Source organism: Tardiphaga sp., assembly GCF_028290495.1.
In the GTDB taxonomy this organism is placed as follows: Bacteria; Pseudomonadota; Alphaproteobacteria; order Rhizobiales; family Xanthobacteraceae; genus Tardiphaga.
In genome coordinates this window covers 57,672-114,120 of the sequence record NZ_JAQGJT010000138.1, presented here as the reverse complement: position 1 = coordinate 114,120, position 56,449 = coordinate 57,672, and the positions used below count along the sequence as shown (strand labels likewise).

Below are 56,449 nucleotides of genomic sequence, written 5' to 3'. Positions count from 1 at the left end.
GCTCCGATCTGTTCCAGATCGGCGGCTTCGTCCGCCACAGCGTCGGCACGGCCTATGTGACGGCAGCGGCGGCCTATGGCTGGCAGGACGTCACGACCGACCGCACGGTGGCGGTGGGCGGCCTCGACCAGTTGCGCGCCAACTTTAACACCAATACCTGGTCGGCGCGGCTAGAGGCCGGCAATCGCTTCGCGATGCCGTGGCTTGGCGGCGTCGGCATCACCCCCTATGCAGCGGCGCAGGTAAGCTATCTCGACCTGCCGGCCTATGCGGAGACCACGCTGTCGGGGCCGACGACGTTTGCGCTGGCCTATGCCGGCAAGGGCATCACCGCGCCGCGCAGTGAACTCGGCCTGCGCAGCGACAAGTCGTTCGCGGTGATGGATGGGGCACTTACATTGCGCGGCCGCGCGGCATGGGCGCATGACTACAACACCGAACGTTCGGCATCGGCCACGTTCCAGTCGCTGCCCGGCGCTTCGTTCCTGGTGAACGGCGCGTCACCGGCAAAGGATGCCGCGCTGACGACGGCGTCGGCGGAGATCGGTTTCCGCAACGGTATCACGCTGGCAGCAACGTTCGAGGGCGAATTCTCCGACGTGACGCGCAGTTATGCCGGCAAGGCTGTCGTGCGCTACGGCTGGTGAGGTCCAGGCGGGTGCGGAATTGACAGGGGATACGCTCACGGCCTAACAGCCGCGCAGCAACTGCACGGCAGAGGAATGGGCCATGAGCAAAGCGACCGTCGAACAGACCAAGATGGGCAGCGAGGCGATCGCGTTCTGCATCGCGCGCACACTGATCGAGCGCGACGCCTCGCTGAAGGCGCCGATGCGGGCCAATCTGCGCAAGATGTGGGAATTGCTGGAAGAGCGCGGCGACGACGCCGCCGCCGACATGGTCGACACGCTGATCAAGGCGCTGAACGACCCGGCCTTCTTCAAGCCGTAGCGCGCGGCGCGGTTAACGTCTCGTTAACCTGCATTTTTCCGTGAATGGGTGAACGTTGTGGAAACCAATCGGCGGTAACATGTGGGTGGTACGGGAGAACCCGTGCCCGATACAGGAGGCTGCGGTGCCGCGTTTGATAGCACGATTTCTCGACGATGAATCCGGCGCGACCGCCATCGAATACGCGCTGATCGCCGCCGGTATCAGCCTGGTCATCATCGTCATGGTGCAGGGCATCGGCACGACGCTGAATGGCCGCTTCGCGGCCATCAATACTTCGCTGAAGTAAGCCGGGCGGGCGTCCGCAGTCGCATTCGCGTGATCGCGTCTGGTGGCGAGCAGCTCCGGACATATCTGTAAATCGCGCCGCATATCGGCGCTTTTGCAGGTAGATCCAATGATTTTTCCCCGACATGTATTTTCCGTCAGTGCGGCTTTCGCGCTGGGCGCACTGTTTTTCGCAGGGGCGATGACGACACCATCTCCCGCCGCGGCGGCCGGCGCGGTGGCGCCGTACTGCATCGCGTTCGGTGGCGGCGGCGAGGGCGGCGGCTACCGCACCAGTCGCTGCGAGTTCTTCGATTACCAGCAGTGTCAGCAGGCAGCGTCCTCCGGCGGCAATTGCGTGGCCAACATCGATTACCACGGTGAAGTCTCCACGGCGCCGGCTTCGCCGCGATCGCGCAAGCGGCGTTAGCCTATGCTAACTGTTGTGCGGTTGCCGGACCGGCAGCGAATCAACGGCATTCATTCAGGAAGAGAATCATGAGCCTTGTTCGACGATTGGCAGTGGCCGCAGCTCTGATGTTCTCCGCCGCGATCCCATCCGGCGTGGCCGAAGCACGCAGTGTCGCGCGACCTGTATCCGGTGCTCCGCCGTTTTGCGTGCTGATCGGCGGCCCGCGCGGCACGTCCCTGCCGCAAATCTGCCGCTTCTCCGACTATCAGGACTGCCTGCAGGCTGCCGCAAATCTGCGCGGAAATTGCGTCGCCAATATCGATTATCGCGGCGAGCTGCCGCCGACGTCCGGCTCGCGATGGCCCGGCGCCGCGCGATAGGATCGACTTAAGCTTAAAATCCCATGCTGTTTCAGCGGGATAGCGGATTTTCCCGCGAGGAATAAAAAACTAGGATTTTTAGCCTTGACAGCGTGACGCTGCGAAGGTAGCTTTGCGACATGCTCCACAACTGGGTTTCGAGGTTGCTGCAGCACTGTCGGCGTCCTCGGATTCGCCGGAACATCGGCCACCATCATGCGTTGCTACGCTGAATGCCGGATCGGCACAGCGAGCGAGGACATCCCATGGCAACGAAGCAAAACGGTCGGATCGTCGAATCCGCGACCGAGGCGCGACAGGCAGAACCCGGCCCCTCCGTTCTTGCGTTGCTGACCATGAGCACCGGACTGGCCGTGTTGTTGTTGGCGGTGGTCTGGTTCGTGTTTTTCCGAACCTGACACCCGACATCGGATCGACCGTCGATCTGCAGTGACACGGTAGCGATCACATTCGCGAGCTTGAGCATTCAACAGCCCGCCCGGCAGCGCCCGGCGCGGGTTTTTCTGTTGGGGGGGGGACGATGGCTGTTTCCCGGACTGCTGCAGTGAAAAAGACGGCGGCACGAAAAGCATCCGGCAAAAAGATGGTTGCTAAAAAATCTGCCAAGAAATCTTCGAAGAAACCTCCGTCGCGGAATACCGCTTCCCGCAAGCCGAAGCCCTCGATCGATCCGCCGCTTGCGGAAGGCAGCGTTGCGCTGGTCGAACGCGTAGCGCGGGCGGTCGAGCGCGAGTTGGCGGAGATCGAGGGCATCGTTGCAGGTTTGCAGGGCAAGACGCGGCCGACCGAAGCCGAGCGCCGCGCCCGCACGCTGGCGTCGCTGGCGCGCACGCTGAGCGAGGTGCGACGGCTGCGCGCCGCAGATGAAACGCAGAAGGCCGATGATGAGCCCAGCGCTGCCCGAGATCTTGATGAATTCCGCAAGGTCCTTTTTAAACGATTGGCGGGCCTACCTGGAAGAACAACAGATCTTCCTGCTGCAGCGGATGAGCCTGGGGGAGATGAATGACCTCACTGCGCATTGGGAGCTTTATGCCCACGCTCATCAGCTGCCGCCCGCCGCGGCGCCGAACGGCGCGCCGTGGCTGACCTGGCTGATGATCGGCGGTCGCGGCGCGGGCAAGACGCGCGCCGGCGCTGAATGGGTGCGGGCGCAGGCGATGGGCCGCGGGCCGGGTGGCCTTGAGCGCCAGATGCGGATCGCGCTGGTTGGCGAGCTGACGATCGAATGCGCGGTGCTGTGGGCGGTCATGATGCACGAGTTCTGGACCGGCGATATCCAGACCATCAACGCGCTGGTCAACGCCACCGCGCTGCTGGTGACCTATTGGGGCTTCCGGTTCGGCGTGCTAGGCGTCTATATCAGCGGCCGCACCCGCGAAAAGGTCAGCGCCGTCACCGGGCAGGACGCGCCCGGCATGATCGAGCGACTGGTCAAGGCGGTGGTGAAGAAAAAGTAATATTGCCCGGCATAGCCGTTCATTCGCCGTTCACGGCATAAGGGCGCATGCTGGCGGCAGCGTTGTCGCTCATGAGGATTCCGCCTTGCGCCTGCTTGTCGTCGAAGATGATCCCGACCTGAACCGCCAGCTTACCACCGCGCTGGTCGATGCCGGCTATGTGGTCGACCGAGCCTTCGACGGCGAGGAGGGGCTGTTCCTCGGCGACAACGAGCCTTACGACGCCGTGGTGCTGGATATCGGCCTGCCCAAGATGGACGGCATCGCCGTGCTGGAATCCTGGCGCCGCAACAAGCGGGCGATGCCGGTCCTGATCCTCACCGCACGCGACCGCTGGAGCGACAAGGTGCAGGGCTTCGACGCCGGCGCCGACGACTATGTGGCCAAGCCGTTTCACCTCGAAGAGGTGCTGGCGCGGATCCGCGCGCTGCTGCGCCGTACCGCAGGCCACGCGCAGTCCGAGCTGACCTGCGGGCCGGTGTCGCTGGATACCCGCACCGGGCGGGTCAGCGTCAACGGCAATCCGGTCAAGATGACATCACACGAATACCGCCTGCTGGCCTATCTGATGCACCACACCGGGCGGGTGATCTCGCGCACCGAACTGGTCGAGCATCTCTACGACCAGGATTTCGACCGCGACAGCAACACCATCGAGGTGTTCGTCGGCCGCATCCGCAAGAAGCTCGACGTCGACATCATCCAGACCGTACGCGGCCTCGGCTACCTGCTGACGCCGCCGACACCCTCCGCGTAAATTCATGCGCATGGTCTTATCCGAAAGCCGGTATCCATCCCCGATCGCATCGGGGACAGGCTTTTTCGGGATCATGCTGTAATGCGCGCCACCTCGCTCGCCACGCGGCTGTTCCTGTCGGCGACCGTCTGGGTGGTGGTGATCCTTCTCATCACCGGCATCATCCTGTCCTCGGTGTACCGCTCGGCCGCCGAGCGCGCGTTCGACCGCAGGCTGAATCTCTATCTGCGCACGCTGGTTGCCGAAGTCGCCGCCACCGACACGCCCGACCACGAGATGCAGTCGCTCGGCGAGCCTTTGTTCGAACTGCCGTTGTCCGGCTGGTACTGGGAAATCGCGCCGGTGGAGGCCGACAAGAACGAGGTGCGGGCGTCGCGCTCGCTGTGGGACAAGAAGCTGCCGAAACTGGAAGACAAGGGCATCGAACTGACGCCGTCCGGAATTCGACAGGGCTATGTCGACGGGCCGGAAGACCAGCGGCTGCGCATGGTGGAGCGGCCGGTCGATCTCGGCGTCGACGGCAAGTTCCGCGTCAGCGTCGCCGGCGACGCCACCGAGATATTCGAGGAGACGCGGACCTTCGACTGGTATCTCGGCGGCACCTTTGCAGCGCTGTCGATCGTCCTGGTGCTGACCACGATCTTTCAGGTCCGCTTTGGTCTGGCGCCGCTGAAGCGCATTTCCGACGCCATCGCCGACATCCGCTCCGGCCGCGCCGAACGGCTGGAGGGCGAATTCCCGGTCGAGATCGCACCATTGGCGCGCGAGACCAACGCGCTGATCGACGCCAACCGCGCCATCGTCGAGCGCGCCCGCACCCATGTCGGCAATCTCGCCCACGCCATCAAGACGCCGCTGTCGGTGATCGTCAACGAGGCCGCCGCCTTTCAACACAATGGCCGCAGCGGCGATCCGTTCGCGGCCAAGGTGCTGGAGCAGGCTGACGTCATGCGCGACCAGGTGGCGCATCACCTCGAGCGCGCCCGCATCGCCGCGCGCCTGACCATTGTCGGCACCATCACCGAAGTGGCTCCGGCGATCGAGGCGCTGCGACGGACCATGGAGAAAATCCACCGCGACCGCGGCATCGCGATCGATGTCGAGGCGGACGCTGCGGCCAAATTCCGCGGCGAGAAGCAGGACCTCGAGGAGATGGCCGGCAACCTCGTCGACAACGCCTGCAAATGGGCGGACTCCCGTGTCTTCATCGAAGTGCTGGTGGAGCGGCAGGGATTGAACGATCCCGCGCCAAAACTGCGCATCATCGTTGACGATGACGGTCGCGGCCTGTCCGCCGACGAGCGCGCACAAGTCTCCCGCCGCGGCCAGCGGCTCGACGAGACCAAGCCGGGTTCGGGGCTCGGCCTGTCGATCGTGGTCGATCTCGCCGCTCTGTACGGCGGCAGCCTGACGCTCGGCACCGCGCCGATCGGCGGCCTGCGCGCGGAACTGGTGCTGCCGGGGGTGTGACCCCCGATGTCACCGATCCGCTTCATCGACATTGCCGGTTCCTTCAAAAGTGCGAAGATGGCGGCATCGGGGATGCGTCGTACTCGCGCGCTCCGTCGTCGTCGCATCGTTGCACAAGGGCCGGATGGATGAAGGCATATGTCTACGGAGAACCGCGCGAGCTTCCCGCCGGTTTCGAAGCCTTCACGGATGCGGCTCACACCGCGATCGTTTCCGTCGACATGCATCGCGGTCATCTGGAAGACAGCCCGGACTGTCCGTGCCCCGCGCCGCGCGCACGCGATATCGTGGCGCCGATCGATGCCTTTCACCGGCGCGCGCGGCAGGCCAGCGTGCCTGTCATTCACGTCAAATCGGTGCTGCGCAAAAACGGCGTCGACGATGTGAACGGCGTGCCGTCGGCCTGGCGGCTGACCTTTCCGCTGCACGTCGGCGCCATTCCCAATTCCGACCAGCACGCCATCGAGGGATCGCGCTGGACCGAATTCGTCACCGAGGTCGATGCTTCCGATCTCGTGGTCGTCGGCAAGAAGCGGCTGTCGCCGTTCTTCGCCACCGATCTGGACTTCCTGTTGCGGCAGATGGGCGTGCGAACCGTCGTGCTCGACGGCGGCATGACCGACTGCTGCATTCTCAATGCGGCGTTCGACGCCAGCAATCTCAGTTATCGCGTCGTGGTGCTGCGCGATCTGGTCCGCGGCACCGATCCGGAGATGGAAGAAGCGGCGCTCAAGATGGTATCGCTACATATCGGCGTGGTCGCGGATTCCGCCGATCTCGTGGCGGCGTGGCAGGACGCGAAGGCCGGCGTGCCGGCCTAGGGTCTCCGATTGGATCCGGTTCGTGTTTTCATTCGGACACTGCCGACAGGGCGGCACGTATGACGTTGGCGAGGCTTTCGGGCTGGGCCAGCATGAGGAAATGCCCGGCGCCGTCGATGACTTCGAAATGAGCCTTCGGCATCCGCGATTGCATCTCTTCCGCGTTCTCGCGAGAAAGAACCCTGCTGGTTTCTCCGCGGACGAGGAATAGCGGGATATCCAGGGATTCGAGATCGGCCCACACGTCGGCCGGGCTCCACGCACCGAAGGTTTGCGGATCGAGCTTCTGGCGAATGCCTCCCTCCACTGCTTCGGCGAAGTCGGCAAGATAGGTCATGAACAGTGCGCCAGGCACGGTCGGGTCGGCGGCGTTCATCGTGCTCGTGAGCTTGTCTAACGACGTCCAGACGCGGCTCACGCCGCTTGCTCGCGCGTGGAAGTAGTCGATCTGGGCCTGCGGTACCTTGGGCGCTATGTCGATGTACACAAGCGCCTTCGGGCTTGGCTGGTGTCGGGCGGCGAAATAGGCTGAGGACAGCGCTCCATTGGAGTGACCGACGAGGATGAAATCGTCGATGCCGACCCGGTCAAGCAGCTCGCCGATATCATCCGCGTAGTCCTTGGTTGAATAGGCGGGAGGTTCGGCCCATCCGCTCTCACCGTGGCCGCGCAGGTCAAACGAAAGAACGGCCTGGTCCGGAAGACAGCGGATCAGCGGTTGCCAAACCGCGCTGCTGCTCGAATTTCCGTGGACGAGGACAACGGTAGGCTGCCGGCCTTCGCGGTGGTGAAACTTCATCTCTGTGAATGCCGCAGCGTGGAATGCTGTCCTCTTGCGTCTATGATCATTCTGCTCTCCTGCGTGCCTTGCCGACGTTCTGCGCGACGACCCCGCGGATTGCGGCGTTGCAAAGCTCATCTTTGAAAGATCGTGGATCGACTTTTTCCCTACCCGACAGCCATGCCCGGCAGAACATCTGCGCGGGACCGATGACGAGGCTGAGGAACAGCGGTCGGGACAACGGCAAAAACGCGCCTTTCGCAACAAGTGGAATGCGCCAGGCATCGATAGCGGAGCCGAATCGGGTGTTCTCTTCCAGTTGCTCGCTCCGGAACGACGCCAGCCATTCCGATCTGGATTGTTCGAAGAGAAATTTCGATCGGCGTTGCTCGGTGACGACCCAATTCAGATGGGCTTCGACCAAGTTGGTCGTGCCTTCGACGGCTGGGGGATTGCCCTCGACGGCCGCCAGCATCGCATCATGGTAGCTCGTGAGGCACTCCAAAAACAGGGTGGCCGCGAGTCCCTCCTTGGTCCGGAAAAAATGGAAGAAGCTTCCGTTGGATGCCTTCGCCCTGGCGCAGATCGCAGAAACCGTCGAACGGTCGAAACCAGAAGTCTCGAAGACTGATCGTCCGGCTTCCATCAGAGCCATTTTCGCGGACATTGCGCTTCCCGTATCCAATCCAACACAGCATACTAGAGTAATAATCTAGAGTAATGCTCCAGCGAATGCAAATGGCGGGGCTATGCGCTGTCGAGCGCACAGCACGCCCCATCGAGCGGATCGATGATCAACGAGGCCAAGCGTCACCACCGCGGCTTTCAGAGCTTGGGCACGGTCTGGACCAGAAGCTTCCGCCGGGCGTCCTGCCAAAGTGGCCGCGCCCGCAGCTAGCCCTGCGGGATCCGGGCGACGACGTCGCCATAGGCCGGATCGCCCTTGAGGATGCCGACGTCGCGCGCGAAGGCGTTCATGCCGGTTACGAATTCCGGCGAGATGGCGCTGGAATAATACGGCAGGTCGCGTTCGATCAGGCCGGCGATCAGCGAGGCTTCGTATTCCGGGAAGACCTTGCGGCCGACCTGCGCGGCAAGCGACGGATCCTGCTTCAGCGCCGTATGGGTGGCGTCCATCGCCCGCACCATCGCAGCAGCCTTGTCGGGCTGCTCCGCCAGGAAGTGATCGGTCACGGCCAGCGACGCCATTGTGTAGTTGAAGCATTCCGCCGGGCCGTCGCCGCGGCGGACGTCGAGCACGACACGGCCGGCGCCGCTGCGCACCGCCACTTCGGTGCCCATGCCATTGGCCCAGAAGCCGTCGATGCTGCGCTCGGCCAGCGCCTTGGCAGCCATCAGGCCGAAATTGACGCTGCTGCCGTCGGTGTTCGGCACCGGCGCGATGGTGACGTTGTCACGCTCGGCATCGATGCCCGCCGCGACCAGCAGCCGGCGCAGGCCCATCTCGACCCACGGCGCCGCGCCGATCTTTCGGCCCTTGACGATGCTGACATCGCCGCGCTCGCAGGCGAGGTCCGAGCGCATCACCAGAAACCAGTACATGCCCTGGGCCTGCGCGCAGAGCAGCTTGGCACCGCTCCACTCCGGAAACGCCGCCAGCGCCGAATGCGCCGAACCGGCGACGCAATCGACTTCGCCGTCGCGCAACGCCGCATAGGCCTTGTTGACGGGAAACACGAGTTCGATCGAGGCATTGATGCCCTGTTCGGCGAACTTGCCGAGTTCGACCGCCGCGACAGCCGGAAAATACGAATTCGAGATCAAGTCGGGTACGGCGATTTTCATGAGATGGCCTTGTCAGATGCGTTCAGGCGCGCGGCGTTCTTGCGCACGCTTTCCAGAAGCGAGGTGCGCATCAGGAAGCCGCGGTGCGCGGCGGGATCGGCGGCGGTGCGCCGCAAATGGTCGAAATTGGCTTCGCGCGCGGCCGGGTCTTTTTCTTCCAGCCGCTTCTTGTTGGCGATGGTCTGCTGCTGCACGTATTCGATGTTCATCGGCCGGCGGATGCTGTCGTATTCCGACAGTTCGCTTTCCGGGCGTCCTTCCAGCAACACCGCGGCGAGCTGCCCGGCCAGTTGCATCGCATCGTGCACGCCGCAGTTCAGGCCGAGGCCGCCGATCGGATTGTTGACGTGGGCGGAGTCGCCGGCAAGGAACACGCGGCCCTCGCGGAAACTCGCCGCGACGCGCTGGTGCACCTTGTAGATATTGCGGTGGAAAATTTCGTACTTGCCCGATTTTGGAAAGAACTTCTGCAGCCGCGCCTCGGTGGCGGCTTCGTCGAGCACCTCCTCATCGGTCTGCCCGGGCAGCGCCGGAAACACCGCGCGCCAGCGGCCGCGTCCGTCATCGCCGGCCACCTTGAACAGATTGGCCCATTCGTCGGGATCGGAGAAGTAGGCGCGGAATGCGACGCCGTGCTGTCCGGCAAAATCGAACGGCGTCGTGAGGACCAGAAAACGCTCTGGAAACGTGTAACCCTCAAACGCAATGCCGAGCGACTTGCGCACGGTCGAGCGGCCGCCATCGGCGCCGACCAGATAGCAGCCGGTCACCTTCTCCCGGCCGGTGCTGGTCTGCACCTCGATCTCGACGCGGTCCTCGAAGGCGGCGATGGCTTCCACCGAGGCCGCGAAGGTTACTTCCACCTGCGGGAATGCCTTCAGGCGCTCCAGACAGAGCCGGGCCAGCTTGTGCTGCTCGCACTGCACGACGAAGGGGACGTCGGTCACTTCAGCGAGGATTGCGTGGTCGAATTCGGCAATGACGCGGCGCGTCGGCCGGTCCCAGAACTGGAAGGTGCGCGCGACGAGGCCCTGCGCGATCACGTCTTCCAGCAGGCCGAGCGTGGCGAGCATTTCCAGCGTGGCCGGATGCAAGGTCGAGGCGCGCGGCGCGTCGTTGATGGTTTCCGCCGCCTCGAACAGCCGCACCGCGACGCCGCGTCGGGCCAGCGCCAGCGCCAGCAGAAGGCCGACAGGACCGCCGCCGGCGATCAGGACAGGTTGATCGTTCATCGTCATCTTCTTCTTTTTGATTGTTACTGCTGTTTCACGCCGGCGATTTCGACGGCTTCGGCCCATAGCGGGATGTCCTTCGCCAGCATCGCGGCGTATTCCGCCGGCGTATCGCCGAGCGGATCGACGCCGTAATCGACCAGTTGCGCGGCGAATTTCGGATCCTTCACGGCGGCGGCCAGCTCCTTCGCCATGCGCTCGATGATGTCAGGCGGCGTGCCGGCCGGCGCCATCAATCCGTTCCAGGTCAGCACGTTGAAATCGGCAAAGCCGGATTCGGCCACGGTCGGTACATCGGCCGCCAGCGCCGAACGCTTCGCGGAGCTGATCGCGATCATCCGCACATTGCCGCCGGCGGCCTGCGACAGCGCATCGGAGAGATTGGAGAACATCGCCGGAATGTGGCCGGCCACCACGTCGGACAGTGCCGGCGCGTTGCCCTTGTAGGGCACATGCGTCATCTCGATGCCGGCGCGCTTGAGGAACAGCGCCATCGAGAGGTGGTTCAGGCTGCCGACGCCGGCCGAGCCATAAGCCAGCGACGCCTTGCTGGCGCGGACGTATTCGACGAATTCCTTGAGCGTCTTGACCGGGAGATCCTTGTTCACCACCAGCGCGAACGGGTTGGTGCCGATATTGCTGATCGGCGCGAAATCCTTCAGCGGGTCGTAGCGCACCTTCGACATGGCCGGCACGATCGCCATCACCGGGAGAGCCGCGACGAACAGCGTGTAGCCATCCGGGGCGGAGCGCTTCACTAGTTCCGCCGCGATAGCCCCGCCGGCGCCCGGACGGTTCTCGACCACGAAGGTCTTGCCCAAGGCATCGCCCAGCCGCTGCGCCGCCATCCGCGCGATGCCGTCGGTGTTGCCGCCGGCCGCGAAGGGGACGATGACCGTGACCTGCTTCTGGGGCCAGGCCTGGGCCCACGCCGAAGAACCGAGGCCGGTGGCGGCGGCGGCTGCGAGACCAAGGAAGATTCGTCGAGAGTGCATGTTTTCCCCTGCTGTTCGGTGATTGCCGGACTTGAGCACCGTCGGGAATATTTAGCCATCACCGGCCGGTTGTGATTGAGGACATGGCATTATGCGGAGCGAGTTCGCTTGTGGCTGCTGCAGCTGGCATGCGCGCCACCGCGAAGCGCCGCGGCGGAAGAGGGGACGCAGGAGGTCACCGGCGCTGCGGCCTGTTCGCGCATGGATTGCGCGGGTGTTACGCCGCAGCCCTTGGCCGCGCTGCCGCCGCTTTCCCGCCCGAATTATCCCGTTCGTAACGTCTTTGATCTTTTCTGCCGTCATCGCGTTCGAGGTTCGTCGTCCATGCTGAAAACCCATGCCCTTTTGCTGCTCGCCGCCACTTCGGTGCTGGCGGGGTGCGACATCACGGGGGCCGACGGCGGTGCCGGCCTCGGTGCGGGCACGCTGACCCGCGCCTATAGCAGCACCAAATCGGCCGTCGGCCTGGCCAGCGAGGCCGAGGCGGCCTCCGCCGTCACCAATGCCGCGTTCGGCGGGCTGATCGGCGCCAAGCTCGGCGCATCGCTCAACGACGAAGACCGCCGGCTGGCCTATGAGGCGCAGATTCTGGCGCTCGACCGCGGCGCACCGGGCGCGCCAGTGCCGTGGCGCAATCCGGCGTCGGGGCGCTATGGCAACATCGTCGCCGGTCCTGCCTACGAGCAGAAGGGCGCGCAATGCCGCGGCTTCTCCCACACCATCACCGTCAAGGGTGACATCCAGTCCGCCCGCGGCACGGCCTGCCGCAGCGTCGACGGCGCCTGGGGAGCGGTGGGCTAGATCTGGCGATGTTCGCCCCCGGAACGACCGACTCTGCTGCCATTCTCCGCCGGTGACGTGCTGGCGCGAACGCTCCCCTCAGGTCTCCGGTGAGTTTAAATGCGGAGAGCGAAAAACGGCGGTTGACACCCCACCCCGGATCACACCACATGTAGGGGTCACGGTCCGCCATGTCGCAAGGCATGGTGGCTAAGAGGGAAGCCGGTGTGCTGCAACGTGTGCAGCGATTCCGGCGCTGCCCCCGCAACTGTAAGCAGTGAGTCGCATCCGATTGAAGTCACTGGCGCTTGGGCGCTGGGAAGACCGGGCGCGACGACGACCTGTGAGCCAGGAGACCTGCCGCGACACCAGAACGTCCATGGGCGGGGTGTCCCAGCGGTCGCTTGCAGGTTTGCCGGCGTTTTGCACCGACATTCCGACCGGCGTCCTTCGATCCCCGTCAAACGCACACGCGCATCACACGGGGTCTATGTCGATGTCACCATTTCCCAGCCATGCGGAATCCGATTCCGCACCGATCATCCGTCTGCTTGCCGATCAGCCGCCGGCACACGAGCCTTCGTTGCAGGTCATCCGCCGCAACGGCAAGGTCTCGCCGTTCGACGCCGGCAAGATCACCGTCGCCATGACCAAGGCCTTTCTCGCGGTCGAGGGCCACACCGCCGCCGCATCCCGCCGGGTCCACGAGGCGGTCGAAGGTCTGACGAACGAGGTCGTCTCCGCACTCACCCGCCGACTCGGTGAGGGCCGCACCTTCCACATCGAGGATGTGCAGGACCAAGTCGAACTGGCCTTGATGCGCAGCGAGCACCACAAGGTCGCCCGCGCCTATGTGCTGTACCGTGAGGAGCGCGCCCGCAGTCGCGCCGAGGCGCTGGCGGCGAAGCCCGTCGCCTTGTCCGCAATACCTGTGCTGCATGTCACCCGTGCCGACGGCAGCCGCGTCCCGCTCGATGCCGGGCGGCTCTCGGTCATCGTGCACGAGGCCTGCGCCGGCCTCGACGGCGTCACCGCCGAACCCGTGCTGGAGGAGACCCGCCGCAATCTCTATGACGGCATCACCCTCGACGAACTGGCGCTGGCCGGCATCATGGCGGCGCGCACGCTGGTCGAGCAGGAGCCGAACTACACTTTCGTCAGCGCGCGGTTGCTGCTCGACAAATTGCGCAGCGAGGTGCTGTCCTTCGTTCACGGCGCGGCCACCACCGCGACCCAGGCGGACATGACCGCCCGCTATGCCGAATATTTCCCGGCCTATATCCGCAAGGGTATCGACGCAGACCTGCTTGATCCCGAACTGGCCCGTTTCGATCTCGCCCGCATCTCCGCCGCCTTGCTGCCGGAGCGCGATCTGCAGTTTCAGTTCCTGGGTTTGCAGACGCTGTACGATCGCTACTTCCTGCACGAGAATAACAACCGCATCGAGCTGCCGCAGGCGTTCTTCATGCGCGTTGCGATGGGGCTGGCGCTCCGCGAAATCGACCGCGAAGCCAAGGCGATCGAATTCTACCGCCTGCTGTCGTCGTTCGACTTCATGGCCTCGACCCCGACGTTGTTCAACGCCGGCACGCAGCGGCCGCAGCTGTCGTCGTGCTTCCTGACGACGGTGGCCGACGACCTCGACGGCATCTTCAAGTCGGTGAAGGACAATGCGCTGCTCGCCAAATATTCCGGCGGTCTCGGCAATGACTGGACCCGCGTCCGCGGCATGGGCGCGCGCATCAAGGGCACCAATGGCGAGAGCCAGGGCGTGGTGCCGTTCCTCAAGGTCGCCAACGACACGGCGATTGCGGTCAACCAGGGCGGCAAGCGCAAGGGCGCGGTGTGCGCCTATCTGGAAACCTGGCATCTCGACATCGAGGAATTCCTCGACCTCAGAAAGAACACCGGCGACGACCGCCGCCGCACGCATGACATGAACACCGCCAACTGGGTGCCCGACCTGTTCATGCAGCGCGTCGAGGCCGACGGCGACTGGACGCTGTTTTCCCCGAACGAAACGCCGGACCTGCACGACCTCTATGGCATACCGTTCGCCGAGCGCTACGCGTTTTACGAGGCCAAGGCCGCGCGCGGCGAAATACGTTCGTTCAAGCATGTCCGGGCCGCCGACCTGTGGCGCCGCATGCTGACCATGGTGTTCGAGACCGGCCATCCCTGGATCACCTTCAAGGACGCCTGCAATTTGCGTTCGCCGCAGCAGCATGCCGGCGTGATTCACTCGTCGAACCTGTGCACCGAGATCACGCTGAACACCTCCGATGACGAGGTCGCGGTCTGCAATCTCGGCTCGGTCAATCTGCTCAACCACATCGTCGACGGCAGGCTCGACGACGCCCGGCTGCAGCGCACGATCAACACCGCGATGCGGATGCTCGACAATGTCATCGACATCAATTTCTACACCATCCCGGAGGCGCGCCGCTCGAACCTCAAGCATCGTCCCGTCGGCCTCGGCCTGATGGGCTTTCAGGACGCGCTGCATGCGTTGCGCATCCCGATCGCATCGGAAGAGGCGGTGACGTTTGCCGATGTCAGCATGGAAGCAATCTCGTTCCATGCCATCGCGGCCTCCGCCGATCTGGCGGCGGAGCGCGGCCGTTACCCGTCGTTCGACGGATCGTTGTGGAGCCGCGGCATCCTGCCGATCGATTCCATCGATCTGCTGGAAGCCGCCCGCGGCGGACCGAACATGGATCGCTCGGCCACCCGCGACTGGGCCGCATTGCGCGACCGCGTCAAATCGAGCGGCATGCGCAACTCCAACGTGATGGCGATCGCGCCGACCGCGACGATTTCCAACATCTGCGGCGTCGCCCAGTCGATCGAGCCCGCCTACCAGAACCTCTATGTCAAATCCAACATGTCCGGCGATTTCACGGTGGTGAACGACTTCCTCGTTCGCGACCTGAAGAGCCGCGGGTTGTGGGATGAGGTGATGGTCTCCGACCTGAAATATTTCGATGGCAGCCTCGGCGCCATTGATCGCGTGCCGGACGACCTCAAGGCGCTGTATGCGACCGCCTTCGAGATCGACAGCGCCTGGCTGATCAAATCCGCCGCGCGGCGACAGAAGTGGATCGACCAGTCGCAGTCGCTCAACCTCTACATCGCCAATCCCTCCGGCAAGAAGCTCGACCAGCTCTACCGGCTGGCGTGGTCGAGCGGTCTGAAGACGACATATTACCTGCGCTCGCGCTCGGCGACGCATGTCGAGAAGTCCACGATCAAGGGCACCGACGGCAAGCTCAACGCTGTTGCTTCGACGCCGGTCATTACGCATGCGCCGATCGTGGTCCCCGCCGCCGTCGTGGCGCCGGATTTCACCGGCGTGCAGGCCTGTTCTATCGACAACCCCGAATGCGAAGCCTGCCAGTAGCCTTCCGTCATTGCGAGGAGCGAAGCGACGCGGCAATCCAGTCTTGCTGATCCCAAGCACTGGATTGCTTCGCTTCGCTCGCAATGACGTGGATGGGCCGTGGCCCGTCCGCTAGTCCCACTGCTTATATCAGGAACACCCCATGCTCGACTGGTCCGACACCGCAACCGCTGTAAAGGCGCCCCTTCCTATCCCGACATCGCAAGACTCGGCCCATCCGACCGGGCTCGACGCCATCGACCGCTCCGGCGGACGCGTCTCGATCGACGAAAAGCGCATGATCAACTGCCGCGCTGACGTCAATCAGTTGCTGCCGATGAAATACAAATGGGCATGGGAGAAATACCTCGCCGGCTGCAACAACCACTGGATGCCGACCGAGGTCTCGATGCAGGCCGATATCGCGCTGTGGAAATCCAAGGACGGACTCACCGAGGACGAGCGTCGTGCCATCAAGCGCAACCTCGGTTTCTTCGCCGCGTCCGAGAGTCTGGTCGCCAACAACATCGTGCTGGCGATTTATCGCCACCTGACCAACCCGGAATGCCGGCAGTATCTGCTGCGGCAATCGTTCGAGGAGGCCGTGCACACCCATACCTTCCAGTACATCGTGGAAAGCCTCGGCCTCGACGAGGGCGAACTGTTCAACATGTACCGCGAGGTGCCTTCGATCACCGAAAAGGCGGCATGGGCGCTGAAGCATACCCAGCACCTCGACGATCCCGACTTCAAGACCGGGACCCTTGAGGCCGACCAGGCCTTTTTGCGCGACCTTGTCGCGTTCTACGTGATCTTCGAGGGCATGTGGTTCTACACCGGATTTGCGCAGATCCTGTCGCTCGGTCGCCGCAACAAGATGGTGGGGATCGCCGAGCAGTACCAATATATCTTGCGCGATGAATCCATCCACCTGAACTTCGGCATCGACGTCATCAACCAGATCAAGATCGAGAATCCTCACCTCTGGACCAGCGCGTTTCAGGAGGAGGTCCGCGACATGATCCGCACGGCGGCGGAGCTGGAGGCATCTTACGGGCGGGACACCATGCCGCGCGGCTTCCTCGGGCTGAACGCGGCGCTGTGTGAGACCTACATGCACTTCATCGCCAACCGCCGCTGCGCCCAGATCGGCTTGGCCTCCGTGTTCGACGAAACCGATAACCCGTTCCCGTGGATGTCGGAGGCGATGGACCTGAAGAAGGAGAAAAACTTTTTCGAGACCCGCGTGATCGAATACCAGAACGGCGGGGCGCTGACATGGGAATGACGGAAAGCGTTCAAAAAACCCGCTTGAGGCTGGCAATTGAGGAGCGCGCAGGCCTGTGCGGTCCGCCCGGCGTCGACCGTTAACGCAAAATTCATGTAACCGCTTCTTAACGCTGCCGCTGCTATGAAGCCCGGTGGATGCTTTCGGCCCGTCACCTGCTGAAAGCGCGGACCATGGTTGTATGAGCAAGACGTCGATCGATCGCCTGCGGGACTATCTTGCGCAACTGCCGCCGCAGTCGCAGGCGCTGCTGATGCGCGAGTATGAGCGGGCGATTGCGCGCGGCGAGGATGTGGCGGTCGCCAACTTTGTGCTCGATCAGCTGCGCGGTGTGGTGCGTGGTTCGCCGGACGCGGTGCGGCCGAGGGCCGAGGATGCCACGCGGCTGGTTTTCCGCTCGGTCGAACCGTTCCTGGTCGAGGGCGTCGGTTCCGTCCGGCCCGGGCAGATCCGGCGGGCTTCGCTGCTGCCGATCTGGCAATGGCTGGAGCGCGATGCCCCGGATGCCGTTGCCGCGTTTGAGAACGCGATCACGGTCAGCCCGGAGCCCGGCGCTGCTGAAATCGAACGCGCGGTGCGCAAATTCCAGCAGGCGGCGGCCGATCTGATCATCAAGACAACCGCGCCTGGCCCGAACGGCCGCAACATCGCGCGGATCGGACCGCCGCATGCGGTCGAGGACCTGCCGGCGCTCGGCGCCGTGCTGAAAGTGCGCGAACCGCTCGACGCCCTCGCCGCCAAGCTGCCGAGCGTGCTGCGGGCATTCGGGGATTCCCAGATCGCCTCGGTCAACAGCTCGCTGAATATTCCGGCGCTGGTGACGCCGCAGGTATTGCCGTTCGCGCTGTCGCTGGTGATGCAGCGGCTCGCTGCACCCTGGCAGATCATCCGCCTTGCGGTGAAGATTGCGGCCTCCGACGACGAGATCCGCGTTGCCGCGACCCCCTACGGCGTCGCGGTGACGATGGCGCTGGCCGACCTCACGCAGGTCGCGCACCACCTGCGCAGCGACATCAAGCGCGGCAAGTTCGACAGCGCGCCGGAGCATCTCAAGGCCGCCCATGACGGCGTGCGCGGGCTGCGCACCGAACTCGATATGCGCAACGATTCGGTCTGGGGCCGGCATATGGCGGCGATCCGGGTCGAGATTTCCAGCACGCTGCAGTCCGAGATCGAGAGCGTGCCTGGACGGGTGCGCCGGCTGCTGCGCCAGCGCGCCGACAAGGACATTTCGCCGACCTCGCATATCGATCCCGTCGATGTCGACGAGACCGCGGCGCTGATCGATTTCGCCGCGGTGTGCCGCACCTATGCCAGCGAGCTGGCGATCAACGAGGTGACGCTGCGCACCTATTCCGACCTGCAGCAATATGTCGAGAAATCCACGGAGTCGCTGGTGCAGTCGCTGCGCACCGGCGACGCCCGCGTCCGCGCCTACCGCCAGATGCAGGTCGGCGCCGCGATCCGCTTCTGCGAGGTGCTGTTCGGCACCGAATACGCCGCCCTCATGAGCCGGGCCGCGGAAAACGCCAGCGTCGTCGTGGAACGCAAGCCGTCCCGGGCGGGCTGACTTCGGCCTTGATTCATATCAAGTTTTCGGCCGGCCAGTGTCGTAATTGTCAATTGCGCGGCCGGTTTAGAAATGGTGTAACCCGGCCAGCGATGACCGCCTGTTGGCGGTGACACCGGGACCGGAACCTGTCGATGACGTTGTGGTTTGTGTTCGCGCTGATGACCGCCGCGGCGGTCTTCGCCGTGCTGTGGCCGCTGGGCCGTCCACGCCCCGGCGCTGGCGGGACAGAGGCGGCGGTCTACAAGGATCAGCTCGCCGAAATCGGCCGGGATGCCGAGGCCGGGCTGATCGGTCCGACCGAGGCCGATGCGGCCCGGGTCGAGATCAGCCGCCGGCTGCTCGCCGCCGATGACGCCGAACGCGGTATCCTTGCCCCCAGCCGCCCGATCTATCGCCGTGCCGTGGCGCTGGTCGCGCTGATCGGTCTGCCGGTGCTGGCGGTGGCGTTCTATCTGCCGCTCGGCTCGCCGCGACTGCCGGACTTTCCGCTTGCCGAGCGCAGCCGGGCGCCAAGCGCCGCCGAGCCGCTCGATAATCTCGTTGCGCAGGTGCAGGCGCATCTGGAGAAAAACCCGACCGACGGCCGCGGCTGGAACGTGCTGGCGCCGGTGCTGGCCAAGCTCGGCCGCTTCGATGAAGCCGTGACAGCGTTCCGCAACGCCATCGCCTATGGCGGCGACAGCGCCGCGCGCCGCGCCGATCTCGGCGAGGCGATCGCGGCGGGCGCCAATGGCGTGATCACTGCGGATGCCAAGACCGAATTCGAACGCGCGGTGGCGCTGGACGGCAACGAGGCCAAGGCGCGCTATTTCCTCGGCCTGGCTGCCGAGCAGGATGGCCGCGCAGCGGAAGCCGCCGCGATCTGGGGCGCGATGTTGGCCAAGGCGCCGCCCGACGCGCCGTGGCGTCCGGTGGTGCAGGCGGCACTCGCGCGGGTCGGCGGGCCCGTGTCGCCCGGGCTGTCGCCCGCATTGCCGGCATTGTCCGGCGATACGCTGGCCTCCGCGCAGGGCATGAGCGCGCAGGACCGCAATGCGATGGTGCAGGGCATGGTCGATCGTCTCGCCACCCGGCTCAGGCAGGACGGCAATGACGTCGAGGGATGGTTGCGGCTGGTGCGCGCCTATATGGTGCTGGGGGATCGCGACAAGGCCAAGGCTGCGCTGGTCGAGGCGCGGCAGGCGGTCAGCGCCGACGCCGGCCGGCTGCAGCAGTTGAACGATGGCCTGAAGAATTTCGGGCTCGATGGATAAGCATGATGCCGAAAAGTGCGTCGCGGTTTTCGGATCACATCATGCTCCAGAATAAAGGTTCATCATGACGCGTAGACAGCGGCGATTGACGATGATCGGAGGCGCGCTGGCGGTGCTGGCGATCGCGGCCGGGCTGGTGCTGAACGCGCTGCGCGATTCCATTGTGTTCTTCTCGACGCCGACGATGGCGATGGAGAAGCAGCCGCCGGTCGGCAAGCGGTTTCGCCTCGGCGGCATGGTCGAAACGGGCTCGCTGGTGCGCGGCGACAATCTCGCGGTCTCCTTCAAGGTGTCCGACGGCGGCGCGACGCTGCCGGTGACCTACAAGGGCATCCTGCCGGACCTGTTCCGCGAGGGGCAGGGCGTGGTCGCCGAGGGCGCGCTGGACGCGAGCGGCACGTTCAAGGCCGACACGGTGCTGGCCAAGCACGACGAGAACTACATGCCGAAGGAAGTCGCCGACGCGCTGAAGAAGCAGGGCAGGTGGCAGGAAGGCTCCGACGGCAAGCCGGTCGCGACCAATGCGCCGGCGATGGCGCCCGCCCAACCGAGGTTGACGCAATGATCGCCGAGGCCGGACATTACGCTTTGGTGCTGGCGCTGGCGCTGGCGCTGATCCAGTCGACGGTGCCGGTTTTAGGCACGCGGCTGCGCGATCCCGCGCTGATGAACGTCGCGCGCTCGACCGCGCTGGCGCAGCTGTTGTTCGTCGGCCTGTCTTTCGTCGCGCTGGTGACGCTGCACGTGCAGTCCGATTTCTCGGTCGTCAACGTGTTCGAGAATTCGCATTCGATGAAGCCGCTGCTTTACAAGATCACCGGCGTGTGGGGAAATCACGAAGGCTCGATGCTGCTGTGGGTGGCGATCCTGGCGCTGTTCGGCGGCCTCGTCGCGGCATTCGGCAACAATTTGCCGCTGTGGCTGCGCGCCAATGTTCTGGCAGTGCAGGGCTGGATTGCCGCGGCGTTCTATCTGTTCATCCTGGTCACCTCGAATCCGTTTTTGCGGATCGCCAATCCGCCGATCGAGGGACGTGACCTCAATCCGGTGCTGCAGGACATCGGCCTCGCGGTGCATCCGCCGATGCTCTATCTCGGTTATGTCGGCTTCTCGATCTCGTTCTCCTTCGCCGTCGCCGCCTTGATGGAAGGCCGCATCGATGCCGCCTGGGCGCGCTGGGTGCGGCCGTGGACGCTGGTGGCGTGGATCTTCCTCACGCTAGGCATCGCGATGGGCTCGTACTGGGCCTATTACGAACTCGGCTGGGGCGGCTGGTGGTTCTGGGACCCGGTCGAGAACGCTTCCCTGATGCCGTGGCTCGCCGGCACCGCGCTGCTGCACTCCGCCGTGGTGATGGAGAAGCGCAACGCGCTGAAGGTCTGGACCATTCTTCTGGCGATCCTGACCTTCTCGCTGTCGCTGCTCGGCACCTTCCTGGTGCGCTCCGGCGTGCTCACCTCGGTGCATGCCTTCGCCACCGATCCGACGCGCGGCGTGTTCATCCTGATGATCCTGTGCTTTTTCATCGGCGGCAGCCTGACGCTGTACATGTGGCGGGCCTCCGCGCTGAAGCAGGGCGGGCTGTTCGCGCCGATCTCGCGCGAGGGCGCGCTGGTGCTGAACAACCTGTTCCTCACCACCGCCTGCGCCACGGTGTTCGTCGGCACGCTGTATCCGCTGGCGCTGGAAGTCATCACCGGCGACAAGATCTCGGTCGGCGCGCCGTTCTTCAATCTTACCTTCGGGCCTCTGTTCGTGCCGCTGCTGCTGGCGCTGCCGTTCGGGCCGCTGCTGGCGTGGAAGCGTGGCGACATCCGGGGCGTGGCGCAGCGGCTGATGGCGGCGGGCATCGCCGCCTTGCTGGCGATCGCCATGGTATGGGCGTGGACCTCGGGCGGTGCGTCGCTTGCGCCGCTGGCGATCGGCCTTGCGGTGTTCGTGATTGCGGGCGCCGTCGTCGATATCGCCGAGCGTACCAGCCTGTTTCGTTCGCCGTTGTCGACGTCGATGCGTCGCGCCCGTGGGTTGCCGCGCTCGACTTGGGGCACGGCGTTCGCGCATGCTGGCGTCGGCGTGGCGCTGATCGGCATCGTCTGCGAAAGCACCTGGAACAGCGAATATATCGGCACGCTGAAGCCGAACGATACAGCCAGGCTCGCCGGCTATGAACTGCGGCTCGAGGACATCTCGCAGCGGCAAGGGCCGAATTTCCACGAGATGCTGGCGCGCTTCACGATCAGCCAGGACGGTGACACGGTCGGTGTGCTGACGCCGTCGAAGCGCAACTTCACCACGCGCGGCTCCTCGACCACCGAGGCCGCATTGCTGTCGCGAGGCTTCAGCCAGCTCTATATTTCGCTCGGCGAGACCACAGCCGATGGTGGCATCGCGGTGCGGATGTATCACAAGCCGATGGTGCTGCTGATCTGGTTCGGCCCGGTGCTGATGGCGCTGGGCGGGCTGCTGTCGCTGTCGGACCGCCGGTTGCGCGTCGGCGCGCCGAAGCCGGCGAAGGCATCGCGCGCGCTGCAGCCGGCGGAGTGATGGCGTGAAGCGGATTTTCGCAAGCGTTCTCGCTGTCGCGCTGCTCACCGGCGCACCGATGGTTCATGCCGTGCAGCCCGACGAAGTGATGGCCAACCCGGCGCAGGAAGTCCGCGCGCGCGAACTGTCGCGCGAATTGCGCTGCATGGTGTGCCAGAACCAGTCGATCGACGATTCCGATGCGCCGCTGGCGCGCGATCTGCGCCTGCTGGTGCGTGAGCGCATCAGTGCTGGCGATAGTGACAATCAGGTGACGAATTTTCTGGTTGCGCGTTACGGCGAGTTCGTGTTGTTGAAGCCGCGCTTCGAAAGCCGCACCTGGCTGCTATGGTTGCTGACGCCGCTGCTGCTGATCGGCGGCGGCTTTGCGTTGTGGCGACATCAACGGCGACGCGGCAACGATATCGCCGCCGATGCTGCGATGCTGCGCCTTACGCCGGATGAAGAGGCGAGGATCGCGCGCCTGATCGACGGCGAGCCCGCTGTCGACAAGTAAGCCAGGACAACTATCAGTACGATTGATCGTGTTGCGGATGGCGCCCGTCTGATGATGCAGCGGTATTTCACTGAGCAGTATCAATTCTGATTAGGCCGTGTACCCATAAACCTGCAGACGCCTTTCCAGAGTCCGCTATGCCCCGATAGCCGACGTATTGTTGCTTAGCAGCGAAACGACGCTAAGTGTCAATTCCAGACCTGAGCGCCTCTTCCGTACAGCAGCCAAAAGATGTAGCCTGAGCGGAGAGCAGCCAGCGGGACGTGCCGAAGTCCTGCGAATTAGCGGTGGCGTCGGTGTCCACGGCGGGCTTCGCAGTCACTTCATTTCAACCTATCCATTTTCATCAGATCGGAACGGGCTTTTCCCAATTCACTGCCAACCAACGGGAGGACATCGACATGCACTTCTGTTTAACGGGACAATACTCGCCGCAAGCTCTCAACAATATCATGGATAGTCCCACAACCAGTCGCTACGAAGCGGCCAAACATTTGATTGAAACTGCCGGCGGCAAATTGATCTCGATGTATAGCACCGCTGCCGATGGCCCCGGCGTGATGGTGATCTTCGATGTGCCTGACCCCGGTGCAGCGCCGGCGATTTCTGGCGTTGTGGTAGCATCCGGTACCCTCCACAATGCTGAGCTCAAGCGTCTGTGGACACAGGACGAAATCATGCAAGTTCGTCAAACGGCAAGTAAGCTTCGTAGTGCGTATAAGCCGCCTGGTAAGTGAATGCGTTGGTGGCTGCCGATCGGGCACCCCACCAACCTTTTCCCAGCGGGCCCGCCTCACGCAACGCTTCGTCCGGTTGAGCCGGCACCCGATAACCGGGCATGTCCGAACTCGGTCGGCGTGTCTCAAAGATGCCATGAGCAGAAATCGCGACCCTTTCAAAGGCTCGAAAATTGGAATAGCTTTGGCGCTGCCGGCAGGTGCGCCATGAGACTTCCTCGCTATCGGCTTCTGCATCTGGCCGCCGGCGCTGCCGTGTATCACGCACCGCACACGCGCAAGCCTATCCCAACAGTCCGGTGCGCTGGCTGATCGGTTTCGCCGCCGGCGTCTCGGTAGACATCGTGGCGCGCATCATGAGCCGGTGGTTGTCGGACCATTTCGGCCGGCAGTTTTATCGTGGAGAACCGCATCGACTCCGGCGGCATTATCGCAGTGCATCCTCGCATGGAGGTAACTCTCATGAAGTTTCGCGCGACGCTCCTTATTGCAGCAGGGATTTCAAGCCTCATCTCGATAGCCGCCCCAGCCAGAGCCGCTGCGGCCGAGTCCAAAAGCCAGATCACTATCCTCTACGATGCGTTCGGAACCGATCCGTCGATGACGAAGGACTGGGGCTTCTCCGCCCTCGTGGAGATCGCCGGAAAACGAATCTTGTTTGACACCGGGAATGACGCCGACATCTTTGCAGCCAATGTGACGGCGAAAGGAGTTGACCTAAAAACGCTTGATTTCGTTGTCCTGTCACACCGGCATTCGGACCACATGGCAGGCTTGAATTATGTTTTGAGTGTCAATCCGACCGTAAAGATCTACGCGCCCAAAGAAGGATTCGGCATCTACGGTTCGTCGCTGCCGTCGAGCTTCTACCGAAAAGAAGAATCGTTGTCGCCCGAGATGCGATACTATGGCGGTGTGCCACCACAAATCATGAAGTTTGGCGCGGCGTGGCATGGGGCCAACTTCGAATTGATCGACAAGACCACCGAAATCGCCCCAGGCCTGACCCTGATAGCGTTGGTGTCCGATGCTCCCGGCACGAAGGAACTCAAGGAGCTATCTCTTGCTGTCAACACCTCCGAGGGGATGGTGCTGGTGGTAGGTTGCTCACATCCAGGAATTGAAAGAGTTGTCGAGGCCGCGGCGGCTATCAATCCCAAAATTCATCTGATCTCCGGCGGCTTCCATCTTGTCGTCGCGTCTGATGATGTTATCGCAAAGGCGGTGGCGGCTCTGAAAGATACGTTCAAGGTCGAAAGCGTTGCGCCGGGCCACTGCACGGGCGAGCCAATGTTCGCAGCTTTGATCAAAGCTTTCGGTGACCGATATCTTTATGCAGGTCTCGGCACTACTCTTCCGCTTGGACCGAAAATGGGCTCCGACATGCGACGTGGCGAGGGACCTGCGCTGCAGCAAGATGACCTTACTATCTATCGCAGGCTCGCGCGACGGGAAGATCCGTTTGGTATCCTGCAGGCGCGAAGCTTACGAACAAAAGCTTCGCAGTTGTGAAGAAGAAGTTCCAGCAGACGCTGGCGGACCTAATGTCCGCTTTGGGGCAATCGCGTCATATCGCGGTGGGCCAGCCACTTCCGGTCTGCTCCGGTGATCGGATATTGTTGGGGGCGGTCGGCATTTCTCAAACGTGCCACAGACGGACTTACCCAGGAAAGCTGCCTATACACATCAGTAACCCAATGCGGAGACCAACGTCCGGCAAGTCATGAAGATCAGGATTAAAGAACCTGCAGTCCAGAGGGTAGCGCGCGTGTCATGGGTTCGCGCGGTGAAATAGGCCGCAAAGTGCAAAAGCCACGATACTACACGCCCGACGAAGAGGCGAGGATAGCACGCCTGATCAACGGCGAGCTTGCTGTCTACAAGTAAGCCAGAACAACTATTAGTACGATTGATCGTGTTGCGGATAGCGCCGGTCCGATGATGCGGCGGAATTTCACGGAGCAGTATCAGTTCTGATTGGGCCGTGAACCTGTTGGCGTGGGTCGAAGGCTATTTCCGCTTTGTCCCGTTAGCGATCAACTGGAGTGGTGGAAAACTATGTCGCGAAGGTGAGCCGACCATTGTAGCGCAGCCGCCGGCGCTTCCAGCTCAGCCCGGAGGCAAATTCCCACGCAGGACGTCCCTGAAAACGCCGTACTGCACTTGAAACGCTCGGGGGCTGTAGTCCTGGTAGTAACCCGCGGTCACCACGACAACGAGATCGAGCTCGGGGACGATGCGAATCGACTGTCCGCCGCGGCCAAGCGCGCCAGCCCAGTGGATCTCACGCCCCTTCAGCGGAGAACTGCTGAGCCACCACAGGTATCCATACAACATATCGTCCGTGCCCTTAATCTTCGCAGCCGTCGAGGTCTCGATCCACGCCTTCGGGACGATCTGGCGTTCGTTCCAGCGACCGCCTGCGAGAACGAGCTGGCCGATTTTCGCCATGTCGCGCGGTCGCAGACGTAACCCACCCCCGGCGTCGGTATCGCCTCTGACCCTCGTCCACTCGGCGCTGGTTATGCCCATGGGATCGAACAACGTCGCGCGCGCAAATTCGTCGAGCGGACGTCCCGTCGCCTTACGGATGATGGCCGACACCAGCGTGAGCGCGCCAGTATTATAAAAGAATTCCTGTCCGGCCGCGGCCGTCACCGAACGACTGAGGACGTACCGGCACGGGTCCCAAGCCATGTGCATGCGCGCCTCGTCGTTTTTGTAGTCTCCCGTGGTCGGAGTCGCCTCCACCCACTCCAGACCCATCGACATACTGAGGGCGTGCGACAGCCGGATGCGGTCCTTTTCGGGGGAACGCAAGTCGGACAATTCGGGGAAGAAGCTCAGGATCGGTTCGTTGATACTGCGTATCAGCCCGCGATCGATCGCGATCCCGACTGCGAGTGACGCGACGCTCTTCGAAACCGACTTCATGTCATGCAGCGTATCGGCATCAAAGGTCACGTTTTCCGCCCGGCGGCCGTAAAGGCGGCCGGGTATCTCGTCGGCCCCCCTGAAGTACCGCTCGAACACCAGCTTGCCGCCACGGGCGACCAGCACGGCATGGATGTTGGCATCGCTCGCGGCGAGCCGGTCGGCCATCCCGCACAGCGCAGCGCGATCGACAAGCACATCCTCGTTCATGGCGGCGACGGCCCAGCCGTCGTCGCGCGCGGCCGGAACACCGCAGCCGTCAAGCGGGTCCGCGTACGCCAGCAAAGGGGCGAGCGGTGCCAGCGCAGCTTCACCGAGAAGTGAAAGAAACTGGCGCCGTCTCATTCGGTTCTCTCGTTCAGACCTTTGCGGACGCCCAGACATATCAGATGATCATGCCAAGGGCGATTGCTGAGGTGCAAACACTTGCTCGACCGAAGTCAGCAATGGAGTTACTTTCGATGGATTCAGTGAGGAGAGGCGGCCGGTTGATGTCCGCTTCTGCCCCGTGAGCGCCGAACGGGGCCGGTGCTTTGCGTTTGGCCCGGCGCTTGTGATTCAAACTCCCAAACGGGGGGGCTCGAATCGTGCGCTATGAACTCGCCGATTTGGAATAGCTACCATAAAGCCTATGCTGCCCAACAAGCCGCGGATGAGCATATGACGCGGGTGAAGCATCAGAAAACTCTGCTGCGCGTGTGTTTTTGTTGGCACGAACCGCATAGTTATCCTGGTGACGGCCTCGCAGATTGCCTCAGCGTCGGCAGCCTGGTTCAATAACACAAAGCGCTCGGCTGAGCCCTGCGCATCTCGAAAAGGCGCGCGGTGCCCGCCGCGCGCCTTTTCGAATTGACCGACAACGGAAACGTGCCGGTCCGGGCCGAAGATGGCTGAGTTACCCACAGACCTGGATCGGCCGGATACGCCAGCCGTATCTGGTATGCACGCGCCGCTGCACCCCGTAACAACCACCATTATCGTAGTAGGAATCGTCACCTGCGTAGTACGGATAATAGTAGTCGTCGTAGTAGCCGGGCCCAAAGAAACCTCCGGCGAAGAATATTCGTCCGTGATGGAAGCCGTGATGGAAGCCGCCGCGTTGGAAACCATTGGCTGCAAAGCGGCCGCCTTGGAATCCTGCGGCACCGACCGCAGCGGAGCGCGCGAAGCTGCCGTTAAAGCCGCCGGCATGGAATGCGCTTGCTTCAACCCCTCCAGCGCGGAATCCACCGCCGCCGAAACCTCCACCCCGGCCGCCGCCGAAGCCACCTCCAAATCCGCCGCCATGGCCGCCGCCGCCTCCGCCGCCGTGACCACCTCCACCTCCGCCTCCGCCACCACCGCGCGCCAAGGCTACATCTGGCGCCAGCATGCTGAGTGAAGCAACTGCGAACAAGACGATCATCGATTTGCGCACCATGTCCGTCCCTCCTGCGTAATAACAATACCCCGTAAGTTACGACTCTTTCGATGCGATCCCGTTCCAGGATCAACGGCGTTTCTTGAAGGATACCGAGGTATTATGCTCACTTCCACGCGACTGGGTCGTGATCGTTGCGCGCGTCACCGTAGTGGTCGCCAGTCCGCTCCGGGGGCAGTATGCGACCTGGTAAAATTTCCGCGTCACTTCCGGTCCACCCCGGTGAGCAGACCATGTTCGATCCGGTCTGCACTTCTCAAAGGTGCCGGGAGCCGACATCGGCAGCTTGTTCGATCACGCCCGGCGGCGTGCCCCAACGGGCGTTGTCGGCAGTGGGCCGAGCGTCTTTGCGGTCTTGAGTATGACCGCAGGCTTACCTCGCCGTCCTATCTGGGCTCAACGACAATGCGCCCCTTCATATTAGGATGGAATCTACAATAGTAATCGACGGCACCTGCATTTTTCAAAACCAGGGTCGCGGACTTGTTCGCTGCGATTGGCACATCCCAGCCGTCCCGTACCGTCGCGGTATGCGCGAGGACGTCCTTGTTGACCCATTCGATCGTATCGCCAACTTTCGCGTTGATTTCAGCAGGCGAAAAAACGAGTTTCTCGATGACCACCTGGATGGTTTCGGCTTGCGCCGGGACAAGACCCGCCATCCAAGTGATGACGATCAAAGTAAAGCGTTTCCGTCCCGGCCGCATAGCTATTTCCCTTACTTGAGCATCGAGGCAACATGCTCAGCGTGCTGCTGATGGCCCTGGAATATTTTGAGGCCTGTCTGTAGTAAGATCTTGAGATCTGGGTTTGTGGCCGACGGGATCAAAGTACTTTCAAGCGCGCCGTTTACCGTCTTGTGGTATGCGACCTCGTTGGCGACATAGGCCTTGTCGTAGGCCGCGCCGCTGAGTTTCGCGAGTTCAACCTGTTTTTCGGAGGCCGCCTTGGACAATGACTTGCTGGTGTCGTTGTCCTCAGGCGTGACGTTGAGCTTCTTCACGAGATCGAGCGCCTGCTTGTTCACAGCCTCATGGTCGCGAACCATGTCGTTGGCGAATGCAACGACATCCTTGCTCTTGGATTTTGAGATCGCCTGCTTCGCGGCCGTAATATCGAGCACGCCTGCGGTGTAGGCGATATGAGCGATCTGAGGGTCGGTAGGCTTGGACCCAGCTTGCGCGAAGGCCGCGCCGCTTAACAGACAGACTGCGGCAATCGTCGCGCTGAAACGGATGAGCATGACATACTCCTGTAGCCGGACGCCAAGCGGCGGCTGATGAGGTTGATGTGATAACGTCCGTTGGATGGGCCGCGAGCCGAAAGGTTCCCGGAATTCAGCGGGGCAAGCCGAGGCGGTCAAGCACCGCGACGGTCGTCCGCTCGCAGCGCTGACCGGCAAATGGGAAAGCATCCATCAGGACCGGACCGATCTGGTTGTCGAGTTGCTCGCGGAGAAGCCTTCTCGCACGGTGCAATCTGGTCTTGACGGTTTCAGGTCGAATACCGAGGATTTCTGCGGTATCTTCAACGCTCATTCCCTCGATCACGCGAGTGATGAAAACAATTCGATAGACTTCGGGCAAATTGTCAGTTGCCTGTTCGACAAGCTGCAAGATCTGGCGTTGGGCCATGGTACGTTCCGGGTCGTCGGATTTAGACGTCAGAGGAAATTGAATGATCTCGGCCGGTGTCATTCGGGCTTCGAATGTCGCGATATCCACCGTCGAACGCTGAGTCCGTAGCCGTCCCAAGGCTTCGTTAATGGTGATGCGGGCAAGCCAGGTGGGAAGGCTGGAGTCGCCGCGGAAACTGTCCAGGTGAGTAAAAGCGTGCATATAGGCTTCCTGGACAACATCCTCAGCTTCGCTGTCGTTGCGAAGAATGCTCCGCGCAATGCGATAAAGCCGCCGGTTGTACTTCTGCATGATGGTCCGAAAGGCGTTCCCGTCTCGGGCGAGCGCGCGCTGCACCAGCTCGATATCGTTCGACGCGCCAAAGGGGCCGCCCGTGTGCTGGTGTCCATGTACCTGTCTCATCCGCGACCTCCTGCTGCCCATCCAGATGGTTTTGAAGAGAAAAGGTTCCCGCCAAAACAGAACTCGGACGTCCGGATCAAAACCACACCACCGACTTGATCACGACCGCGGAATGTCTGGATAGGTCATTCGCTACAGGGGCGACCCAGCAAGTCCGGCCATGTCCGCGGTGCCGCTGAAAGCGGAAGTAAATTCATAGTATTAGCGGCTGTGCGGCCAGCTATTGCGGCTTGATGGTATCGCTGCATTCAGGCTATCACCGGCGAGACGCGCGCCGCGATCGACGGCATGTCCGCCAACATCGCGGAAATCGGGGCCAATCTGTCCAGCATCGAGATCGATACCTCGCAGCAGCGCACCGCCACCCAGGATATTTCCGTGAGCGTGCAGAACGCCGCACGCTGGATGTGTCCGACCACGTCGTCCAGATCACCTCGACGTCGTCCGAGACCGGGCGGATGGCCAGCTACGCGCGCGATTCCGCCGTCGACCTGTCGCGTCAGGCCGACATCCTGAAGTGCGAAGTCGACGACTTCATCGTCAGCGTCAAGGCGATGTGACGCCCGCGCGGTCAGGCGACCGGTTCCCGCGGCCCTGACGGTCGCGGGGTGCCGCCGAATACCTGCCAAACCGACGCGACGTTGCGCCTGCGATGTGCCATAAGGCGGCCGAACCTCTCCCCCGGCTCGACCCAAGGCACGTCCCCACATGATCCGTCTCGACAATATCTCCAAGCAGAATGGCCATCAGATCCTGTTCATCGAGGCCGCCGCGGCGCTGCTGAAGGGCGAGAAGATCGGTCTGGTCGGCCCCAACGGCGCCGGCAAGACGACCCTGTTCCGCATGATTACCGGCCGCGAACTGCCCGACGAGGGCCAGGTCGTGGTCGAGCGCGGTGTCTCGATCGGCTATTTCAGCCAGGACGTCGGCGAGATGGACGGCCGCAGCGCGGTTGCCGAGGTGATGGACGGCGTCGGCCCGGTCAGCGAGGTCGCCAGCGAGCTGAAGGCGCTGGAAACGGCGATGGGCGATCCCGACAAGCTCGACGAGATGGACGCCATCATCGAACGCTACGGCGAGGTGCAGGCGCGCTTCGAGGAGCTCGACGGTTACGCGCTGGAGGGTCGCGCCCGCGAGGTCTTGTCCGGCCTCAGCTTCAGCCAGGAGATGATGGACGGCGATGTCGGCAAGCTGTCCGGCGGCTGGAAGATGCGCGTCGCGCTGGCGCGGATTCTTCTGATGCGGCCCGACGTCATGCTGCTGGATGAGCCCTCCAACCATCTCGATCTCGAAAGCCTGATCTGGCTGGAGCAGTTCCTCAAGGGTTATGAGGGCGCGCTCCTGATGACCTCGCATGACCGTGAGTTCATCAACCGCATCATCAACAAGGTGGTCGAGATCGACGGCGGCGGGCTGACCACCTACAGCGGCGACTATGATTTCTACGAGCAGCAGCGCGCGCTCGCCGAGAAGCAGCAGATGGCGCAGTTCGAGCGCCAGCAGGCGATGCTCGCCAAGGAAATCAACTTTATCGAACGCTTCAAGGCGCGCGCCTCGCACGCCGCCCAGGTGCAGAGCCGCGTCAAGAAGCTCGACAAGATCGAGCGCGTGGTGCCGCCGAAGCGCCGCCAGGCCGTGTCGTTCGATTTCCTGCCCGCGCCGCGCTCCGGCGAGGACGTCGTCAGCCTGAAGAACGTCCACAAGGGCTACGGCAGCCGCAGCATCTATGAGGGGTTGGATTTCTCGGTCCGCCGCAAGGAGCGCTGGGCGGTGATGGGCATCAACGGCGCCGGCAAGTCGACGCTCTTGAAGCTGGTGACCGGCTCGACACAGCCCGACGACGGCAGCGTGGCGCTCGGCGGCAGCGTCAAGATGGGCTATTTCGCGCAGCACGCGATGGAATTGCTGGATGGCGAACGCACCGTGTTCCAGTCGCTGGAAGATGCGTTTCCGCAGGCCGGGCAGGGCTCTTTGCGCGCGCTGGCGGGCTGCTTCGGCTTCTCCGGCGACGATGTCGAGAAGCGCTGCCGCGTATTGTCCGGCGGCGAAAAGGCGCGGCTGGTGATGGCCCTGATGCTGTTCGATCCGCCGAATTTTCTGGTGCTCGACGAGCCGACCAACCATCTCGATCTCGCCACCAAGGAAATGCTGATCACGGCGCTCTCGCAATATGAGGGCACCATGCTGTTCGTGTCGCATGACCGGCACTTCCTGGCCGCATTGTCCAACCGCGTGCTGGAGCTGACGCCGGACGGCATCCACCAGTATGGCGGCGGCTACACCGAATACGTCGCGCGCAGCGGACAGGAAGCGCCGGGTTTGCGGAGCTGAGCCTTTTCCGTTCCGATGGAATCGGAACGGAGGCTCTTGTTTTTTGTTTTGACGCGTTTTCTTGACGCGAACCGGTATCCACTTCGCTCGAAAACGCTCTGGCGGCTACTTGACCGTATCCGCTCCGACCTTGCAGATCAGCGAATCCTGATCGCCGGTGCCGCCGCTGCATCCGATGGCGCCGATCAGCTTGCCGCCTTCGACCAGCGGAAATCCGCCGGGCGACGCGACCAGCGTCGGATGATGTAGGGATGGCCGGTCTCAAAGCCGTTGTAGAACGCCTGGGTCGGGCGGCGGAAGCGCGCCGCGGTGCGCGCCTTGCCCTGTGATACCGTGACGGAGGCGATCTGCGCGCCGTCCATACGTAGGAAGTGCACCAGCTCGCCGTTGGTATCGACAACCGCGATATTCATTTTCCATCTCGATCGCGTCGTACATCGCTGCGTCAGGTCTTGCGATGCGCTCGTATGATCGCCTCACGGCGCTCGGCGTCAGAGCTGCGCTTTTGATTGGCTTCCGTGATCCGCTTTTTCATCAGCCCCGTAAGCTCAATCCCTTCGACCGCGCTGATTTTTGCAAACCCGGCGTGTCCGACCACAAAGCCGGTGGTTTTGCTGGTCTGGGATCGAACCAATTTTGCCATGCTAAACAGTAGCATATTTAGGCAGAAATTACAGGTCCCGTTTGCGCTGCGGTCAGGGGAACTGGCTTCCCCCCGCGTCATCCCGCCACAGCCCCATCCCCCCAGATTACCAAACCTTAATCCCCCCGCCAGCGCGCTGTAACGTGGCGGGCGGCATCTTCGGGTCACACAAGGCGCCTTGCCCCCCGCGCCGTTGCCCGGAGAATTTTCGATGATTGACCGTCCGACCGATTTCAACGATCTGCCCTCCTACAAGCCGGTCCGCCGCCCGCTGTTCGCTGCGCGCAAATTTGCGCTGATGGCGTCGGTGGTGGCTGGCCTCGGCGTGGCCGCCTATGGCCTGTCGCCGACCAGCGGCGACGTCTTCACCACCACCGCGCACGCCCAGGTCGACAAGCAGGTCAAGGCGCAGGTCGCGGCGCCGGCCGGCTTTGCCGATATCGTCGAGCGCGTGAAGCCTTCGGTGATTTCGGTCAAGGTCAACATCAAGGAGAAGGTCGCCGCGCGCGGCGACGACAACAACAACGAGGATTCGCCGTTCCAGCCGGGCTCGCCGATGGAGCGCTTCTTCAAGCGCTTCGGCGGACCGGACGGCATGCCGCCCGGCATGCGCGGCGGTCCGCGCGGTGGACGCGGCGGCATGACCGGGCAGGGCTCCGGCTTCTTCATCTCGGCGGACGGCTTTGCCGTCACCAACAACCATGTCGTTGACGGCGCCGACAAGGTCGAAGTCACCACCGATGGCGGCAAGACCTACACCGCCAAGGTGATCGGTACCGATCCGCGCACCGACCTGGCTTTGATCAAGGTCGAGGGCGTGACCGACATGCCGTTCGCCAAGCTTGCCGACGGCAAGCCGCGGATCGGCGACTGGGTGCTCGCGGTCGGCAATCCGTTCGGCCTCGGCGGCACGGTGACCGCCGGCATCGTCTCGGCCTCCGGCCGTGACATCGGCAACGGCCCCTATGACGATTTCATCCAGATCGATGCGCCCGTGAACAAGGGCAATTCCGGTGGTCCGGCGTTCGATACCTCGGGTGAGGTGATGGGCGTCAACACCGCGATCTACTCGCCGTCCGGCGGCAGCGTCGGCATCGCATTCTCGATTCCCGCCTCGACGGTCAAGACCGTCATTGCGCAGCTCAAGGACAAGGGCACCGTCAGCCGCGGCTGGATTGGCGTGCAGATCCAGCCGGTGACGCAGGATATCGCCGACAGCCTCGGCCTGAAGAAGGCCGAAGGCGCGTTGGTGGCGGAGCCGCAGGCCGACGGTCCGGCGGCCAAGGCCGGCATCCAGTCGGGTGACGTCATCACCGCGGTGAACGGCACGCCGGTCAAGGATGCCCGCGAACTCGCCCGCACCATCGGCGGCTTTGCGCCCGGCAACTCGGTCAAGATCAACGTCATGCAGAAGGGCCAGGACAAGGTGCTGAACCTGACGCTCGGCCAGTTGCCGAACTCGGTGGAAGCCAAGGCCGATCTCGACCAGGGCGATCGCGGTAACTCCTCGCGCGGCACCGACGTGCCGCGGCTCGGTCTGACGGTGGCCCCCTCCAGCACCGTGGCCGGTGCGGGCAAGGAAGGCGTCGTGGTGACCGAAGTCGATCCGAAGAGCGCCGCTGCCGAGCGTGGCTTCAAGGAAGGCGACGTCATTCTCGAAGTCGCCGGCAAGAACGTCACCAGTCCCACGGACGTGCGCGAGGCGATCGTCGCTGCGCGCAGCGACAACAAGAACAGCGTGCTGATCAGGGTTCGCTCGGGTGGTTCATCGCGCTTCGTCGCGGTGCCGCTCGCCAAGGGCTGAGGCTCGCGGGCTAACGCTCGCTGATCGCACCACCGACGGAGAGTGTCGAAGGCATGTCGCCCCCGCCGACGGCGCTTTCCCGGGAGCGAGCCACAAGCTCGCTCCCTCAGCTACCTTCCGTGGGAAATTGCCCCTTCCAGCGGAAGGCATGACGGGCGGTGAAGTTTCCCCCAGCTTCACCGCCTGTTTTTCTGCGTAACGCAAGAGGCGCTCCGCCGCCTTGCATGAAAGCCCGGTGCGCGCCATGTTGACCGAAGTCTCCCCCATCGCAACGGAATCCGCCCGCCAGATGCGCCTGCTCATCATTGAAGACGACCGCGAATCCGCTGACTATCTGGTCAAGGCGTTTCGCGAGGTCGGTCATATCGCCGACCACGCCAGCGACGGCGACGAGGGCTTTGCACTGGCCGACAGCGGCGACTACGACGTGCTCGTGGTCGATCGCATGCTGCCGAAGCGCGACGGCCTGTCGGTGATCGGTGGCTTGCGCGAAAAGGGCAACCACACCCCGGCGCTGATCCTGTCCGCGCTCGGCCAGGTCGACGACCGCATCAAGGGCCTGCGCGCCGGCGGCGACGACTATCTGCCAAAACCCTACGCCTTCGCCGAACTGCTGGCGCGCGTCGAGGTGCTGTCACGACGCCAAGGCGGTCCGGCCGAAGAAACCAGCTACCGCGTCGGCGATCTCGAACTCGACCGCCTGTCGCACCGCGTCGCCCGCGGGGCCGACGAGCTGACGCTGCAGCCGCGCGAATTCCGGCTGCTCGAATATCTGATGAAGCACGCCGGCCAGGTCGTCACCCGCACCATGCTGCTGGAGAACGTCTGGGACTATCATTTCGACCCGCAGACCAACGTGATCGACGTGCACATCTCGCGGCTGCGCTCCAAGATCGACAAGGGCTTCGAGCGCCCGCTGCTGCACACCATCCGCGGCGCGGGGTATATGATTCGGGACGGGGTGAAGTAAGGCGGCTTGATCACCCGAAACGCATGTTCGCGGCAGCCTTTTTGAGGCTGGAGGCGACGGCGGACCGCCTTGTTTCCGGCGGCGTTGCATGAAGAACTGCCGCCGTTCGGTTTCCAAAACATGCTCTTGCGCTGATGCGGCTGATCGGAGCAGTGTAGCGCCGAGCGTGATCTTCCAATGATGCAGATCCGAGTCATGCGCGCGCGACGCCGTTTGGTCGCACGCATGCATCTCCGCGGCGCGCCGGTCGCCAGACGCTCGTTCAACAGCCGGACCTTCCCCCGCCATATCAAAGCCGTCTCGCGCCGGCATTGCCCGTTCGCAGGTTCGGTTTCGATGATAAAAAACAAGTTCGTTGCGCATTGGTTGGCTCAGAAGCGACGTTTCCGCCTGTTCGTCCCGATCCTCGCCGGTGCAAGGCTGGGCGAGCGGATGGTCGCTTGTGTGGGCGCGTTGCTGGGGATCGCGCTCACCGCGCTGATCTGCCGTTATGTGCTGGGCCAGAGCCCGAGCCTGCCGCTCGTCGTGGCGCCGCTGGGCGCTTCCGCGGTGCTGCTGTTCGCGGTGCCTTCGAGCCCGCTCGCGCAGCCCTGGCCGATCATCGGCGGCAACACCATCTCCGCGCTGATCGGCGTGATCGTGGCCCGAACGGTGCCGGACCAGATCCTTGCGATCGGTTTCGGCGTGTCGCTGGCGATCGCGGCGATGTCGTTTGCCCGCTGCCTGCATCCGCCCGGCGGCGCGGCGGCGTTGACGGCGATCATCGGCGGCCCCGCGATTACCGGGTCCGGTTTCGTATTTCCCTTCGTGCCGGTCGGCCTGAATTCCGTGCTGCTGGTCGGGCTCGGCCTGTTGTTTCACAGGTTGGCGCGGCGGGCCTATCCGCACGCCCCGTCGCCGGCTCCGGCAAATCTGCATCAGACGTCGGACGTCCCGCCCGAGCTTCGCGTCGGCTTCCGGATGGCAGACATCGACAAGGCGCTGGAAGCGCTGCACGAGACCTATGATATCAGCGCCGACGACCTGGAAAAGCTGCTGCGCCAGGTGGAACTGCAGGCCATGTTACGCTCGCACGGCAGCGTCCGGTGCGGCGACGTCATGTCCCGCGACGTCGTCACGATCGGCTTGCGGGACGACGTCAGGCTGGCCCGCTCGCGGCTTCTGAATCACAACGTCCGCACGCTGCCGGTGGTGGGCGAACAGGGCCAGCTCGTCGGCACCATCGGGCTTCGTGAAATCGTCGATGCCACCGGCGACGTCGGCGCGCGGCTGTCGCCCGCGGCGACGGCCTCGATCGGCATGCCCGCTTTCGCCCTGATCCCGACGCTGACCGATGGAAAAACCCACGCGGTCATCATCATCGACCGGCACCGCATGATTCAGGGGCTGGTCACGCAGACCGACCTGCTGGGCGCCATCGCCAAGCTCGTTCCGCCCGCGGCCTGAGCCGCGCAGGCTGGGAGATCACTCCACCACCTCGTACTGCCCGCGCAACACCTGGGCCATCGCGCGCACGCGCTCGCGCCAGACGGGGGCGTCGGGTAGTTTCCCCGCGGCCGGCGTAATGCGCAGCATCGCGTTCCAGGGCCGCTCGCCGTAGACGGTGACTTCAAGGCCCTGCCTCGGGCAGCCTTCGATCGAGCGCAGGGCGCGCAGGATGATTTCGGCCATCTTGGCGCGGTTGCAGGTCCGCTGGCCCTCGGTGGATAGCTGCGGCTCCAGCATGTCCGGCACGGCGGCGGCGGGTAGTACGGGGTCGAGCCCGGCCTCGGTGATGTCGCGCAAGGCCGCCGTCGGCTTTATGGCGCGATCGGCCGGTTTCCCCATCAGCCGCTCGACCAGGCTGAGCAGCCCGTGATCGCGTTCGCCTGTCAGTGCCATTGGCGTCACCCCTGTCGACGGCAAGCCGCCGATTTAAGGCGATCCGTCCGCCATTGTCGACTGGTAGTCCCTGCTACATGTGATTCAGCTCATTTTCCGAATGCTCCAGGAACGTCTGTACGGCCGTGAATAGCGCGTCGCGGTTCCGCTCCATGATCACACTGTGCGTGCCCTCGGGGATTGAGACGATTTTGCGAACCGACGTTCCCGATAGCTTCTCAAACAATTCATGCGCCATATAGGGCGGTGTATCGCCGTCCCATTCGGGGGACACCAACAGCGTGGGCGACGAAATCCCTGCAGGGTCGTAATAGGCTCGGCCGGCGTTGTTGAACTCCATGACGTCCTCCACGACGCCATTCGGAGCCCGCAGGGCAGGGGGGTCGACCGTGGCGGAGGCGGGGTCCGTGGCCCAGGTTTCTGCCGCCCACTTTTCAAACCAGCCATCCGGAATCAGGGTGCGCTGTGCGTGATCTGATACGCCGGCAAGCCAACGTGCGCGCGCTTCGGACTGAGTAATGGTTCGATAGGCCGGCAACTTGCTGCCATGGGTGTGCGGACCCGGCTTTACGTCGGTCCGTCGGATCCAGAGCGGCGCGTAAAGCACCAGGCGAGCAACCTCGTCAGGATGGTGGGCGGCATAAGCTGCCACTAGTGTCGTTCCCCAGGACCAGCCGAGCAGGCAGATCTTGTCGAGGGCACGGCGCTTGCGAATGAAGCTGACAGCGGTCGCGATGTCGCGAAGCGCCACATCGCCGCGCATAATCGGCGAATTGTCACTTGCCGGCTCGTCCATCTCTCGTGGGCGCGTCGATCGGCCATATCCTCGCAAATCGAGCAGGTAGACGTCGAAGCCGCGGCTAGCGATGTAATCCATCCACGAATGCCCATCGAGCGCCAGGTCGAATGAAGTTGATGCCGGGTAGGTGGCTCCGTGCACAAACAAGATGGTTCTGTCCGGAGAGAACAACGACATGTCGCGGGGGCGCTTGTTCCTCACATAAAGGTTGATGCCATCGTCCGAGGCGGGAAGCCGGAATTCCTCTACCGAGATTTCCTTGTCGATAGGCATGCGCGCGAACCCTTTCAGTAATGCCGTGACTCACTCTGAAGACTGTAATTAGAATGTCATTCACATAATAGCAAAAAGCGTGGAGCATGAGGGTTGCCGTGAAGGGGGCATCAGCAGGCGCGCTCGACGAAAAACCTGTCGCTCGACAGGCTGCTGCAAGATCGGAGCAAGGCGCAGATGCGCCGGTCAGGCGTCTTTCAAAACGATCTGCTTGAAAAGGGCGTCGAGTTCGCGCGCCATCTCCTCGTCGTTCGCCGGCATGAAACGGCCGGTAGTCACCCCCTGAAAGACCATGCGTTGCTGCAACAGGGCGTAGACCGAGCGCATGGCCAGCTCCACACGCTGATCGATCACTTCGGCAGGCTCGTCTTTCAGTCGATGGCGAACGATGGCGCTGATGCGCTCCGTGACGTGCCGGATAAGGTCGGAAGCCCGCTCATAGATCTCGGTATCGCCCAGCAGGTAGGCCGGGCGCAGGAGGTTGCGCTGGCGTGAGTAGTACCGTGTCAGATTGCGAAGGATCTTGAAAATAGACTCTTCCAACGACAGGTGCTCGTGACGTTCCAGTCGCATGCTCTCGTCGATGTTGGTCATCTGACGGTCTCGGGTCGACTCGTGCAACGCTACCAGAATGCTGGCCTTGTCCCGGAAGCGGGCATAGATCGAGGCCGGGACACATCCCGCCCGCGCCGCAATGTCCGGGATCGTAATCTCTTCAAACGTTCGGCCATCGAGCAGTTCTTCAAGCGCGAGGACAATATCCTGGAGTCGTTGCTCGCTGCGTGCCTGCTTTGGAGCATTGACGCGCTGCAAGCGGACGATCGGCTTGAGATCGTGAGCCCGGGAAGGTTCCTTGGGTTTGGTTCCGCGCGGCTTGGCCAATTTCGATTCCTGACGTTGGTGCAGTTGAATCCATATCCCAATCGCGGCCACAGGGGAAACCAACCGCTTGACAAATTAGAACGGCATTCTAAAAAAGACGAATTCCATTCTAATAAATCAACAAAACAGGGAAGAAGCTATGGCCGATACGCAGCCCGAAACCATGCAGATGAATCCCGTGATCGTGGTCGGCGCCGGTCCGACGGGCCTCGGCGCGGTTCTCGAACTTGCAAGATGCGGCCTCCGATCGATCCTGGTCGAGCGCAATGAACGGACCAGCTGGCATCCCAAAACCCGCAACTTCAACACGCGCTCGATGGAAATCGCGCGGGGCTGGGGCAAGGAAGTCTATGACGAACTTCGTGGTCTGGACCTGCCGCCGAACTGGAAGACGCCGATCCGATTCATGGAATCGGTTGTGGGAAAGCAGACAGGTCAGCTCGATTCCAGAGGGTTTTCCGGAGCCGGCCCTGATCTGAGCCCGGTCAGTTCAGTGCTGTCGTCGCAGGATATGATCGAGCCTGTTTTGAAGAAAGCGATCGCGAAGTCCGGCATGGCCGACATTCGCTTCAACCATGAAGTCGTCGAGATCGTTTCGGGGCAGGAAGACGGTGCTTCGTCGGTGGAGATTCGCGTGAAGGATCGCACTAGCGGAGAAATCTATACGCTGAAGGCGCCAGCCTTGATCGCAGCCGACGGCGCGTCGAGCTTCTTCCGGGAGAAGCTGAATATCGAGATGGATGGTCCCAAGAAGATTGCCAATTTCATCAATTGCTACTTCCGGGCCGATCTCGAGAAGCACATCGGTGAGCGCACGGGGATATTGCATTTCTTCTCGAACGCTCAGGCGCGCGGGGTGTTTCAGCCATTGGACGCCAAGGGGCGCTGGCTGACCCAGCTTGAGGTCCCGGAAGATGAGTGGTCGACCGATATCTTTACCAGCGAGCGCTGTGTCGAACGCATTCGCGCGGGCGCAGGCATTCCCGATCTGCCGGTGGAAGTACTGTCAGTGGGCAAGTGGCAGATGAATGCCGTCGTCGGACGGCATCTGATTGCAGGCCGCATGCTGCTCGTCGGCGATGCCGCGCACATGTTCCCGCCCACTGGCGGCCTCGGCGCCAATACCGGTATTCAAGGCATGCACAACGCCGTCTGGAAGCTGGCGCTCTATCTCAAGGGCAAGGCCGGTCGCGACCTGCTGAATTCATACGAGGCCGAGCGCCGCCCGTTTGCACGCTGGGTCGCTGATCAGTCGTATGACAATCGGAAGCAGGTGTGGAAACTCGGTGCCATTTCGCGCGGCGAAGTGACGGCAGACGAGGTTGGCCGGAAGGAAGTGCTCCAGGCGACGAGCCGGTATGGCAACCATATCGGGTTGGAGTTGGGGAGCGTCTATGAGTCGATTGCGGTCGTGCCGGACGGAAGCAAGCCGCCGGAGGTCGGCGACCCGTTTACCGACTACATCCCGTCGGGCGTTCCTGGCTGCCGCGCACCGCACGTGTGGATCGAGCGTGATGGCGTCCGGCATTCGACGATCGATCTGGCTGCTCCCGAGTTCTCGATCTTGGCGGGAGCCAAGGGGCAGGAATGGCGCAACATCGCGGCATCGGTTGGAAGCGACACCGATCTGGACATTCGATGCCACCTGGTCGGAACGGACTTCGATGACGTCGAGAACACATTCCAGCAGCGTTTCGGTGTCGGCGAGAGCGGAGCGGTTCTTGTCCGTCCCGATGGCTTTATCGCGTGGCGGATGGCTGAACTGACGCCGCAATCGGGCGGTGATCTGCGACGCGCCATGCAACAGATCCTCGGTCGCGCAGCACCCGCGAGCAACCTGTCGCGTCTCGCAAGCTGACGGAATAGATCGATTCGGCTGCGGTCGAGGTTGTCAGCAGAAAACAGAAGGCCGCGAATTTTGATCGCAGCCTGAAAAAGTATTCGAAAAAACAAGCGCCATTCAGAAGCGCTAGCGGAGGGAAATGTCCATGCGTCGTTATCTTTGTGCGGCCGTGTTGTCGCTATCCTGTCTCGTGGTCACCGGGGCAGCCCGCGCGGCCTATCCGGAGCGGCCGATCCGCTGGGTCGTCGCCACGCCGCCCGGGGGATCCCTCGATGTGGTCGCTCGCATTCTGGCGGAGAAACTCCGAACCAGTCTGCAACAGACGATTGTCGTCGAGAACCGGGCGGGGGCGGCGGGCAGCATCGCTGCGCAATCCGTCGCGAGCTCGGCGCCCGACGGCTACACCGTTCTCATGACCACCACCGCGATGGTCATCAATGCATGGATGTCGCCTACGTCCCTTGATCCGATCAAGGATCTCCAGGCGGTAACACGGGTGGCGTTGTCACCTTACGTGCTTGTTGTAGGGCCGAGCCTGCCGGTTACCAATCTCGATGAGTTTATCGCCTATGCAAAGAAGGAGCCGGGAAAGCTGACATGCTCGACCTACGGGGTCGGGTCGCCACCCCATCTGGCGCTTGAAGCCATGAAGAGGGCCGGCGAACTCAATATCGTGCATGCACCCTATCGTGGCTTTGGTCAGGCATTGCCCGATTTGATGTCGGGCCTGCTGTCTTGCTCCGTGGATACTCCCGCCAACGTCGCGCAGCACGTTCGGGCCGGAACCATCAAAGCGATCGCAGTGACGTCACCGAAGGCTCTCGAAATGTTCCCGGGCGCCATGCCCATGGCCGAGCGCTATCCGGATGTCGAGGTCGTGGGGTGGCAAGGTGTCTTCGTTCCGGCGAATACGCCACAGCCGATCGTCGACAAGATCAACGAAGAGTTGGTCAAGGTGATCAGCGAGCCAGAGGTGATCAAGCGATTGCGCGATATCGGTTTTGACCCTGTGGGTGACTCAAGCGCAAGTGCTGCCGCCATCGCCAAGACCGATTACGATCGCTACGGGGGCATCATCAAAGCGTTGAACTTGAAGTCGGAATGACCGTTCGTTTGGCCTTGTGCGTCGCACCCCGGATGTATTGACGGAGGGTGTGACAATAGCGCGCATGGCAGCGACGTAAGCCTGGAAGGAACATCAGCGGCCGTCGATTCTGGCGGCTTGGAGATATTGACTATGCTTCGTCACATTTCCCTCGCGCTCGCTGTTTCGTTCACCGTTTCCCTTATTGCCCAGTTCGTTGCCGTCAGCCAGGCTTCGGCACAGAGCAAGCCCTGCAGCTACACTTCCGAAGACAAGAAGAAGGGCTATCGCTGCTGATGCGCAACGAGCGGCGTCGTTTCCTTGACGCCGCTCACCTTTCGACGCGCGCAGGACGCGCTATTCCCAAATGCCAATTTTAGCCGCACGCGCCTGTTGTTCGGTGTCATGGTAGTCGGCGCCGGCTTTTGCCAGGCCCTCCTTGATCATTAACCGGGCGATGTCGAGGCCGGCGATGCGGCACAGCACGAAGCCCGGCTCTTTATCGACGCAGCTTGCCGGGCCTTCCGCCAGCGCCGCGCGGAGTTGATCGCGTCCGCGGTTGCCGCACGGCCATTTCGCGCCCTTGGTCGTCGTGCAGATGTCACCAGGTGCAGGCGCTTCGATCCCCCACAGCCGCAGCCGCTTGCCATCGATCTGCAGCGTCCCGCCGTCCACTGCCGAAATGTTGGCGGCTAGCACGGTGGTCGTCAGCAGGATGGTCAGCGTCGCGGCCACAGCGGCATAGGCGGGCATTTTCGTCATCGACGTCTCCGGAGTTCGGTGCGGTCACCACATGGCCAACATGGCCGGCAACGTCGCAAAGCGGGCGTGCCTGGAAAGCGGTCCTCACAGGGTTGCGATACGCTCTTCGAAATAGTCATACAGCCCGACGACGCCGTCACCGGCCAGCGCGCGGCACGCCGCCAGCGCGTCGGTGGCTTCCGGGGGCTTTCGCGCCTCGATCGATTGCAGCAGCCAGCGGTGCAGCCGGGTCAGTTCAATGAAGTCCACGGAGGCGGCGACGGTCTCGTCGCCGGCGATGGCGTAGACCTTGGTCGGCTTCGACTTTCCCTTCAGCAGGATTTCGCCGGCCTCCAGCAGCGCCACGCCGCGCACAAGCCCGACCACGTCATGCGATACTAGAAGGTCGGTGTGAAAATTCTTGCTGGCGGATTCGATGCGGGCGGCGACATTGACGACATCGCCCATCGCCGAATAGTTGAACCGCTTCTGCGATCCCATGTTGCCGACGCAGGCGAGACCGGCATTGATGCCGACGCCGATCCTGACCACCGGGTCGGGAAATCCGCGTGCTGCGAAACCAAACCCGTCGGTGTCGTTGAGCATGGCGACGGCGGCGCGCATCTTGAGGGCAGCGCGACAGGCGCGGGTGGCGTGATCGTCGATATCCAGTGGCGCGTTCCAGAACGCCATGATGGAATCGCCGATGTACTTGTCGATAGTGCCGAGTTCGTCCTGGATGGCGTCCGACAGCGGCGCCAGCAGCGTGTTGATGAAATCCACCAGGTCGGTCGCGGGCAGCGCCTCCGAGATCGGCGTGAAGCCGCGGACGTCCATGAACATCACCGTGATCTCGCGGCTCTCGCCGCCAAGCTTCATGGCCTGCGGCGAATTTTCCAGCCGCGCCAGCAATTCCGGCGCGAGATACTGTCCGAACGCCTGACGCACGAACTTTTTCTCGTGATCGGAAGCCAGGTGCAGCACGCGCTCGACGGCCACGTAGGTCGCGAATGCCGCCAGCGACGGATAGATCGGATCGATCAGCAGCCGCAACTGCGAGAACGCAAGCCAAGATGCCGCCACCGCCGCGGCGAACACCACGCCACCTGCGTAAAACGAAAACCGGGCGCCGAAGGCGAGAACAAGTCCGGTGACAAGCGCACCGAACAGCAGCGTCAGGACGATTTCGAGGCCGTTGGCCCAGTCCGGCCGATCGATGAAATCCTGCGCGATGATCTGCTCGATCAGTTGCGCATGGATGGCTACACCGGGAACGATCTCGCCCAGCGGCGTAGCGCGCAGGTCGAGCAGGCCGGTCGCCGATGTCCCCACCAGAACGATCGCGCCCTCGATGCGCGGCCGGACCTCGGCCTCCTTCGCGGGGTCGAGGACATCCCTGAACGAGACGTAACGCTCGGGCCGGTCATGGTCGTAGTAGATCCACGCCTCGCCGTTGTCGGTGAGCGGCAGCTTGAAATCGCCGACCCGCATGTCGATCAGGGCGGCGTGTCCGGTGTCCTCGTCGCCGCTGGCGCCGGTGCCGCGAACGATGATGCCTTTCTGGTTTTGCGCTACGCGCAGAGCCTCCACCGCCAGTCCGGGATAGACGCGTTCGCCATCGGCAAACAGCATCGGCACGCGGCGGACGATGCCGGATCGGTCGCGGCTGCTCAGGTTGATGCCGCCGATCCCCGCGGCGGCATCCTGAAGCAGGGGCAGGCTCGCCACCGTTCCGCGAAACGGCGTGAGCACCGAGGTGGGCTTGACGCCGACGAAAGCCAGTCCGGCGCGAACGGGCGGACGCTTGTCGTTGGCGGCGCTACTCGCGGCGAAGCCGAGCACGACCGGGCTCTTGCCGATCGCATCGGCAAACAACTGGTCGTGGTCCGGCAGCCTGGCGAGCAGCGCCAGCGTTAGTTCGCGGTCGGGCACGTCGGCGGCCTGAAGATCGGCGCCGAGCTGGCTTGGCGTGGTGCGGTCCGGCTCGGAGAAGATGACGTCGAAGGCGACCACGCCGGCGCCCAGTTCAGCAAGGCGGCGGGTCACGGCTGCAAGGCGGGTTCGCGGCCACGGCCACTGGCCGAATTCGGCAATCGAGGCTTCGTCGATATCGACGATCCGCACCGGCTGTTCGGTAAACGGCCGCGGCTGCAGCCGCTGATAGGCATCGAAGGTGCGCTCCTTCAACTCGCTGACGATCCGCGGATCATAGGCGCGCAGCAACGTCAGGGCGACCAGGGTCGCGATCGCAGCGGTCACAGCGCGGCTGTTCTTGTGGCGCCAGAACCGGCGAAGGCGGATCAGGAGCACGGCGGTGCGGCCCCATCTCGCACGCGGAGAACGTTCCGGGCGGTTCATTCGCCGCCCCCGTCACATCGCAAGCTGTCATCATGGTTAGCATGTCGTGCACGAGGGTACGTTCGCGATCCAACCATCGGCGTGCGGGACTGCGAGAAAATCAAGTTGCCATCCGGTTCCATGGGGACGCAGGAGTTTGGCAATATATAGCGCGGAACAGCAAGGGGCGGGCAGGCGTTGTTCCGCCACTGTTTGCAATTCGTTAGGCAGGCAGGTGTCAAATCGGGCAGGCGACGGTGGTACGTTGAACCGGAAGCTGCCGCCTTGAGACCTCTTCGCACAGTCCATCGCAGATTTCTGGAGGCCGTTATGTTACTGGCCCGATCGATAGCTGTTCGTCTGGTGGTTGCTGCCGCGGCGATGGTGCCCATCTGCCTGGTGCTGGCCATGCAAGCCAACAGCTATTCGTCCAGCGCCCGTTTGCAGGAACTGGCCGACACCGCCGCGCTGGCTGGCGTGAGTTCGCTGGCTTCATCCGCGGGACAATCCGACGTCGAACGGCGTGCGGCCTCGGTTGCCGTCGCCCGCGAGGTGATCGCCATGCAGCCGAACATGGTATCTGAAGTATCGCCGTCGCCTGATGGCGCCGGGATGTCCGTGATCGTCCGCGATACGGCGCTTGGAAAGCAAACGAGTTCGACCGCGCGTTACCTGGCTCCGAGCGCCGGCGCGCCGATACACCAGTCGTCCAACATGTCGCTGCATTCATCGCCCGGCGCGCTGTGAAACGTCTTACCCCGACCGTTATCTCATCCTTCCGGCGAATATACCGCTCGCCATGTAGTTGCCATTCCCCTGAGCGGTCGCGAGGCCGCCCATCTCCGCAGTGGGGCCGGCGACGCCGCGATAGAACTGGCCGACCATCGCCATGGCGCGTCCGCCATTGTTTCCGATCAACGCTCCGCTAAAATTGCGCGGGTCGCTGCTGAGATTCACCGTTCCGGAATAGGCCGTATTATCCAGTCCCGCGGTAACCGCGCCGGAGCGCGTTCCGAAATTGACGGTGTTGGTGAAGTTGCCAGCCGCGACATATTCATTCGCACCATTCCGGACGCTGGCGACGATATGGCCGTCATAGGTGGCGATGCCAGTGGTTGGTACTTCAGATATGTTCGGCAGGCGTCCTGCCACCCAGGTCATGAGGTTGCCGCGGTCGGCGATCTGGTTGCCGTTGGCGTCGGTGCGGTAGCTGTCGTTGGACCAGAAACCCCATCGCGTATAATCGCACTGGCAGAAGGTGACATTTGCGCCCGAGAGCACCGCGACGTTCCTCGGAATATTGGCCATGATTGCAGTCTGCCCCGTCAGCGGCCTTCCGTTGACGGTGGACACCGGAAGTGTCGCCCCGGTCGTCGTGTTGGTTACGGTCACCGCCTCGCGGCCGCCGAAATTGTCATAGTCCACATAGACGCCGCGCGACCTCAGCGAAGGATCGACGGTGCCGATCTGATAACTCGCCGTATTGAAGGTCTGGCCGGTGGAGGGTTGCAGGTTGACGATATCGAAGTTGGCCTGCATCCGGTTGACGTTGGCGTCGAGGTTGACCGTCGCCAGTCCGCCGACCGCGAAGCTGGGTCCGACGAAGGCCCCGGCGGTGGTGTTGAACGATCGCATCAATCCGGCGGAAAAGCCGCTCAGTACGACCGTGGGGCGGTTGACGCCGAGATCGGCCGGCGTCGGAATTCGGCTGGCGGTCTGGATGTATTCATAGTTAGTGACCGGGGTGCCATCACCGAAAAACGATGTGGCCGGTTGCGAGACGTAGGTCTTCGATTCCGGAATATAATACGAACTGGTGATCTGCGCGGTAGTTGGCAGACCCGCCTCGTCCAATGCCACCGATCCCGCGGTCGATGAGATCGCGCCGCTGGCGCGGCCGACGCCGAGATTGGCGGCGCCGCGGCGGGTGGCGCCGAAGCCGCTGGAGAATACGGAGCCGCCGTTGCCGTCGTCGATCAACGCGCCGGTGGCGACCATAAACCAGGAATGCTGCGCCGCGCCTTCGCCCGTGATTCCGATTCCGTACTGGAAGTACGGCGCACGGTTGGCGACATCGACGCTCGCTGTGCGGTAGCCCAGCACGGGAGACACATAGGAATTTCCGGTAGCAAAACCTGCCGGGAGGTAAGGCACGCTGGAAATGTTCGCACCCGTGCCGCAACAATTGCTCATGGTCAGCGCGTAAGCCGTGGCGCTGAACTGTCGTTGCCGGACAATCTCTTGTGCGACCTCCGTCGTTGCGGCGCTCTGGGTGGAGGTTTGCGCTGCCTGGGTGACACTTGAGGTAATCGCGTTCTGCCGGTTTTGCGTGGTGAGGGGCGACGTGGTGGCGGTGGCGACCTGCACGGTGCCGTTGGCGTTGACCGGCGCGACCTGTGCCACCGTGCCGGTCGACGAATTCGTAGCCCGCGCTTCGGCGCTGGCTACGCGCGCGGGCGTCGCCGTTCCTGCCGGCGCGCCGCCGCTTTGTCCGCCGGCGCTTTGATAGGACTGGACCTGCATCGCGACAAATCCCGCCGGAGGCAGGCCGGGAGGGACCGGCGGAGCGCCAGTGCCCTGGGTCCTTGTATACTCTCCGGCCCCGAGGGTGACGGTGCTGCCGCCGGACGACACCGTTGAAGATCCGTAGCCGGTGTAGGACTGGGTCTCGCCGTTCGCGACCGTCATGAAATTGATGCCGCCGCGAATGCCGATCACCGCGGAGGCGGTCTTGACCTCGGCTTCGCCGTTATGGCTGATCTGCCCGCCGACAAAGCGAAGTGCACCCTTGCCAAGGGTCGCCGCGAGTTTGCCGGTGTTCGCCTTGGGATCGAATACGTATTCATCGATTGTCAGGTCACTGTTCGGGCCGATGGTCATCGATGTCTTGTCGATGAACAGCAATTGAACGGAGCCGCCGGCCTGGGTCTGGATGCGCTCCTTGTGCGCGATCGAAGCGCCGATCGTGATCGTTCGCATATTGGAGGTGGCGGCAGGATTAACCGCCGACGCCGTCCCGACCTGCTGCGCCGTTGCCATGCCGCCCGCGGCCAACATCGCGGCCACGGAGACCGCTATTCCGGCAATCGGGTGTCTTGTCATGCTCATCATCACAAGCTGCCTTTCAGAACCGGACGCTGGGGCCGAACGAGACGGAGAGATTATCCATCCTGTAGTTCGGAAGTGTCGAATCGATCTTGGAGTATTGTACCTGGGTGCGGATGCCGAGATTGTCGACGACCTGGGCATCGAAGATGGCGCCATAGCGCTGCTCGCGATCGTTGCGCGCCATGAACGGGTCGATGATCGGATTGGGGTCCATGTAGTTTGCCCAGCTGTATCCGGCCGTCAGCGCGAACGCGAACTGGCGCGGCACGCCCAGCACCGACAGGCTGAACTCGTAGGGAATGGTCATATCGACCGAGTAGCGCTTGTAGCTGTTGTAGCTGAACACCGCGCTGTTCTGGTCGTATCCGATGCGGGTTATCCAGTGCAGCGGACCGAAGCGGAGATCTCCCAGAACGGACGTCGACAGCAGGTCGCCGGTCTGCTCGCTCGATGTAGGGTAGTTCAGTGAATCGGAGAACTGGCGGTGGCGATTTTCGACGTAGGCTTCGACGAACACGTTGTCGCCGATCGTTGTCCGGGCCGAAACGCCGCCGCCCAGCGCATTGAAATAGTTGGCGCCGCCGAGCCAGACTTGGTCGCCGATGCCGTAGACCTTGAACGAGGCATTCTGGCCGATGGCGATCCGCGGGCCGACAATGAGTTCAACAAGTCCGAGGTTGAACTGATCGAGCTTGAACTGCTGGGTGCCGATACCGAAGAACGTCGCCTCCAGCGCGTCGCCGCGCGTTCCGATCTTGTAGGCATAGTTGGCGCCGACGGTCTGGAAGAAATTCCAGTCGGCTTGCTTGCCGAAACGGTTGTCGAGAATGGCATCCTGTCCGAGTGCACGGATCAGCAGGCTTTCGGGACCGACATTCGCGTTGGTCTGGTAGCGCAGGCCGGCGTGGAAAAATCCGCTGAACTCATAGCGCGCCAGGCGCCGGTCGATCTCGGCGAGATAGGCCCTGACCTGGGCGCGGACGTCATCGGGAACGTCGTTTCCCTTGATGGCGTCCTGCAAATAGCCGCGCGCGAGTTCGAACGAACCGAGCTTGAAGTACAGCACGCCCAATTCGAGTTTTACCCGCGGCAGGTTGGGATTGAAGAACAGCATGCGCTCGAGGGCGCCGATGGCGGCCTCGTAGTCGGCTCGCGCAACCGCCTGTTCGGCAAACTTGAACGTCACGTCCAGGTTGGACGGGTTCTTGTACATCTGCTGGAAAAGCGCCTCGTAGTCCTGCTGCACGACGGTTGCGGCGGAGATCGGGGTGGTCGATGGCTGTTGCGCCCGGGCTGACACAGCGCCGAGGATCACCGCAAACAGCAAGCATCCGAGCCGGGTTTTTGACAACGTTTGCACAACCGCCACCCTGAAATCGCTTGGCATACGCCAAGCCAATCAACCAAAGAGAGAAGTCCGGGCAATTCCGAAGTCCGAGTAATTCCTTCGCGCGATTAACGGAAAGTTAACCTTCAGGTTGCCGCGTGGGAATATGCAAGTGTCGTCCCGGATGGCTTTACGAAGCGATGGATGGCGATTGTCACAATTGGGCCACATGGATGAACGCGCAGTCGGCGGTATCGGAATGAGCGGTCACCTGAACGATTTGTCACTTCAGCGGGGATCGCGAACCTCGTAGGGTCGCCCCACAAAAGGAATTTAAGCTATTCACATGCTAATGAAACGTGCCCCGTGACCGCCTTCGGTAAACTCATTCGCACCACGGCGTTCCGGCTGACGCTGGCCTATCTGCTGCTGTTCGCGCTGTTTGCGGCATCATTGCTGGGCTATTTCGCGTGGAATACGCGGCGGCTGATCAACGAACAGATCACCACCACGGTGGACGCGGAGATGAGCGAGCTCAGCGAGTTGTTCGCCCGCCGGGGCTTACGCGGTACCGTGTTTGCGATCGAGAACCGCGCGTTGCGGCCGGGGGCCAACCTCTATCTGATCACCACGCCCGCCGGGCAGTCGGTGGCCGGCAACGTCGCGTCGCTGCAGCCCGGTGTGATGGCTTCCACCGGCTGGAGCGAGACCGCCTATCACCGGCTCGACGACCAGGAGGCGATCGACCACCACGCATTGGTGCGGGTCGAGCAATTGAGCAGCGGCTTCCGGCTGCTGATCGGCCATGACCTGGAGGAGCGCCGGCGGCTGTACGGCATCGTCGCGAATGCGGCGCAATGGTCGGTGCTGATCGTCGTGGTGCTCGGCCTCGGCGGCGGCATCTTTGTGGCGCGCCGCGTGTTGCGCCGGATCGATGCGATGACCGGCACCACGCAGAGGATTATGTCCGGCGATCTCTCCGGCCGGCTGCCGGTCGGCCGCTCCGGCGACGAACTCGATCGCCTCGCCGAAAACCTCAACGCCATGCTGGAGCGCATCGAGGCGCTGATGACCGGGCTGAAGGAAGTCTCCGACAACATCGCCCATGACCTCAAGACGCCGCTGACGCGGTTGCGCAACCGCGCCGAGGAGGCGCTGGCAAAGTCCCACAACGAGGCGGAATACCGCGCGGCGCTGGAGCGCACGATCGAGGAATCCGACGGGCTGATCCGCACCTTCAACGCACTGTTGATGATCGCGCGCGCCGAATCCGGGCAGGCGCGCGGTAACATGAACGACTTCGACGCCGCCGAAGTGGCCGTGGGGATCCATGAACTCTACGAGCCGCTGGCCGAGGACAGCGGCCTGACGCTGAACGTCAAGGCTGCGCCGGCGTTTCTGCACGGCAACCGCGAGCTGGTCAGCCAGGCGCTCGCCAATCTCGTGGAGAACGCGATCAAATATGGTGGACCCGCCGCTGTGCAGCCGCCCGGCGCCGATGCGGTAGCCGCACCCGGCGGCAATGAAATCCTGATCGAGGCGCGGCGCGAAGGCAACGAAGTGCTGCTCAGCGTCATCGATCATGGGCCGGGCATTCCCGAGGCCGATCGCAAGCACGCGGTCGAGCGTTTCGTGCGGCTGGAAGCCAGCCGCACCCAGCCCGGATCTGGCCTCGGCCTCAGCCTGGCCTCGGCGGTCGCGACCTTGCATGGCGGCGCGCTGCAGCTCGGCGACGGTCATCCTGGACTGCGCGCGACGCTGGCGCTGCCGGCGTTAGTTGGGGAGGGCCTTGCGGCCCAAACGTCGAATGTGCCACAGAAGCAGGCATGATCTCCTCCGCCGCAGGCGATGCCGACCAGTTCCATTTGGCCGCACAGTTCGTCAGCGCCCCCCGATTGATGGCGCCTGATGAGGCAGGGCAACGACTCGCGGCCTGGCTCGATGATATCGAGCCGGCGCAGGCCGCTGCGTTTCGTGCCGTGGCCGCGCAATTCCCTTTTGCGCAGGCGATCCTGCTCGGCGTGGCCGAAGCTTCCCCTTATCTGTTCGACCTGATCCGCGGCGATCCCGCGCGCGCGCTTGCGCTGCTGCGCTGTGATCCCGACACGCACCTCTCCGCTCTGATCGAGCAGACCACGCTGGCCGTCGGCGCCGCCGGCGACGACGCCGTGGTTATGACAGCGTTGCGGCGGATGAAGGCCGAGACCGCGCTGCTGGTCGCTCTGTGCGACATCGGCGGCGTCTGGCCGGTGATGCGGGTGACCAGGGCGCTGACCGACCTTGCCAATGTCTCGGTGCAATCCGCGCTGCGTTATTTGCTGCAGCAGGAAGCCGCGCGCGGCCGGCTGTTGCCGCCGGACGTCGAGCGGCCGGAAGCCGGCAGCGGGCTGATCGTACTGGCGATGGGCAAGATGGGCGCCTTTGAGCTGAACTATTCCAGCGACATCGACCTGATCGTGTTCTTCGACCTCGAGGTCCATTCGCTTGCGGAACATGTCGAGCCGCAGCCGTTTTTCGTACGCGTGGCGCAGGGCCTGTCGCGGCTGCTGCAGCAGCGCACCGGCGACGGCTATGTGTTTCGCGTCGATCTGCGGTTGCGTCCGGATCCGGCCTCGACGCCGGTGGCGGTCTCGACCGCCTCGGCGTTGCACTATTACGAACGTGAGGGCCGCACCTGGGAACGCGCCGCCATGATCAAGGCGCGTGTCTGCGCCGGTGACGATATTGCGGGTGCAGCCCTGCTGGCGGAGATCGCGCCGTTCGTGTGGCGCAAGCATCTGGACTTTGCGGCGCTGGCCGACGTCCATGACATGAAGCGGCAGATGCAGACCTTTCGCGGCCAGAGCGAGATTTCGGTCGAGGGGCACAACGTCAAGGTCGGACGTGGCGGCATCCGCGAGATCGAGTTCTTCGCGCAGACCCAGCAGTTGATTGCCGGTGGCCGGCATCCCGAGCTCCGGGTGCAGCCGACGCTGGAAGCGCTGACCATTCTGGCCGCCAGCAACTGGATTACGTTTGCGGCGCGCGACGAACTCTCAAAGGCTTACGAATTTCTGCGCGGCGTCGAGCATAGGTTGCAGATGGTCGCCGACGAGCAGACCCATACGCTGCCCGACAGCGTCGAGGCGATGGAGCGCTTTGCGCGCTTCCTCGGCCATGCGGACCGTGCAGCATTCGCGCGCGAGCTGCTGCACCATCTGGATTGCGTGCAGGGCCATTATAGCCGGCTGTTCGAGGGCGATCCGGCCGGCGATATGCAGTTGCCGGACATCGACTACAGCGGCGGGCCGAAAGAACCGCGGCTGCTTGAGCATCTTGCCAAACTCGGCTTCAAGAAGCCGATCATGGTGGCGGAGACACTGCAGCACTGGATGGCCGGCGAGTACCGCGTACTCAAGATCGACACGACGCGGCAGGCGCTGATCGAATTCATTCCCGCCTTGATTTCCGGCCTGGCGCAGGCCGAAGAGCCCGATAACGCGCTGATAGCTTTCGACCGGCTGCTGCAGGCGCTGCATCGCGGCGGGCGGCTGATCTCGCTCTTGAGCCAAAACCGCGAATTGGTAGCGTTGGCCGCCTTGGTGCTCGGCGCTGCACCACGGCTGGGCGACATGCTGGCGCGGCAGCCGCAGATCATGGACGGGCTGATCGATCCGCGCTTCTTCGGCGCGATGCCCGACCGGCTCGAATTATCGCGGCGGCTGGCTGCGACCTTGCAGGACGCCAACTCCTATGAGGAATTTCTCGATCGCTTGCGGCTGTTCGGGCAGGAGAGCCTGTTCCTGATCGGTACTCGCATTCTCTCCGGCACGGTCACCGCACCGCAAGCGAGCCTGGCCTTCGCCGACGTCGCCGAGGGCATCGCGCATACGCTGCATGGCCTGGTCGTTGACCAGTTCGCCAGCCAGCACGGCCACATCAAAAGCCAGCAGACGGCGATTCTGGCGATGGGCAAGCTCGGCAGTCGCGAGATGACGGCGTCGTCCGATCTCGATCTGATCCTGATCTATGATTTCGATTCCGATGAGCCGGATTCCGACGGCGCAAGGTCGCTGCACGGCTCGCAGTATTTCGCGCGGCTGACGCAGCGCCTGATCTCGGCGTTCCGCACCAAGACCAATTACGGCGTGCTGTACGACGTCGACATGCGGCTGCGACCGTCGGGCGGGGCAGGGCCGTTGGCGTCGCGGATCGATTCATTCGCCGAATATCAGCAGAACGAGGCCTGGACCTGGGAACACATGGCGCTGACCAGAGCGCGGGTGATTTCGGCGCCGCCGGAATTCCGCGACAAGATCGAGCGCGTGATCCGCGACGTGCTGATGCGCCCGCGCGACCGATCGGTGATCGCCAGCGACGTGCTTGAGATGCGCGAGGCCATCGCGCTGGAAAAAGGCGACGGCGATATCTGGGATCTTAAATATGCCGCCGGCGGCATGGTCGATATCGAGTTCCTCGCGCAATATCTGCAACTGGTGCATGCCGCGACATTCCCCGCGATCCTCAGCGTCTCGACCCAGCAGGTGCTGGACAATGCCGCGCGCCTCGGCGTGTTGCCGGCGGCCGACGCCGACGTGCTGCGCCCGGCCGCACGGCTCTATCATGACCTGACGCAGATTCTGCGCCTTTGCGTCAGCAGCGGCTTCAAGCCGGAGACGGCCGGCGCCGACCTGCTGCGCATCCTGACCCGCGCCGGCGACGCCCCGGACTTCTCCTCGCTGGAAGCGCAACTGCGCGAGACGCAGGGCGAAGTGCGGCGCGTGTTCCTGGCAGTTGTCGAAGGCCAGCAGTAGTCCACAGGCACGTCACGCTGTGTGCGGATCCGAGTTGCATTCGGGATGAGGCGCATGGATCGGCGTGAACTATTGGATTTTCTCTAAAACTCCGCGTCATTGTGACCGCGCCCTGGCTCTCGCCGGCGTGTGGCGACGTCGCTAAGAGAGGCATTCAACTTTTCCGATATGGAGTCGACATGCAGATCCGAGGCCTTCGCTCCGCCGGTGTTGTATTCGCTTTGCTGGCTGCCGGCGTTGCGGGACCATTGCACGCGCAGGACGTCGCCCTTGTCGAACAGTCGTTGCCCGGCGAAGGGCAGCGCCCGCAGGCCATCGTCGTCGGATCGGACGGAAACCTGTGGGTCACCGAAGTTCTGAAGCATCAGATCTTTCGCGTCACGCCCGCGGGCGAGATGACGGCCTTCGCCGTGCCGGGCGAGGCGGTGGGCGTTCTGCAAGGCATCACTTCGGGGCCGGACGGGCATCTCTGGTTTACCTCGCGCGAGGAAAACGCCATTCGCCGCGTGTCCACCAAGGGTGAGTTCAACGGCAGCTTCGCGATTCCGTCGCAGGCCACGCTGCCCACCAAGCTGAACAAGGGCTCATGGCCGCGCGGCATCACGGTCGGCCCGGATGGACATATCTGGTTCACCGAACTGGCGGCGAACAAGATCGGCCGGGTGACGCTGACCGGTGCATTCACCGAATTCGAGATTCCGACCGAGAACGCGCAGGCCTATGGTATCGTCACCGGCCCCGATCAGAATCTGTGGTTCACCGAGAGCGGCGCCGGAAAAATCGGGCGTTTCAACGTGACAACAAAACAGATCACCGAATTCCCGCTGAGCCATGCACAGTCGCGTCCACGCGACATCACGGTGGGACCGGACGGGCATCTGTGGTTTTCGATGAACGGGTCCGATCACATCGGCCGCATCTCCACGCGCGGCGAGATCACGGAATTCCCGCTGCCAGCGGACACCAAGCCGATCGGTATCGCCGCAGGCGTCGACGGCAATATCTGGTTCACCGCCTTCAAGTCGAACAAGATCGGCCGTATCACGCCCGCGGGCGTCGTCTCGCTGTTCGATCTGAAGACAGCCAATGCGCAGCCGTTCGGCATGACGCGCGGACCGAACGGCGTGGTGTGGTTCACTTCGCAGGCCAATCAGGTCGGACGGGTCGGCACCACGGCAAAACGTCCGGAGTGATCGTCGCCGCGACGCATGGCGCGCGCATCTGCGCGGCATGATCTGCAGAACTACAATTCGCACCCGACCCCGCCCATAACCAGCAGCCGATGTCAAATCGCGCTTTGCGGAACGGTGAGTTGTATATGCTGCACGTCGATGGATCGGCGTGCAGAGTTAGACGTTCTCTAAGCCCCACCGCATTGTGATCGCACCATGTCTTACTGTAGGCCACGTCGTGTTGGTCGGCAGAAGTCGGCGAGGAATTTGGGGCGACCGAGTCAATGACGCGTGCAACTACACTTCACAAGGCAATCCTTCTGGCTGCAGCGAGCGCGCTCGCATTGACGCTCGATACAGGCGGGGAAGCCGTTGCGCGGACACCACAAGTGTTGCCGCCCGTTCAGGTCGATGCACCGACGCCGCGCGCGGTACGTCGTGTTGCGCCGCGCCGAAATGTCGCGGTCGCGCCGCGAGCAGCGCCGCGGCCGGTCGAACGCCGCACACCGACGACGCCGGTGACCGGCATGATCGGCTCGTTGCCGGCGGCTTACGCGGGTGGGCAGGTGGCATCCGGCGGTCAGGTCGGTCTGCTCGGCAATCGCAGCGTGATGGACACGCCGTTCAACCAGACCAGCTATACGGCCAAGACCCTGCAGGACCAGCAGGCCCGCAAGCTCGACGAC

Annotated in this window: 54 protein-coding genes, 2 pseudogenes and 1 riboswitch (2 of these 57 only partly in view); of the genes and pseudogenes, 36 read left to right on the top strand and 20 right to left on the bottom strand. The window is 63.3% G+C overall.

Features of this window, described 5'->3' with window-relative positions:
* The 11 genes from JWQ24_RS21095 to JWQ24_RS21045 all read left to right on the top strand — a co-directional run.
* Positions 1-647, top strand: the end of a protein-coding gene (locus JWQ24_RS21095) for an autotransporter domain-containing protein (protein WP_299812220.1). It extends 2,491 nt beyond the left edge of the window; the window shows 647 of its 3,138 coding nt (coding positions 2,492-3,138); its start codon lies beyond the left edge, outside the window; the stop codon is at positions 645-647.
* Between the two features lie 82 nt (positions 648-729).
* A complete protein-coding gene (locus JWQ24_RS21090) occupies positions 730-951 on the top strand; it encodes a hypothetical protein (protein WP_299812218.1) in 222 nt (73 codons plus the stop codon).
* A gap of 124 nt (positions 952-1,075) precedes the next feature.
* Positions 1,076-1,240 carry a Flp family type IVb pilin gene (locus JWQ24_RS21085; RefSeq protein WP_299812217.1) on the top strand — a complete coding sequence of 55 codons (165 nt, stop codon included), beginning with the start codon at positions 1,076-1,078 and terminating at the stop codon, positions 1,238-1,240.
* 108 nt (positions 1,241-1,348) lie between these two features.
* Positions 1,349-1,648 (top strand): DUF3551 domain-containing protein, encoded by a 300-nt coding sequence (locus JWQ24_RS21080; RefSeq protein WP_299812216.1) that lies wholly within the window; start codon positions 1,349-1,351, stop codon positions 1,646-1,648.
* Positions 1,649-1,716: 68 nt separating this feature from the next.
* Complete coding sequence (locus tag JWQ24_RS21075) at positions 1,717-2,010, top strand: DUF3551 domain-containing protein (protein ID WP_299812215.1); 294 nt, start codon at positions 1,717-1,719, stop codon at positions 2,008-2,010.
* 245 nt (positions 2,011-2,255) lie between these two features.
* Positions 2,256-2,408: a hypothetical protein gene (locus JWQ24_RS21070; protein WP_299812214.1), complete on the top strand. Its 153-nt coding sequence runs from the start codon at positions 2,256-2,258 to the stop codon at positions 2,406-2,408.
* 146 nt (positions 2,409-2,554) lie between these two features.
* Positions 2,555-3,019 (top strand): hypothetical protein, encoded by a 465-nt coding sequence (locus JWQ24_RS21065; protein ID WP_299812213.1) that lies wholly within the window; start codon positions 2,555-2,557, stop codon positions 3,017-3,019.
* Positions 3,012-3,470: a hypothetical protein gene (locus JWQ24_RS21060; protein ID WP_299812212.1), complete on the top strand. Its 459-nt coding sequence runs from the start codon at positions 3,012-3,014 to the stop codon at positions 3,468-3,470. The genes JWQ24_RS21065 and JWQ24_RS21060 overlap by 8 nt, the downstream gene beginning before the upstream one ends.
* 85 nt (positions 3,471-3,555) lie before the next feature.
* On the top strand, positions 3,556-4,227 hold the full coding sequence (locus tag JWQ24_RS21055) for a response regulator transcription factor (RefSeq protein ID WP_299812211.1): 672 nt from the start codon (positions 3,556-3,558) through the stop codon (positions 4,225-4,227).
* A gap of 81 nt (positions 4,228-4,308) precedes the next feature.
* Positions 4,309-5,697 carry a sensor histidine kinase gene (locus JWQ24_RS21050; protein ID WP_299812210.1) on the top strand — a complete coding sequence of 463 codons (1,389 nt, stop codon included), beginning with the start codon at positions 4,309-4,311 and terminating at the stop codon, positions 5,695-5,697.
* 128 nt (positions 5,698-5,825) lie between these two features.
* Complete coding sequence (locus tag JWQ24_RS21045) at positions 5,826-6,518, top strand: isochorismatase family cysteine hydrolase (protein ID WP_299812209.1); 693 nt, start codon at positions 5,826-5,828, stop codon at positions 6,516-6,518.
* Between the two features lie 28 nt (positions 6,519-6,546).
* Here the strand turns inward: JWQ24_RS21045 and JWQ24_RS21040 are convergent, their stop codons facing one another.
* The 5 genes from JWQ24_RS21040 to JWQ24_RS21020 all read right to left on the bottom strand — a co-directional run bounded on the left by JWQ24_RS21040 (position 6,547) and on the right by JWQ24_RS21020 (position 11,332).
* Positions 6,547-7,317 (bottom strand): alpha/beta hydrolase, encoded by a 771-nt coding sequence (locus tag JWQ24_RS21040; protein ID WP_299812208.1) that lies wholly within the window; start codon positions 7,315-7,317, stop codon positions 6,547-6,549.
* A gap of 46 nt (positions 7,318-7,363) precedes the next feature.
* A complete protein-coding gene (locus tag JWQ24_RS21035) occupies positions 7,364-7,966 on the bottom strand; it encodes a TetR/AcrR family transcriptional regulator (RefSeq protein ID WP_299812207.1) in 603 nt (200 codons plus the stop codon).
* Between the two features lie 227 nt (positions 7,967-8,193).
* On the bottom strand, positions 8,194-9,105 hold the full coding sequence (locus JWQ24_RS21030; RefSeq protein WP_299812206.1) for an ABC transporter substrate-binding protein: 912 nt from the start codon (positions 9,103-9,105) through the stop codon (positions 8,194-8,196).
* Complete coding sequence (locus JWQ24_RS21025; protein ID WP_299812205.1) at positions 9,102-10,337, bottom strand: FAD-dependent monooxygenase; 1,236 nt, start codon at positions 10,335-10,337, stop codon at positions 9,102-9,104. The genes JWQ24_RS21030 and JWQ24_RS21025 overlap by 4 nt, the downstream gene beginning before the upstream one ends.
* Positions 10,338-10,360: 23 nt before the next feature.
* Entirely contained in the window at positions 10,361-11,332 is a 972-nt protein-coding gene (locus tag JWQ24_RS21020) for a tripartite tricarboxylate transporter substrate binding protein (protein WP_299812204.1), read from the bottom strand.
* A gap of 324 nt (positions 11,333-11,656) precedes the next feature.
* On the opposite strand from JWQ24_RS21020, the gene JWQ24_RS21015 reads away from it, so the two are divergent.
* The 11 genes and pseudogenes from JWQ24_RS21015 (at position 11,657) to JWQ24_RS20965 (ending at position 24,894) form a co-directional block, all read left to right on the top strand.
* Positions 11,657-12,133: an RT0821/Lpp0805 family surface protein gene (locus JWQ24_RS21015; protein WP_299812203.1), complete on the top strand. Its 477-nt coding sequence runs from the start codon at positions 11,657-11,659 to the stop codon at positions 12,131-12,133.
* A 144-nt stretch (positions 12,134-12,277) separates the two neighbouring features.
* A riboswitch (cobalamin riboswitch) is annotated at positions 12,278-12,492 on the top strand.
* Between the two features lie 116 nt (positions 12,493-12,608).
* Positions 12,609-15,512, top strand: a complete 2,904-nt coding sequence (locus tag JWQ24_RS21010) for a ribonucleoside-diphosphate reductase subunit alpha (protein ID WP_299812202.1) — start codon at positions 12,609-12,611, stop codon at positions 15,510-15,512.
* Between the two features lie 142 nt (positions 15,513-15,654).
* On the top strand, positions 15,655-16,779 hold the full coding sequence (locus JWQ24_RS21005; protein WP_299812201.1) for a ribonucleotide-diphosphate reductase subunit beta: 1,125 nt from the start codon (positions 15,655-15,657) through the stop codon (positions 16,777-16,779).
* Between the two features lie 181 nt (positions 16,780-16,960).
* On the top strand, positions 16,961-18,349 hold the full coding sequence (locus tag JWQ24_RS21000) for a hypothetical protein (RefSeq protein ID WP_299812200.1): 1,389 nt from the start codon (positions 16,961-16,963) through the stop codon (positions 18,347-18,349).
* Positions 18,350-18,483: 134 nt separating this feature from the next.
* Positions 18,484-19,605: a c-type cytochrome biogenesis protein CcmI gene (gene ccmI / locus JWQ24_RS20995; protein ID WP_299812199.1), complete on the top strand. Its 1,122-nt coding sequence runs from the start codon at positions 18,484-18,486 to the stop codon at positions 19,603-19,605.
* A gap of 64 nt (positions 19,606-19,669) precedes the next feature.
* Positions 19,670-20,170 carry a cytochrome c maturation protein CcmE gene (ccmE, locus tag JWQ24_RS20990; protein WP_299812198.1) on the top strand — a complete coding sequence of 167 codons (501 nt, stop codon included), beginning with the start codon at positions 19,670-19,672 and terminating at the stop codon, positions 20,168-20,170.
* Positions 20,167-22,149, top strand: a complete 1,983-nt coding sequence (locus tag JWQ24_RS20985; protein WP_299812197.1) for a heme lyase CcmF/NrfE family subunit — start codon at positions 20,167-20,169, stop codon at positions 22,147-22,149. Before ccmE ends, JWQ24_RS20985 begins: the two co-directional genes overlap by 4 nt.
* Positions 22,150-22,153: 4 nt before the next feature.
* Complete coding sequence (locus JWQ24_RS20980) at positions 22,154-22,645, top strand: cytochrome c-type biogenesis protein (protein WP_299812196.1); 492 nt, start codon at positions 22,154-22,156, stop codon at positions 22,643-22,645.
* Between the two features lie 263 nt (positions 22,646-22,908).
* Positions 22,909-23,382, top strand: coding sequence for a GYD domain-containing protein (locus JWQ24_RS20975; protein ID WP_299812195.1), 474 nt, complete (start codon positions 22,909-22,911; stop codon positions 23,380-23,382).
* A 200-nt stretch (positions 23,383-23,582) separates the two neighbouring features.
* A pseudogene (locus tag JWQ24_RS20970) lies at positions 23,583-23,817 on the top strand (hypothetical protein); the annotation flags it as partial.
* A 12-nt stretch (positions 23,818-23,829) separates the two neighbouring features.
* Positions 23,830-24,894 carry an MBL fold metallo-hydrolase gene (locus tag JWQ24_RS20965; RefSeq protein ID WP_299812262.1) on the top strand — a complete coding sequence of 355 codons (1,065 nt, stop codon included), beginning with the start codon at positions 23,830-23,832 and terminating at the stop codon, positions 24,892-24,894.
* A gap of 597 nt (positions 24,895-25,491) precedes the next feature.
* Here JWQ24_RS20965 and JWQ24_RS20960 read toward each other — a convergent pair.
* Positions 25,492-26,661: a serine hydrolase gene (locus JWQ24_RS20960; RefSeq protein WP_299812194.1), complete on the bottom strand. Its 1,170-nt coding sequence runs from the start codon at positions 26,659-26,661 to the stop codon at positions 25,492-25,494.
* A gap of 324 nt (positions 26,662-26,985) precedes the next feature.
* A pseudogene (locus JWQ24_RS20955) lies at positions 26,986-27,090 on the bottom strand (IS110 family transposase); the annotation flags it as partial.
* A gap of 298 nt (positions 27,091-27,388) precedes the next feature.
* Here JWQ24_RS20955 and JWQ24_RS20950 point away from each other — a divergent pair.
* Complete coding sequence (locus JWQ24_RS20950; RefSeq protein ID WP_299812192.1) at positions 27,389-27,697, top strand: hypothetical protein; 309 nt, start codon at positions 27,389-27,391, stop codon at positions 27,695-27,697.
* Positions 27,698-28,122: 425 nt separating this feature from the next.
* On the opposite strand, the gene JWQ24_RS20945 is transcribed toward JWQ24_RS20950, so the two are convergent.
* The 3 genes from JWQ24_RS20945 to JWQ24_RS20935 form a co-directional block, all read right to left on the bottom strand.
* Positions 28,123-28,443, bottom strand: coding sequence for a cupredoxin family copper-binding protein (locus JWQ24_RS20945; RefSeq protein ID WP_299812190.1), 321 nt, complete (start codon positions 28,441-28,443; stop codon positions 28,123-28,125).
* A gap of 11 nt (positions 28,444-28,454) precedes the next feature.
* Complete coding sequence (locus JWQ24_RS20940) at positions 28,455-28,979, bottom strand: DUF4142 domain-containing protein (RefSeq protein WP_299812188.1); 525 nt, start codon at positions 28,977-28,979, stop codon at positions 28,455-28,457.
* A gap of 94 nt (positions 28,980-29,073) precedes the next feature.
* On the bottom strand, positions 29,074-29,775 hold the full coding sequence (locus JWQ24_RS20935) for an RNA polymerase sigma factor (RefSeq protein WP_299812186.1): 702 nt from the start codon (positions 29,773-29,775) through the stop codon (positions 29,074-29,076).
* Positions 29,776-30,182: 407 nt separating this feature from the next.
* On the opposite strand from JWQ24_RS20935, the gene JWQ24_RS20930 reads away from it, so the two are divergent.
* Both JWQ24_RS20930 and JWQ24_RS20925 read left to right on the top strand, forming a co-directional pair.
* Complete coding sequence (locus JWQ24_RS20930; RefSeq protein ID WP_299812184.1) at positions 30,183-30,335, top strand: hypothetical protein; 153 nt, start codon at positions 30,183-30,185, stop codon at positions 30,333-30,335.
* Between the two features lie 148 nt (positions 30,336-30,483).
* Positions 30,484-32,106, top strand: a complete 1,623-nt coding sequence (locus tag JWQ24_RS20925; RefSeq protein ID WP_299812182.1) for an ABC-F family ATP-binding cassette domain-containing protein — start codon at positions 30,484-30,486, stop codon at positions 32,104-32,106.
* 105 nt (positions 32,107-32,211) lie between these two features.
* Here the strand turns inward: JWQ24_RS20925 and JWQ24_RS20920 are convergent, their stop codons facing one another.
* The 3 genes from JWQ24_RS20920 to JWQ24_RS20910 are packed head-to-tail and all read right to left on the bottom strand — an operon-like array spanning position 32,212 to position 32,749.
* Entirely contained in the window at positions 32,212-32,295 is an 84-nt protein-coding gene (locus JWQ24_RS20920; RefSeq protein ID WP_366521458.1) for a hypothetical protein, read from the bottom strand.
* Positions 32,292-32,519, bottom strand: coding sequence for a heme-binding protein (locus JWQ24_RS20915; protein WP_299812181.1), 228 nt, complete (start codon positions 32,517-32,519; stop codon positions 32,292-32,294). Before JWQ24_RS20915 ends, JWQ24_RS20920 begins: the two co-directional genes overlap by 4 nt.
* A 32-nt stretch (positions 32,520-32,551) precedes the next feature.
* Positions 32,552-32,749, bottom strand: a complete 198-nt coding sequence (locus tag JWQ24_RS20910; protein WP_299812179.1) for a hypothetical protein — start codon at positions 32,747-32,749, stop codon at positions 32,552-32,554.
* A 211-nt stretch (positions 32,750-32,960) separates the two neighbouring features.
* Between JWQ24_RS20910 and JWQ24_RS20905 the strand changes: the two genes are divergently transcribed.
* From JWQ24_RS20905 to JWQ24_RS20895, 3 genes are all read left to right on the top strand, one after another.
* Positions 32,961-34,553 (top strand): Do family serine endopeptidase, encoded by a 1,593-nt coding sequence (locus tag JWQ24_RS20905; RefSeq protein WP_299812177.1) that lies wholly within the window; start codon positions 32,961-32,963, stop codon positions 34,551-34,553.
* 289 nt (positions 34,554-34,842) lie between these two features.
* Positions 34,843-35,523: a response regulator transcription factor gene (locus JWQ24_RS20900; protein WP_299812260.1), complete on the top strand. Its 681-nt coding sequence runs from the start codon at positions 34,843-34,845 to the stop codon at positions 35,521-35,523.
* A gap of 336 nt (positions 35,524-35,859) precedes the next feature.
* Positions 35,860-36,969: an HPP family protein gene (locus JWQ24_RS20895; RefSeq protein WP_299812175.1), complete on the top strand. Its 1,110-nt coding sequence runs from the start codon at positions 35,860-35,862 to the stop codon at positions 36,967-36,969.
* 18 nt (positions 36,970-36,987) lie between these two features.
* Here the strand turns inward: JWQ24_RS20895 and JWQ24_RS20890 are convergent, their stop codons facing one another.
* The 3 genes from JWQ24_RS20890 to JWQ24_RS20880 form a co-directional block, all read right to left on the bottom strand.
* A complete protein-coding gene (locus tag JWQ24_RS20890; protein ID WP_299812173.1) occupies positions 36,988-37,404 on the bottom strand; it encodes a hypothetical protein in 417 nt (138 codons plus the stop codon).
* A 73-nt stretch (positions 37,405-37,477) separates the two neighbouring features.
* Complete coding sequence (locus tag JWQ24_RS20885; protein WP_299812171.1) at positions 37,478-38,476, bottom strand: alpha/beta fold hydrolase; 999 nt, start codon at positions 38,474-38,476, stop codon at positions 37,478-37,480.
* Between the two features lie 186 nt (positions 38,477-38,662).
* On the bottom strand, positions 38,663-39,358 hold the full coding sequence (locus tag JWQ24_RS20880; protein ID WP_299812169.1) for a TetR/AcrR family transcriptional regulator: 696 nt from the start codon (positions 39,356-39,358) through the stop codon (positions 38,663-38,665).
* 139 nt (positions 39,359-39,497) lie between these two features.
* Here JWQ24_RS20880 and JWQ24_RS20875 point away from each other — a divergent pair, with 139 nt between their 5' ends.
* The 3 genes from JWQ24_RS20875 to JWQ24_RS20865 all read left to right on the top strand — a co-directional run bounded on the left by JWQ24_RS20875 (position 39,498) and on the right by JWQ24_RS20865 (position 42,582).
* Positions 39,498-41,216: an FAD-dependent monooxygenase gene (locus tag JWQ24_RS20875; protein ID WP_299812167.1), complete on the top strand. Its 1,719-nt coding sequence runs from the start codon at positions 39,498-39,500 to the stop codon at positions 41,214-41,216.
* 130 nt (positions 41,217-41,346) lie between these two features.
* Positions 41,347-42,306: a tripartite tricarboxylate transporter substrate binding protein gene (locus JWQ24_RS20870; RefSeq protein ID WP_299812165.1), complete on the top strand. Its 960-nt coding sequence runs from the start codon at positions 41,347-41,349 to the stop codon at positions 42,304-42,306.
* Positions 42,307-42,438: 132 nt separating this feature from the next.
* Positions 42,439-42,582, top strand: coding sequence for a hypothetical protein (locus JWQ24_RS20865; RefSeq protein WP_299812163.1), 144 nt, complete (start codon positions 42,439-42,441; stop codon positions 42,580-42,582).
* Positions 42,583-42,642: 60 nt separating this feature from the next.
* Here the strand turns inward: JWQ24_RS20865 and JWQ24_RS20860 are convergent, their stop codons facing one another.
* Positions 42,643-43,047 carry a hypothetical protein gene (locus tag JWQ24_RS20860; protein ID WP_299812161.1) on the bottom strand — a complete coding sequence of 135 codons (405 nt, stop codon included), beginning with the start codon at positions 43,045-43,047 and terminating at the stop codon, positions 42,643-42,645.
* An 84-nt stretch (positions 43,048-43,131) separates the two neighbouring features.
* Positions 43,132-45,384, bottom strand: a complete 2,253-nt coding sequence (locus JWQ24_RS20855; protein WP_299812159.1) for an adenylate/guanylate cyclase domain-containing protein — start codon at positions 45,382-45,384, stop codon at positions 43,132-43,134.
* Between the two features lie 309 nt (positions 45,385-45,693).
* Between JWQ24_RS20855 and JWQ24_RS20850 the strand changes: the two genes are divergently transcribed.
* The gene (locus JWQ24_RS20850; protein WP_299812157.1) at positions 45,694-46,110 is read left to right on the top strand and encodes a hypothetical protein; all 417 of its coding nucleotides are present in this window, start codon (positions 45,694-45,696) and stop codon (positions 46,108-46,110) included.
* An 18-nt stretch (positions 46,111-46,128) separates the two neighbouring features.
* Here JWQ24_RS20850 and JWQ24_RS28610 read toward each other — a convergent pair whose 3' ends face one another.
* Together JWQ24_RS28610 and JWQ24_RS20840 are read right to left on the bottom strand one after the other, a co-directional pair.
* Positions 46,129-48,474 carry a FecR domain-containing protein gene (locus tag JWQ24_RS28610; protein WP_366521457.1) on the bottom strand — a complete coding sequence of 782 codons (2,346 nt, stop codon included), beginning with the start codon at positions 48,472-48,474 and terminating at the stop codon, positions 46,129-46,131.
* A gap of 13 nt (positions 48,475-48,487) precedes the next feature.
* A complete protein-coding gene (locus JWQ24_RS20840) occupies positions 48,488-49,798 on the bottom strand; it encodes a tetratricopeptide repeat protein (protein WP_299812155.1) in 1,311 nt (436 codons plus the stop codon).
* 366 nt (positions 49,799-50,164) lie between these two features.
* Here JWQ24_RS20840 and JWQ24_RS20835 point away from each other — a divergent pair, with 366 nt between their 5' ends.
* The 4 genes from JWQ24_RS20835 to JWQ24_RS20820 form a co-directional block, all read left to right on the top strand.
* A complete protein-coding gene (locus tag JWQ24_RS20835; RefSeq protein WP_299812153.1) occupies positions 50,165-51,628 on the top strand; it encodes an ATP-binding protein in 1,464 nt (487 codons plus the stop codon).
* A complete protein-coding gene (locus JWQ24_RS20830) occupies positions 51,625-54,591 on the top strand; it encodes a bifunctional [glutamine synthetase] adenylyltransferase/[glutamine synthetase]-adenylyl-L-tyrosine phosphorylase (protein WP_299812151.1) in 2,967 nt (988 codons plus the stop codon). Before JWQ24_RS20835 ends, JWQ24_RS20830 begins: the two co-directional genes overlap by 4 nt.
* 179 nt (positions 54,592-54,770) lie before the next feature.
* A complete protein-coding gene (locus JWQ24_RS20825; RefSeq protein WP_299812149.1) occupies positions 54,771-55,784 on the top strand; it encodes a hypothetical protein in 1,014 nt (337 codons plus the stop codon).
* A 368-nt stretch (positions 55,785-56,152) separates the two neighbouring features.
* On the top strand, positions 56,153-56,449 hold the start of the coding sequence (locus tag JWQ24_RS20820) for a TonB-dependent siderophore receptor (protein ID WP_299812147.1). 1,863 nt of this gene lie beyond the right edge of the window; 297 of the gene's 2,160 nt are visible here — the first part of the coding sequence; the start codon lies at positions 56,153-56,155; its stop codon lies beyond the right edge, outside the window.

What these genes read in the sequence shown, in the direction of transcription:
- JWQ24_RS21090 (WP_299812218.1), top strand. Translation starts at nt 730, where the DNA reads ATGAGCAAAGCGACCGTCGAACAGACCAAGATGGGCAGCGAGGCGATC.
- JWQ24_RS21080 (WP_299812216.1), top strand. Translation starts at nt 1,349, where the DNA reads ATGATTTTTCCCCGACATGTATTTTCCGTCAGTGCGGCTTTCGCGCTG.
- JWQ24_RS21075 (WP_299812215.1), top strand. Translation starts at nt 1,717, where the DNA reads ATGAGCCTTGTTCGACGATTGGCAGTGGCCGCAGCTCTGATGTTCTCC.
- JWQ24_RS21070 (WP_299812214.1), top strand. Translation starts at nt 2,256, where the DNA reads ATGGCAACGAAGCAAAACGGTCGGATCGTCGAATCCGCGACCGAGGCG.
- JWQ24_RS21060 (WP_299812212.1), top strand. Translation starts at nt 3,012, where the DNA reads ATGAATGACCTCACTGCGCATTGGGAGCTTTATGCCCACGCTCATCAG.
- JWQ24_RS21050 (WP_299812210.1), top strand. Translation starts at nt 4,309, where the DNA reads ATGCGCGCCACCTCGCTCGCCACGCGGCTGTTCCTGTCGGCGACCGTC.
- JWQ24_RS21045 (WP_299812209.1), top strand. Translation starts at nt 5,826, where the DNA reads ATGAAGGCATATGTCTACGGAGAACCGCGCGAGCTTCCCGCCGGTTTC.
- JWQ24_RS21040 (WP_299812208.1), bottom strand. Translation starts at nt 7,317, where the DNA reads ATGAAGTTTCACCACCGCGAAGGCCGGCAGCCTACCGTTGTCCTCGTC.
- JWQ24_RS21035 (WP_299812207.1), bottom strand. Translation starts at nt 7,966, where the DNA reads ATGTCCGCGAAAATGGCTCTGATGGAAGCCGGACGATCAGTCTTCGAG.
- JWQ24_RS21030 (WP_299812206.1), bottom strand. Translation starts at nt 9,105, where the DNA reads ATGAAAATCGCCGTACCCGACTTGATCTCGAATTCGTATTTTCCGGCT.
- JWQ24_RS21025 (WP_299812205.1), bottom strand. Translation starts at nt 10,337, where the DNA reads ATGAACGATCAACCTGTCCTGATCGCCGGCGGCGGTCCTGTCGGCCTT.
- JWQ24_RS21020 (WP_299812204.1), bottom strand. Translation starts at nt 11,332, where the DNA reads ATGCACTCTCGACGAATCTTCCTTGGTCTCGCAGCCGCCGCCGCCACC.
- JWQ24_RS21015 (WP_299812203.1), top strand. Translation starts at nt 11,657, where the DNA reads ATGCTGAAAACCCATGCCCTTTTGCTGCTCGCCGCCACTTCGGTGCTG.
- JWQ24_RS21010 (WP_299812202.1), top strand. Translation starts at nt 12,609, where the DNA reads ATGTCACCATTTCCCAGCCATGCGGAATCCGATTCCGCACCGATCATC.
- JWQ24_RS21005 (WP_299812201.1), top strand. Translation starts at nt 15,655, where the DNA reads ATGCTCGACTGGTCCGACACCGCAACCGCTGTAAAGGCGCCCCTTCCT.
- JWQ24_RS21000 (WP_299812200.1), top strand. Translation starts at nt 16,961, where the DNA reads ATGAGCAAGACGTCGATCGATCGCCTGCGGGACTATCTTGCGCAACTG.
- ccmI (WP_299812199.1), top strand. Translation starts at nt 18,484, where the DNA reads ATGACGTTGTGGTTTGTGTTCGCGCTGATGACCGCCGCGGCGGTCTTC.
- ccmE (WP_299812198.1), top strand. Translation starts at nt 19,670, where the DNA reads ATGACGCGTAGACAGCGGCGATTGACGATGATCGGAGGCGCGCTGGCG.
- JWQ24_RS20985 (WP_299812197.1), top strand. Translation starts at nt 20,167, where the DNA reads ATGATCGCCGAGGCCGGACATTACGCTTTGGTGCTGGCGCTGGCGCTG.
- JWQ24_RS20965 (WP_299812262.1), top strand. Translation starts at nt 23,830, where the DNA reads ATGGAGGTAACTCTCATGAAGTTTCGCGCGACGCTCCTTATTGCAGCA.
- JWQ24_RS20960 (WP_299812194.1), bottom strand. Translation starts at nt 26,661, where the DNA reads ATGAGACGGCGCCAGTTTCTTTCACTTCTCGGTGAAGCTGCGCTGGCA.
- JWQ24_RS20950 (WP_299812192.1), top strand. Translation starts at nt 27,389, where the DNA reads ATGGAAGCCGTGATGGAAGCCGCCGCGTTGGAAACCATTGGCTGCAAA.
- JWQ24_RS20945 (WP_299812190.1), bottom strand. Translation starts at nt 28,443, where the DNA reads ATGCGGCCGGGACGGAAACGCTTTACTTTGATCGTCATCACTTGGATG.
- JWQ24_RS20940 (WP_299812188.1), bottom strand. Translation starts at nt 28,979, where the DNA reads ATGCTCATCCGTTTCAGCGCGACGATTGCCGCAGTCTGTCTGTTAAGC.
- JWQ24_RS20935 (WP_299812186.1), bottom strand. Translation starts at nt 29,775, where the DNA reads ATGAGACAGGTACATGGACACCAGCACACGGGCGGCCCCTTTGGCGCG.
- JWQ24_RS20925 (WP_299812182.1), top strand. Translation starts at nt 30,484, where the DNA reads ATGATCCGTCTCGACAATATCTCCAAGCAGAATGGCCATCAGATCCTG.
- JWQ24_RS20915 (WP_299812181.1), bottom strand. Translation starts at nt 32,519, where the DNA reads ATGAATATCGCGGTTGTCGATACCAACGGCGAGCTGGTGCACTTCCTA.
- JWQ24_RS20910 (WP_299812179.1), bottom strand. Translation starts at nt 32,749, where the DNA reads ATGGCAAAATTGGTTCGATCCCAGACCAGCAAAACCACCGGCTTTGTG.
- JWQ24_RS20905 (WP_299812177.1), top strand. Translation starts at nt 32,961, where the DNA reads ATGATTGACCGTCCGACCGATTTCAACGATCTGCCCTCCTACAAGCCG.
- JWQ24_RS20900 (WP_299812260.1), top strand. Translation starts at nt 34,843, where the DNA reads ATGCGCCTGCTCATCATTGAAGACGACCGCGAATCCGCTGACTATCTG.
- JWQ24_RS20895 (WP_299812175.1), top strand. Translation starts at nt 35,860, where the DNA reads ATGATAAAAAACAAGTTCGTTGCGCATTGGTTGGCTCAGAAGCGACGT.
- JWQ24_RS20890 (WP_299812173.1), bottom strand. Translation starts at nt 37,404, where the DNA reads ATGGCACTGACAGGCGAACGCGATCACGGGCTGCTCAGCCTGGTCGAG.
- JWQ24_RS20885 (WP_299812171.1), bottom strand. Translation starts at nt 38,476, where the DNA reads ATGCCTATCGACAAGGAAATCTCGGTAGAGGAATTCCGGCTTCCCGCC.
- JWQ24_RS20875 (WP_299812167.1), top strand. Translation starts at nt 39,498, where the DNA reads ATGGCCGATACGCAGCCCGAAACCATGCAGATGAATCCCGTGATCGTG.
- JWQ24_RS20870 (WP_299812165.1), top strand. Translation starts at nt 41,347, where the DNA reads ATGCGTCGTTATCTTTGTGCGGCCGTGTTGTCGCTATCCTGTCTCGTG.
- JWQ24_RS20865 (WP_299812163.1), top strand. Translation starts at nt 42,439, where the DNA reads ATGCTTCGTCACATTTCCCTCGCGCTCGCTGTTTCGTTCACCGTTTCC.
- JWQ24_RS20860 (WP_299812161.1), bottom strand. Translation starts at nt 43,047, where the DNA reads ATGACGAAAATGCCCGCCTATGCCGCTGTGGCCGCGACGCTGACCATC.
- JWQ24_RS20855 (WP_299812159.1), bottom strand. Translation starts at nt 45,384, where the DNA reads ATGAACCGCCCGGAACGTTCTCCGCGTGCGAGATGGGGCCGCACCGCC.
- JWQ24_RS20850 (WP_299812157.1), top strand. Translation starts at nt 45,694, where the DNA reads ATGTTACTGGCCCGATCGATAGCTGTTCGTCTGGTGGTTGCTGCCGCG.
- JWQ24_RS28610 (WP_366521457.1), bottom strand. Translation starts at nt 48,474, where the DNA reads ATGATGAGCATGACAAGACACCCGATTGCCGGAATAGCGGTCTCCGTG.
- JWQ24_RS20830 (WP_299812151.1), top strand. Translation starts at nt 51,625, where the DNA reads ATGATCTCCTCCGCCGCAGGCGATGCCGACCAGTTCCATTTGGCCGCA.
- JWQ24_RS20825 (WP_299812149.1), top strand. Translation starts at nt 54,771, where the DNA reads ATGCAGATCCGAGGCCTTCGCTCCGCCGGTGTTGTATTCGCTTTGCTG.